Source organism: Mesorhizobium sp. LSJC280B00 (assembly GCF_000502835.1).
Classification (GTDB): Bacteria; Pseudomonadota; Alphaproteobacteria; order Rhizobiales; family Rhizobiaceae; genus Mesorhizobium.
Window position 1 is genome coordinate 1 of record NZ_AYVL01000026.1, and the last position, 56682, is coordinate 56682.

Below are 56682 nucleotides of genomic sequence, written 5' to 3' on the forward strand. Positions count from 1 at the left end.
CGACAGCCTGTCGAACCGGCTTTTTCGTCTGCCCATCGCGGCTCTCCTCGATTTGTGAGCAACCGCCCCACCTACTGACAAATAGGAAGGCATTCCTCGCAGAGTCAATTCGCTCTTGACACTTTTGTTCCCGTTTTGTTCAATTTCAACAGGAACGATCGGAGCCGTCGTCATGGACCACATTGTGAGACTGGACAGCCGCCAGGAGGCTGCACTGCAGGCGATCGCCGACAGATTCATCGCCCAGCACAAAGGCGACGCGGTGAAGGCGCTCAAGGAAATGATCGTCCTCAATGGCCACCTCCAGGACCGTCTTGACGAACTCTCGGCTCCGCGTCGGGCAAACATCAGGAGGAACGACAATGGGCACTATTCGCCTGGACGCTGAAGCCAGAGCTGAACTTCATTCTGAGGCGGTCAGGCTCATCGCCCGATACGACAGCCCGCTTGAGACCGTAAAGGCGCTCATGGCTTATAACTGCGAGCTTGAGACTCAAATTCTGGCCCTCGCTCACCGGCATCCCGGACTGGTGGCGCTCGGTTACGACGACACGCCGCCAATCTTGGGATGAGCCATGAACGTCGGAACGGCCCTCATGCCGCCCGACGGGTATGGTGATGACGGCGAGTGACTCAGCATGTTCGAGATGCAACGAGCCCGGACGATTCGCGACAAATATCCCAACCAGGGCCGAGCCAGCCGGTGACGGCAGCTCGCTTCTTTTCAGCATGACCGGGTAGAGTTGACCATGCAGGATCTTATCAGCTTTTTGGAAGCCAACTCCGCGCTGATGCTGGCCAACCCGGCCGCCTTTGCCAGTCTTGCGGTTCTTTTCGGAGGAGGCGGATTTGCGGTCGGCCGCTATTTGTTGACCGAGCGTCTCGCCAATCTGGAAAGCCGCATTGCCAGGCGTGACGAGGAAATTGCTGAGCTGAAGACCGGGAAGAAAATGCAAGATGACGAGCCGCCCATGGTGCCTATAGTCGGCACTGCTGCAATAGGTCCAATCAGTCGAAGCGACCCTGTAGCTCTGGCCATCGGACGAGCCCAACGCACCGGCCCGGCAACCACAAATGGAAGACGACGAGCATACTGAAGGCCAGCCGTCCTCTGCAAAGAAGCGCGGAAAATGATTGTTTACTGCCTTCGACCCACGATAGCAGCAGCCTTGGCCAATCACTTCCCAACTGAGTACCAGGGCGAAGGCCAGATGCCATGCACCGAGTGACACCAATGACTCGCCGATCTGTTGCTGAAGATCTCGAAAGCGCAGCTCAGCGCATAGCCGAAATGTCTCGCGCGCATTTGCAGATCCTCCTGCGTCGCGCTGCTTTGATGCTTCGAAACGTCGGTGGCGTGCCGCTGGAGCCCGCGACCGCAGATGCACTCGATTCCATAGCGGCCGAGATGAAAATCGGCAGGCCAGACCTTATCCAGATCATCTTGCGACAATGGCTGGAAACGAATGCCTATTTGCCGGTTCGGACGATCGACGAGGAAAGCGAGACGGACGGGAGCGCGTAGTTATCCTCAGCTAACCTCGACGCCTGATCGCTGAGCGATTTTCCGTGTCTTTCGAAGTGTCCTGTTCAAAGCGACCGAGAAGGGGAACGCGCAAGCGCGCTGGATGAACGGATCGTAGAGCGTGCCGATCGGCAGCAGCCGCTTGCCGAAAATCGAATGCGACAGTCCAAGTGCCGACAGCAGGATGAACAGATTGTTCTCGGCGATGCCGAGTTCGATGTGCTGGCCGGAGGTGCCGAATTCCCATTTCTGCGCCGAGGCGATACGTTCGCTGCGGAAAGTGTCAGCAAGCGAGCGACGCGCGAACAGGCCGCGCCGGTTGACCCAGGGGCCGAGATTGGTCGAGACGGATGGAATCCGGCTATGGGGAATGGTTGTTCGATGGCCGCGCTGCCACTCTGGGTGCAATATCTGCAAGCTCTGCTTATACGCCAACCATTAGGCTCGCCGTCAGCTTCACGTCCTGTCGTCAGTGGCGGACCGCGAAGACCTTCGCGCCGATCGAGGTTGACGACACGACCTATCAAATGCGGTGCGAAAAATGCCCGCGACAAGAGACGGTCGTCATCAGCTGCGAACATCCTTCGGCCGAGCAACGGCAGTCAATGACGGTGCGCCGGCTGAAACGAATTACTATGTCCGCAGCGTCGAATAGTACGCCGCCCCGCGCCGTAGCGACCGAGCATTGAAAAAAGCTACACAATAGCGTGATGATGGATACGCGATTGGAGCTACACACATGACCTTGAACATCCGAAACGATGAAGCTGACAAATTGGCGCGGGAGCTTGCCCGCCTCGACCGCACCAATATCACCGAAGCGGTGATATCCGCTCTCCGTGAGACAATCCGAAACCGGATGCACAAGGAGCGGCCGCGCGAGACTGCACAGAAGATTCTGGCAAAACATGGCCTGTCATTCCAACCTGATCGAAAGCCGGTCCCACAAGAAGCCTATCACGACCTGGATCACGATCTGCAGCTGGACGAATAATGTTCGTGGATGCCCGTGCCATCGTGTCGATGATGGCTGGCGAGGACACCGCCGATAGCTATGAAGCCGCCTTGCTGGAAGCGCCCTCCCCCTTCACCTCGACGCTCGCCGCGTGAGAGGCGATTATTGTTCTATCCCGGCCGGACCAGCTGAATTGCCCGTACAGCGCCGCCGAGGCAGTCGTGGTCGAATGGCTGGAAGCCAGAAGAATCGCGCTTCGCGAGCCAGGATCGCCGCTGCGGGTACTGTCCTATGCCGTCGCGGTTGCCGAAAAACACGGAATTGGCAAACGCTACCTCAGCAATTTCGATTGCTTTCACTAGGCCTATGCCAAGACGATGCGTGCGCCGCTGCTGACGCTCGACGGGCTCTTGCGCGAAACCGACGTGAAGACCCTGCCACAAAGCACAACGGCCCTTTCCGCGGAAAAAAGCCGTAGCCGGAACGCGCTCCCATAGAGCGCTGTGTGTATGCCATTGCGATGAAGTCGGGCGAGCCGTTCGCCTTGGCGGCGCTCTGGGAGAATTGGCGCGACCCCGCTATCGGCGACAACATCCGCTTCACGGTGCTGACCTGTGAGCCGAATCCGCTCATGGCGACATTCCACAACCGTGTGCCGGTCATACTGGCGTCCGAAGACTACATGACCTGGCTGACGGACCCCGAACCGGAACATCTCATGAAGGCGTTCCCAGCAGAGCTGATGACCGTGTGGAAGATTGGCCTTGACGTCGGCAACCCGAGAAACCGCCGCCCAGTTCAAGCCCGGCGAGAACCTCGGTGCTGTCCGGACCGAATTGCAGCATGCACTGCGCCAAGCGGCGAAGAAGCATAGGCGCGCAGCCTAAGGTCCCACGAAAGCGCGCGACTGCGTTAATGTCGGTCCCCAACGAATCTTTGCTGCTCACGATTGTCTCTCGATAGGCTAACTTTCTTGAATTGCGCATAATGCCTGCTCTCGACCCCGTAGCGAAACTAGAAACAAGCTTGAGGCTACGGAGAGAGTTCCAAGTCGGAGTGGTTTCCAATTCGGGTGAAGTCGCCAGCCGCGATCTCCTGGCCTGTTTTCAACAGCGCTCCGGCGATTGCGCGGGCAAGCGAACCGCCGACACTTATTCGCAGTACGCCAGCCTCCGCAATCTGATCAAAGGTCAAGCCGGGTGCACCCTGGCCCACGAATCGGCAACCCCTTCGGGGTATCGGCGTATCCTTCTCCAAGTCCGCCGTCACCGGAATATCGGTCGAAGCTGCTATTTCAGCAGCGTAGGTCAAGCTTTCAGCGCGGCTAACCTCCCCGTTCCGTCTTTCTTGCCTTTCGAGAAGGCGTAGTCTGAAGATGTGGTTGCCAGCGCCTTGAAGCCCAACCCCGTCATTATTCGAGCGCCGGCAATGTCCCATCGGTTTGGCATCACAAAGCAGCCCGTTTTGTGAAGAGCACGAAAACATTCGACCTTTTTTGGGATCGAGCAATCACGGTTCCAGTCCTCCCATGTTGCCTAAGCTGGATCTCAAGCCGGGAGGATACGGCAGCAAAAAGCAATAAATTTGCCGACGGCCACGGTCGGCAATGGGCCGCCGTCTTTATGGAATCTTTATATTTTGGGCCTCCCGCACGAATGGAACCTTTATACGTATCGGCCTAGCTTTTGGTTATGCGCCGACCCCGGCAGGGAGGGATGCGATGGCCGATGTCAATTCGAGCCTGCAACAGGACATTACATCGTCCCCGGGTGCCGATTCGCTTTTCGGCTTGGCGGATGCTCCCGCCGGAGTACGCTATCTTGCTTCGTTTGCAATGACCGCCTTCGCGACGGCCGTGGCTGTCGGCGTCGACAGCCAAGTAGCGATCCCGAACATCTCGCTCATATTTGTGGTGCCGGTGATCTTAGGGGCCGTCGGCCTCGGTCTGGGCCCCTCGCTCTCTTCGGCGATACTCGGCGCACTCGCCTACAATTTCTTCCTCACCGAGCCCCGCCACACACTGATCGTCGATGACCCGGCAAACATCTGGGCGATTGGACTGCTTTTCGTCGTCGGACTTATCGTCAGTGGCGTTGCCTTTACCTCCCGGCGCCGCGCAATTGAAGCGGCGCTGCTGAGGAGGCAAGCAACGATGCTGCAAACCTATAGTCGCGATGTCGCGGGGATCGACAATGCGAAGGCGATCGTCTCGATCACTTGCCACACGCTTGCAGCGCTCTTCCAAGTTCCTGTCGTCGTCATTCTCGTTTTGGACGGCAAAGTAGTTTCCGTCGAGAAAGTCGGCGACGTAGCACTCCAGGAAGCAGAGATCGAGGCGGCTCAATCGTCGTTGGCAACGGGACTTGTCGTGAGCGCCGGAATCTATCCGGCGTTGACCTCCCGCTTTGACTTTTGGCCCGTAAAAACAACGGCAGGGGGCGCGCGCGCCGCGATCGGGCTCGCATTCGACCCCGAAGAACGTCCTGCGGCGCCTTCGACGTCGGTCGATATCGTGGGTCGCTTCCTGGCGCTGGCCCTTGATCGTCAACACTTCCGGCATGCTCGACCGTAAACACCCGGAAAGGCGAAAGTCAGCAAACGGCGCCAGGACACCGACAACGAAACGTTTGCTCTAACCGGAGGAGCAGGTTCATGGGCAATGCCGATGTAGGCAACGGCGGGGGTGCAGCAGCACAGCCCGTCGCGCATGACGTCCACTCCCAGCAGAGCCTACGAATACTGATCCTGGGCGCACTCGGCGTCGTTTATGGCGACATCGGAACAAGTCCCCTCTATGCGTTTCGCGAAGCCCTGTTTGTTGCGGCATCGGACGGCTCGGCGACGCGCGAGGATGTGCTTGGCATTCTTTCGCTGATCATTTGGGCGCTGACACTCATCGTCACGGTTAAATATGTTACATTTGTTCTTCAGGCGGACAACAAGGGCGAGGGCGGCACGCTCTCCCTGATGTCCCTGGCCGGCAGCAGCCTTCCGGCGCGCTCAGCTGCCATTTTGATCTTGGGCGTCCTTGGCGCGGCGTTGTTTACGGGTGACTCGATGATCACGCCAGCGATCTCGGTGCTGGCTGCAGTGGAGGGTCTTGAGACCGTTACGCCAGCCCTAGAGCCTTACGTGTTGCCAGTCACACTTGTTATTCTCGCCGGGCTTTTCTCCGTCCAACGATTCGGGACCGGAGCCATTGGAGGCGTTTTCGGGCCGATTACATTCGCATGGTTTGTCGCGCTTGGGGCTTCCGGAGTAAGCCACATCGTCACCAATCCCGGGGTGTTGTGGGCCATCAATCCCTATTACGCCGTCCAATATCTCGCGACCAATCCAACACTTGCGCTGGGTACAATCGGTGCAGTTTTCCTAGCTGTGACCGGCGCAGAAGCGCTTTACGTCGATCTCGGCCACTTTGGTCGCAGACCGATTGTGGTGGCTTGGCTGTGGATTGTGTTCCCGTGCCTTCTGCTCAACTACATTGGGCAGGGTGCCTTTGTTCTGAACCGCACCGAACTGCCGGAGAATGTCTTCTTCGACATGCAGCCTCGCTGGGCTCTGGTGCCGATGGTCGCCTTGGCCACCGCCGCTACGATCATCGCCAGTCAGGCTGTCATTTCCGGGGCGTTTTCGCTGGTGCGCCAAGCTGTCCAGCTGAATCTTCTGCCGCGCTTCAGCATCCTGCACACATCCGAGACGCAAGAGGGCCAAATCTATCTTCCGAGGGTCAATTGGTTGCTCGGCATTGGCGTCATGGTGCTGGTGCTCGGGTTCCAGAAGTCGGGCAATCTCGCTTCAGCCTACGGCATCTCTGTCACCGGCCAGATGGTGGTCACCGACCTGCTTCTCTTCATTGTTATGCGCCGAATCTGGAACTGGTCTCTCAGTGGTGCCATTACGGCGTCGGCACTCTTCCTGATCGTGGACTTGGTATTCCTCGGCTCGAACATCATTAAGGTGATCGAAGGAGGCTGGGTTACGCTGACCATTGCGCTGGTGATGTGCCTCATTATCTGGACTTGGATGCGCGGCGGCCGCTATTTGTTCGACAAGACGCGCCGGAACGAGATCCCGCTGGATTTCCTTGCCGGCAATCTGCTGAAGAAGAAGCCGCATCTGGTGTCGGGCACCGCGGTGTTCCTGACCAGCGATCCGCTGAGCGCGCCGACGGCGCTGATGCACAGCCTCAAGCACTACAAGGTGCTGCACGAGCAGAACGTCATCCTTTCGGTGGTGACNGCCGACGGCGCTGATGCACAGCCTCAAGCACTACAAGGTGCTGCACGAGCAGAACGTCATCCTTTCGGTGGTGACGGCGCCGCAGCCTGTCGTGCCCGACAGCGAGCGCGTCAAGATGGAGACCGTCAACGAGCTGTTCATGCGGGTGACGCTGACCTTCGGCTATATGGAGCAGCCCAACATCCCGCGTGCGCTGGCGATCTGCCGCAAGCAGGGCTGGAAGTTCGACATCATGTCGACATCCTTCTTCCTGTCGCGGCGCTCGCTGAAAGCTTCGCCCAATTCCGGCATGCCGGTGTGGCAGGACAAGCTGTTCATCGGCCTTGCGCGCTCGGCGGCCGATGCGACGGAATATTTCCAGATCCCGACCGGCCGTGTTGTCGAGATCGGCACGCAGGTCGTGATCTGATCCGACTGGGTACGAGAAGGCCCCAAGGGGTCGGATCGCGCCGCAGGCTGTCGCTCGATTCAAGGAACGCAGTACGATTTCGAAAGCTCGGTTTGGATCATCCCTGAAGCACGCATGAAAATGCGACGGCCGCACCGCGTACCCCTTTCAAGGCAGGCTGTTTGCGTCCTGACCTCACTTAGCAAACTCTCTGGTGGTGGTTCGCAGCTGTTTCCGAGTGTTCGATCGGCTTCGCGTCCGATTTCCGACAAATCGCTTAACGCTGCGCTGCGCCGGATGGGTTACGGCAAGAAACCTCATCCGACTTTTCGGCCGGCATCCAGAAAGCCTGCTTCTGCACTCAGCTCCACCGACAGGGAAACCTTTGCCGAAGTTGACTGTTGTAGCTACAAGACAGAGGAGAAGGTTGAATGGCATCCGTCCGATACATCGTTGCGGACGTCGATGAGGCGGTCGCATTCTATCGAGACTATCTCGATTTCAAGATCGAAATGCACAATCCGGGCAAGTTCGCAGCGCTGCGGCGTGACGACTTGACGCTGTATCTCAGCGCCCCAGGTGCGGGAAGCGGTGGTCAGGCGGGCGGCGATCCGAAGCCGGGCGGGTGGAACCGATTTATGATCGTTACGAACGAACTCGATGTCGTCGTTGAGCGGTTGCGCCGGGCTGATGCAAGATTCCGCGGCGAAATCAGCGACGGCGGTGCCGGTCGCGCCATCTTGCTCGAAGATCCATCGGGCAACGTCATCGAGCTATTCGAGTTCAAGAAGGACTGAGCCTGATGCAAGGCTGCTGGCAGCGGCCGTTGGTCTTGATGCGCACGCTCATGGTCATGTCGCGTTCCGGCACCCACGGCAGATTTCCGCCCTCTTTGACTAAAAGCGAACGAGCCGGAAACCACCCCGGGGGCGGACCAACCGCAGCGACCTGACGATCTTCAATCGACGACCATTTCGCGCCACGTTCGCCGTACTCGATGTTGCCGGGCACAACCTGAAGTTCGAGCAACCCCGCCTGTTCGAGGCACTCATGCGCGACTGGCTCGACCGTACCGAAGCGAGCCGGACGCTCTGACGACATGGTGCCCTCACTCCGGGTCAAGTGGCGCTGGCGGGCCGTTAACCAGCACCTGTAAGTTGACCCCATGGAGCTTGACCCTAGGTCAAGTCCTGGCGGCCTTGAGCTGCGCGGGGATCCACTTGCTTTCCTCCGCACCCGCGAGCCTCAGCCCAGTCGTAGTGGCTTCGGGGAGTCCCGGATGCTGGCGGGCGCTACCGCAAGGCTGCGGCAAGAATATCATAGTGCTCCAGCGGAAACTTAGTTATCAGTTTCATCCGCGCTGGGGCGCCACGGCCGATGAAGATGGGGCACTACTCGTTTGCCACCCCGCTATGACGGGGCGACCGGTTGCGCCAACGCATGCTGTACTGAGTTGCAGCCAAAGGCTGCTACGCCATCTGACTCGGACAACGCTTCAGCTGGCTGAGATTGATAGCTGGTGGTTGCGCGAATACGAATTCCCGCGATCAATGTGGATGGCCGCGCTTTTGCGAGTTGTTACGCCATAGTTCGACTCAGAACCACGCAGAGGAGCGCGAGCCCAAGCACGACCGTTGTCAGGACGTTGACCTTTTCGGCTTTGGCGATTGCTGTCGCCACGTCGCTGCCCTGATCTCCTGTTGCAGAGCCCCGGATGTTCCCGACCACGTGGACCCACTTCCTCTCGGCGATCCGATTGGCCGATGCACCGAGAAACAGCGCTAGTATTGCTAAGCCTACGCTCATCGTCGTCCACACGCCGCGGGCACCGGCCACGTACATCCATACGCCGGTCGCAACCGTCAGAAAGGCCAAGACGGCGTAGAAGGGGCCGGTGCCGTAGCGCCGCGCGAGTGTCTGTAGGAATCCGACGCCGGACGGCCCTGCTTGAACGACGGCGGGGCCTATGACCACCACATAAAAGACGGCTGCGCCGAACCACGTCCCGAGCAAGGCAATAAAGATCAGAATCAGCGGGTTGGTCGGTTCCATGATGATATCTCCTTTGTCTCAGCCCAGGCCGTTGAAAGGGGAGTTGTCACATCGGATGGGCCTCGTCCGTCATCACTGTGACGGACAGCGATGGGAAAATGTGACAGATGAAACCGGATCAATGGCTGGCAGAGCGCTTCGAAGCTGATCGCAAGCGCCTGCGGAAGGTTGCATACCGCCTGCTCGGTTCATCGACAGAGGCCGACGATGCAGTGCAAGAAGCGTGGCTACGCCTCACCCGCTCAGATGCCCGGAGCGTCGACAATCTTACCGCTTGGCTCACTACTGTCGTTGCGCGCGTCTGCCTCGACATGCTGCGGGCGCGCAAATCACGCGAGGAGACTCTGCAGGCGCTCTCCGAGTGGTGCGCGGATTCGGGAGACGCCGCGGACCTCGAAAAGGAATTAGTGATTGCCGATTCGGTCGGCCTTGCGTTGAGTGTTGTACTCGAAAAGCTTGCTCCTGCCGAACGTGTCGCCTTCGTGCTGCACGACGTCTTTGATGTGCCCTTCGAAGAGATTGCCCCTATCGTCGGCCGTACCCCGGTCATGGCGCGGCAACTGGCAAGCCGAGCTCGTCGTCGCACACGGGGTCAGCCCACCGTTTCCGCTGCTGAATTGAACAGGCGGCGGCGGCTTGTGGATGAGTTTCTTAACGCAGTTCGTTCCGGCAACATTGATGCGATCGTGGCCCTCCTCGACCCGGATGTCGTAATCCGAGTTGATTCATCTGCGGCTCCTGACGGAAGAGCGGTGGAAGCACATGGGTCCACAACAGTTGCGAGGGGGGCTCTTGCCTTCGCGGCACGTACGCAATTCGCGACGCCAATGCTTCTGAACGGGGCGCCAGGGATTGTTGTGGCGCCGACCGGACGTGCACGATATGCACTGACGATAGACGCGGCAGGGGAGAAAATCCGAGCCATTGAAGTGATCGGCGATCCCGCTCGCTTGAGTCAGATCGATTTTGCCACGCTTAACTCACCAGATTAGGACAAGTCGCGATTTATAATTTGTCGCTGCACCCAGCTGCCTGCCAGTACGTTACGCAACAGAGGCTTGGCCGGTGCGATCAAGGAGAGCTGAGGACATCGGCGTTATTGGCGGCGGACGCCGCAAGCCGACTGGCGTCATTGACGTCGCGCTGATCCAGAGCCTCTTGCGCCCAGGCGAAGTATCCAACCTGGTAGCGGACTACGGTCATCTGATCGTCGATGAGTGCCACCATCTTTCGGCGGCGAGTTTCGAGCATGTGGCCCGCCGGGCGAAAGCGCGCTATGTCCTCGGACTGTCCGCGACGGTGGCCCGCAAAGATGGTCATCATCCGATCATCTTCATGCAATGCGGCCCTGTTCGGCATCGCGTTGATGCGCGCGCCCAGGCCGCTGGGCGGGGGATAGTTCACCGCGCCAAGCCTCGATCGACGCAGTTTCAACTTCCGCCACCTCTGGCGGCGTCGGACCGTCCTTCCATGCCAGCAATTTATGCAGCCATCGCACAGGACGAGTCGCGTAACAACTTGATCTTCGACGATGTGCTGAAGGCGCTGACGATGCCAATCTCTTGGAAGGGCACGCTGGCCCAATACGTCGGCCGTCTGCACCACCAGGATAACGGGAAGACCGAGGTTATCGTCTTCGACTATGTTGATGAGATGGTCCCAGTGCTGGCGCGCATGGCAGCAAAACGGGATATCGGACGCTCGGCTATAGGGTTGAGTGATCCGCCGCCGGCCGCTCATCGGCTGAAGTCCAGTTCCGTTCCGGTTCGCAGGCGTTCCGTATAGGCGTGATAGGCGAAACTGCGGTCGCGCTTCTTTCCCGTCGTTTCCACGAGGATACCGATTTCGGCCAGCACCTCGATGGCGCGGGCTGCGGTCGGTTTGCTCGTGTCGAGCAGCTTCATCGCCGATGCGACGGTCACGATCGGATGCCGCGGAAGCCGCTCGAACAATCGAAGAGCTGAAACGGATACGGATTCGACACCGAGCAGCCGCGTGCGATCCGCGCTGACGAGGTTGAACAATTCACGCGCCGAGCCGACAGCTTCATCGGCGATCGTGGCGATGCCATCGAGAAAAAAATCGGTCCAGCCCTCCCAGTCGCCCTCTAGCCGCACGAGCTTGAGGCGCCGGTAGTATTCCTCGCGATGACGCTTGAAGAAGAGGCTGAGATAGAGAAGCGGAGCCCTCAAGAGTCCCCAGTGTTCCAGCAGGAGGGCGATCATCAGGCGCCCGATCCGCCCATTGCCATCGAGATAGGGGTGAATGGTTTCGAACTGGGCATGCAAGAGACCCGTCCGCACGAGCTTCGGCAGCTGGTCGTCGGCGTGGATGTATTTCTCTAAAGAGCTGAGAAGCTGAGGGAGTTTCTCGGAAGGCGGCGGAACATAAGCCGCGTTCCCGGGACGGCTTCCGCCAATCCAGTTCTGGCTGCGGCGGATTTCTCCGGGCTGCCTGCTTCCGCCGCGCACGCCGCGCATCAACTGCTTGTGTGCTTCGTTCAAGAGCCGCAGGGAAAGCGGCAGACCACGCTTCGACGCGAGCTGGTTGCGCGCGTAGGCAAGGGCGTCGAGGTAGTTTGTCACCTCCTCGACATCGGCGTTGGGTTGGGGCTGTTCCTCGGCTTCAAAAGCGAGAAGGTCGACGAGCGATGCTTGCGTGCCCTCGATCTGAGACGAGATCACCGCTTCCTTGCGCACGAAGGCGTAGATGAACCAGTCGAGCGAAGGCACCATCTCGCCCGCCAGATCGAGCCGGACAAGCGCCTGCTCGGCTTGCCCAAGGCGGCGTTCGAGCTTGGTGTCGATGACAAGCACCGGCCGCACGGGCGGCAGATCGAAGGGGACGAAGGCATCAACCTTCTCGCCGCCTGCGGTCACGCTTTCGTACCGGCCTGTTGTGCGCTTCGGCATGACTTGGCGGCTCAACCCGGGGGACGACGTTGTTCCAACGGCCGGACGCAAGGAACGCTTATGTTCTCTGTCGGTCACGCTGAGAACGAACTCTTTACTAGTCAGAGTTCTTAGTCAATAGATTGTTCCTAGTGGTTTCCGCCTGATAATAGTCCCGGGTGGGATTCGCTTTTACCTGTGCGCATGCGAATCTGGCGCATGCGCACTGGAATATCTCTCACCGTCTCGCCTTCTGATCATCGGCGCCTGGCTGGTCAGCGACCGCAACAATCCGCAGAAGCATGTCTGGCGCGCCGAGATCGTGCTGTTGCGCGCCGATGGTATCGGTACGGTCGAAATCATGCGGCGGACCGGCAACCTGTGTCTGGCGCTGGCAGGAGCGCTTCGCTGAGGAAGGCTTTGAAGGGCTGCGCCGATGAGCAGCCAGGGCGAATAATCCCCAAGCAGCAGCCCGACCAGCACTGCTTCCGATTGCATCGGCAGGATCGTAGCGGCGAGCAAGGCCGCAAGGAACAGACCAGCATAGGCCGCGAGGTCGGTCATTTAACCGCATATCCGCCAGTCGACCTAATGATGGTGACTTTCGGGTTCGACCATCTTGAACGACAGCACCTGTTCGCGATTCTTGGCGGCCAGCACCAGCCTTGCCTGGAACTCATGCGGCTCGGCAGGGGCGACGGTGCTCTCAAGCCGATGACGGTTGTCGCCGACGGGTTCGAGGCGAAGCGTCTCTGGCCCGTTGGGCCGGTCGATGATCACCGTCGCTGCCAGATCGTCGGCCTGGCGATCGATGGTCAGCCGCATCCGCTCGCCAGCCGGTGTGTCGACGATTTCCAACGTCCCCGCAGCCAGATCGCAGGCGACCTTGAAGGGCTCCGGCGCATGATGGTGAGCATGAGAGATTTCCGCCGCCGGCCCGGCCGGGCTCACCAGGCGGACATTGGCTTCCGCCAACGCCGGCAAGTGGGCGAACAACTCCTCCTTGAGGGCTTCGGTTACGCCCAGCACGTCCTTGGCCGTCGCCATTTCCGGAACACTGATGGCGACATCGGCATGCAGACGATGTCCTATCCAGCGTGCCTGCACGCTTTCAACGCACCCGATGCCCGACACGTGTTCGGCGGCATGGTGGATCTCGTCGACGATGCCAGGTTCGACGCCGTCCAGCATGCGGGTCAACACGGCTTTCGACGACTGCCAGACGATGGCGAAGATCGCCACGGTGATCAGCAGCCCGACGATCGGATCGGCAAGCGGAAAGCCCAGCCAGACACCGATAGCGCCCAGCACGACCGCCAGACTGGTAAAGCCGTCGGTGCGGGCATGGTAGCCGTCCGCAATCAGCGCAGCGCTGTTGATCTCTCGCCCGACGCGGATACGAAATACGGCGACCGCTTCATTGCCGATGAAGCCTATGAGGCCGGCGATGGCGACCCAGCCAAGAAATGTGATGGGACGCGGATTGATCAGGCGATCAATCGCCTCATAGCCGGCGACAATGGCGCTGAAGAGGATGATGAGAACGATGACGATCCCGGCCAGATCCTCGACCCGGCCCAGGCCGTAGGTGAATGTCTTGCTCGGTTTGCGGCGGGCCAGCATGAAGGCGATCCACAGCGGAATGGCGGTGACCGCGTCGCCGACATTGTGGATGGTGTCGGCCAGCAGCGCCACGCTGCCGGAGAGGAACACGACCACAAGCTGGAGCGCTGCCGTGATGGCCAGAACGACGAATGACCATTTGATCGCCCAGATGCCGCGTGTCGTCGTGGCGATCGTCGGATCGATGACGCCATGAGTGTGGCCATGGCCACCGTCACCGTGATCATGTCCGTGCCCACCCATGCCATGCGTCATCGGGCCAAACCCGAACCAATCGCGAACTTTGTCCATCATCGCGCTTTTCACAGGTACTTGGTGATGTCCTTGAACTCGTCGATCGAGCGGCGCTGCTCGCGCGCCAGCGGCCCGACGACGTCTTCAAGGCAATGGTTGAGATGATCCTGGATCAGGGTCTTCTTGGCTTGCGAAATGGCCTTCTCGACAGCATGGAGCTGCTGGGCGATGTCGAGACAGGGTCGGCGCGCTTCGATCATTTCGATGACGCCCTTGAGATGTCCATCGGCCCGTTTGAGGCGCTTTACGATATCGGGATGGGTTTCGTGGATGTGGGGTTGGCCGCTCATAGCTTGATACTATCCTCCTGGAGGGGATAGGCAAGTCTCAGAGGGGCCTCGATTCTGGTTTAAGCAACAACCATTCGTCAGGTTTGGAGAAGAGTCGCCGCTCATGCCATATCGGATCAGCGGTGCAGCCCTGTCTCGTCAAAATCCCTTACGGCAAAGGTTTTCAAGCTCCGCTTTTGCCATTCCTTCGATGGCTAGAGCAGGAAGGATATCATTATCTCCCTTGAGATCGCGACCGTAAGCGGCCGAGAATATGTTCATTCCAGACTCATGGAGGATCGCTGGATTTCCACTGATCTTCCCCAAAAGTACCGTCGGCAGCAGCCCGAAAGGAACGTCCTCCAGAACATAGCGGCTTTCGATAGTTGACGGGCCCAAGCCGCCGCGGCCTTGGCGATCCATCTCCCGGTTCATTTCCGAAACGGTGCCCATAGGGACGTGAAACGACAATGAAAAATGCTCTTCAACTGTGCGCACGGCAATTCCAAAATGGGCGGCGATCGCCAATCGTTCGGCGTCCAGAGCCTCGACAAAGCGTCCGACGGCCGGCGTGACGTTTCCACCCTGGCTCCACTGCTCGGCCTTCTCGATGCGTGTGAGATTGAGAAGGGCAATCCCCAGATGGTTCTGCGGATTGAGGTTGCTGAGCGCGATCGCAAGCAGGCCGTCGCGCTTGACGAAACGATCGCCGAACAGGGCCGTACAAAGCTCGAATCCTTGGTCCAGCGCATCGAAAGGCAGCGTCGCAACATCAAGCTTCTGGCGAACGGTGACAACATCGATTTCAGTCGGTCCGAGCTGGCGGCCGGTCACGAGCGTTGTGCCCCAGACGACGATCGGCAGGCTGACCTTGCGCTTTGCCAGTTGCTTGGAGAGATACAGCGCCCCGAAAGAACTATGCGAGCTGATGATGACCGGTACACCCTCGCTCAGATAAGGAGTGGCAGCATCCATCACCATCTTGTGGCCGTAAGCCGGCAGCGCGATCATCACCACGTCCGCATTGGCAATGGCATCTTTACAATCCTTGGCGATACGCACCGACACCGTTGCCTCGATAGCGCCCGTAGCCGTTAGCGATTCGCCGGTGGCCAGTGCCTTGGTGCGCTCTCCCGACGGCGACCAAAGCAATGGATCGTGCCCCGCCTCCGCCAAGTAGGCAGCAAGGCCGTAAGCAATTGCGCCGGCCCCCAGAATACTCACCCTCATAGGATTTCTCCTGTTCCAGTCTTTATGTATCGCAGCGCGGCGACCGCCATTGCATGCACGCCCAGCAGGCAGGCACAACTCGATCGAAACCTATCGCTTCCTTGAGCCTGGCTACCCATGAAATCGTCATCCATGGGGTTCAGCTGGAACGCGTTCGAGCCACACGGCCGAGACGGCCGGCGACGCTCTGTGGGCTTGCGAATCATTCCGACCGTACGGCGAATCACCGAGGCGTCTCCGGCCATATTATTTCCGCCTTGACATATATCAAATCCGCATGAGACGATCTTATTCATACACAACGCGCATGTAGGCGTAAATGGAAACACGAGATCTACAGGCCTTTCTTGCTGTTGCTGCCAGTGGCAGCATCACCAAGGCTGCCGAGATGCTCGGGTGTTCCCAGCCTTCGGTGACACGCACCATTCAGGATCTCGAGGCGGAGCTCGGCTTCGAATTGCTGCACCGTGTCGGTCGGCGGGTGCAGTTGTCCGAGGAGGGTGTGGCCTTCGAGGAGGAGGCGCGGCGCTTGCTGATGTCCTTCACCGAGCTAGCGGCGCGGGCCAAGATGATTGCCGCCGGCAAAGGTCGGATTCTGCAAATCGTTGCGACCTCTGCGATCGGAACTGGCTTGATCCCGACGGCTATGGCCGAGCTCAACGGTGTCGAGCTTCCAGACGAGACGCATCTCGGGCAGTTTCTCCCCTCGATCGTCGCGCAGGAAGTGCGCAGCGGACGTGCCGAGATCGGGTTTTCGAGCCTGCCGCTCGATACGCCCGGTCTGGATGTCCTGAGGCTCTATTCGGCGCCTGATGTTGCTGCCGTGCGGGAGGACGATCCGCTGGCTGAACTTGACGTCATACCGCTTTCCGCTTTTGCCGGTCGCCGCGTCGCCACATTGCTCAACCCCCTACGTTTCCAGTTGCATGTCTCCAAGGCATTGGCGGCCAGGGGCATCGACACCGGGCCAGTGATCCGGACCAATACTGCATATGGCGCGTTGCAGATCGTTCGGCGGACTGGCGTTGCGGCTGTCATCGATCCTCTCACCGCCTATGGCGTGGCCTTGCCCGGGGTCGTCATTCGCCCGATCGACGTGACCGTTCTTTTCTATTGGGGCGTTGTGGCTGCCGAGAAACGCCCCCTCCGTCCAGTCGCGCAGGCGTTGATGGATGCGGTCGAGGCGGTGGCTGAACGGTCGATCGTCGGCTTCAAGAAACTAGATCCGACCCTCGCTGGCCAATTGGTGAACGATCCTGCATCCGGCACAAATCACGGAACGGGAATATGAAGCATACCCCCGCCGCGCCAACGTCGACAGGTCTTGCTGCGCTCGAAGCACAGTTCGCGCAGGATCTCGACTTTCTCGAACTGCCCGCCAAGCCATGGGTTCCCGCGCGTTCGCGCGATGGCGTGCCGGTCCGTGATGTCGTGGTGATCGGCGCCGGCATGTGCGGACTTGCTGCCACGGCAAAGCTGGTACTGACCGGGATAACCAATGTCGTGGCCTATGATGCGGCTAGGGCCGGGCTCGAAGGACCATGGGTAACGTTTGCCCGCATGCAAACGCTCCGGTCGCCGAAAACCCTGCACGGTCCGTCGCTTGGCCTGCCGCAATTGACGTTCCGCGCCTGGTTCACGGCGCAATGGGGCGTTGAGGCCTGGCGGTCGCTGGACAAAATCCCCAAGGGCCAGTGGATGGACTACCTGGTCTGGTACCGCAAGGTTCTCGGTCTGCCGGTGCGCAACAGCGTGCGCATGACCGGACTGGCACCCGTTGGAGATCTGATTGCGATCGATGTCGAGGGCGCGGAAACCGGCCAGGTCCTCACCCGTCGTCTCGTTCTGGCCACCGGTCGGTCCGGTTTGGGCGGTTTTGCCGTGCCCGATTTCCTCAGCGGCATCGATCGTGCCTATTGGGCCCATTCTGCCGACGACATCGATTTCGATGCGCTGAAAGGCAAGCGCGTGGCGGTGATCGGTGCCGGTGCCTCTTCCATGGATAATGCCGCAACGGCACTCGAGGCGGGAGTCGGCTCTGTTGACATGTTGATCCGGCGCAAGGAAATGCCGCGCATTAACAAGCTGACCGGCATTGGCAGCCCGGGTGTTGTACTCGGCATGCATCACTTGCCCGATGCCTGGAAGTGGAAATTCTTCGATTATACCGCCTCGACCCAGACACCGCCGCCGCGTTCATCGACACTCCGCGTGTCTCGCCACCCCAATGCTCGGTTCCTTCTTGACTGCGGCATAGTTGCGGTGAAGGAGGAGGCAGGGACCCTGCTGGTGGAAACCACGCAGGGGCCGATTCGCTACGACTTCCTGATCGCGGCAACCGGCTTTTCAAATGACTTCAGCGGCCGCCCGGAATTTGCGGCGATCGCCCCACATATCCGCACCTGGTCGGATGGCCGATATAGGCCGGATATGGGGCCGGCTCGTGCAGGCATGTCGGACGCGCCGGATCTCGGTCCCGCCTTCGAGTTTCGCGAACGCGTCCCCGGCTCCTGCCCGATGCTGGCGCATATCCACTGCTTCAACGACGCCGCCATGCTGACCCACGGCAAGGTCTCCGGCGACATCCCAGCCGTCAGCGCCGGGGCCGACCGTCTGGTCCGCGGCATTGCCGCATCGCTGTTTGCCGAAGATGTCGAAACCCACTTCGCCAATCTGATCGCTTACGACATCCCGGAACTTCTGGGGGACGAATGGGTCGATTCAACGTTGCATAAGGAGGCCGCACTGTGATCGACGCCATGGATAAGGCCGCGGGGATTTCCCCGGACGATGCTCTTTTCACCGCGCGTCGGTTTCGGCCTGAATTCGTGCAAGGGGCGGAGGAATGTCGGATCTCCGTACTGCACCCGGCCCACGACCAAGGATTGGCGCCGATTTTGCGAGTTGCTCTTGCCCGTCGCATGGCCGCCCTGAATGCCGATGCTGCCCTATTAGAGCAATATGACACGCAATTGGCTCAGCTTGATCCGACAGAGCAGCTTCTGGCCTTGGCCCGCGGGGAAAAGGATCTGGAGGAACCGTTGGCGACCATCGCCAGGCATGTCGACCTGATCACGCTGACACCGAAAAGGGCGGAGGCGAGCCACATCGCCCTGCTCGCCAAAGCCGGGTTGAACAATCCGCAGATCGTCGCGCTCTCCGAACTGATTGCCTTCATCAACTTCCAGACGCGGGTGGCGACGGGCTTAAGACTGATGAGGTCGGCATGATTTCCTCGGTGCGCCTGAAGCCGCTGAACTGGCAGCCATACATCGCGCCGGTCGAGCTATCCGAGGCCACGCCGGAACAGCTCAATGCGATGAAGGTTACACCCTCCGCCAAGAAAGTTTCGGAATATGTACGGACCCTTGTGCATGATCCGGAAAGCTATCTTGCCCGCACCATCTTGTTCAACGCGATCATGTACGTCGAGGGTGGGCTCGCCCGTCCCGATCGCGAGCTTGGCGCCTTGGGCGCCTCGATGGTCAATGGTTGCAAATTCTGTGCCGTTGTTCACGCCCGCCGACATGCGGAGTTGACCAAGAGCGACGATGTGGTCACCGCGCTGTACCTCGACGAACCCGAAAAGCTTGGGCCGCGCGATGCGGCAATCTACAGCTTTGCCCGCCGGCTGTCGGCGGCGCCTTCGGAAGCGACCGCAGACGATATCGCCACGCTGCGATCCGTCGGCATGAATGATGCCGAGATCATCGACCTTATCCACGCCATCTCGATCTTCGGCTGGGCAAACCGGCTGATGCACGTTCTCGGCCATGCGGAGACCGGGAAATGACATTGCGTATCATCACCACGCCCAGGCGTCTCCAATCAGAGCCAGCTGAACTGGTGGCTCATAAGGATAAGAGGGAACCAATGCAGATGAGTTCTTGGCTGCTCCGCAATCATCCAGCTGTTCTGGCTGTTTGTCCCTCCTCTAGGAAATGAAGGACACCAATCAGAAATGCTCGAACTCAAAGATATAAAACTGTCCTACGGAAGCACGCAGGTCCTGAACGGCGTTAATCTTTCGGTGAAACGCGGAGATGTGGTGTCGATTATCGGGCCTAGCGGCACCGGTAAGACCACGCTGCTGAAGTGCATCAACTACCTGGCCAAGCCGTCATCCGGGACCATCGGGTTCGATCAGATCCAGATGGATTACCAGCATGCCGACAAGACCGCGGTCCAGGCGATACGGTTGCGAACAGCCATGGTCTTCCAGCAGTTCAACGTCTTCAAGAACATGACGGTGATTCAGAACGTTATGGATCCGCTCGTTGTGGTGCAGCGCAAATCCAGGGAAGAAGCGCAGGAAATCGCCCAACGGGAGCTTGAGCGGGTTGGCCTCTCCTCGAAGCGAGACAGCTACCCATCCCAGCTCTCGGGCGGTCAGCTCCAGCGTACCGGTATTGCACGTGCGTTGGCAGTTCGTCCGGATGTGATCCTCTTCGATGAGCCCACGTCATCGCTGGATCCTGAACTTGTTGGCGAAGTTCTGAAGGTGATTAGAGACGTCACGTCCTCTGGCATCACTTCGCTGCTTGTGACCCACGAGATGCAATTTGCAAAAAGCATCTCAAACCGCATCGTCTTCATGGATCGGGGCGTCGTTGCCGCCGATGGCAGTCCGGCTGAGATCTTCGATGCACCTTCCAGCCCAAGACTTGCTCAATTCCTGCAGTCAGAACTCGCATTTCAATAGTCCAACAAGAAGGGAACCAAGAAATGTCTGCTATCAAATCCAATTTTTCCCGTCGCTATGCCTTGGCTGTCGCTGGCAGCATCGCAATTGCCCTTGCAACCGCAGGGATCAGCTATGGTCAGACCGTTCGCACGATCAAGATCGCGACGTCTGCCGAATCCAAGCCGCTGGCATGGGGCGCGATCGGCGTCGAGCCGCAAGGCTATGAGCCCGACCTTCTGAGAGCGATCAACGCAAAGCTCCCGCAGTACAAGTTTGAGATGGAAGGTGTTTCGGATATCGCGCAGGAAACCGGCCTCGCCACGGGCAAGTACGACATCGCGGTCGGTGGCTACTACAAGTCGCCTGAGCGCGCCAAGCAGTTCTTCATTCCGGAAAACCCCATGGGCGCCAGCCTGATGAAGATCTACAGCAAAAAAGGCAGCGGCATCANCCTGAGCGCGCCAAGCAGTTCTTCATTCCGGAAAACCCCATGGGCGCCAGCCTGATGAAGATCTACAGCAAAAAAGGCAGCGGCATAAAGGAAATGAAGGACTTGGTCGGCAAGAGGATCGTTCCGACCACGGCCGGCGGTGGAACATACAAGTTCATCATGAATTGGCAAAAAGAAAATCCACAATACAAGCTTGAAGTAACGGCATCTAGCGCCGGTATTCCCTATCCGAACCGCCTGGACGAAGTTCAGAACGGCAAATTCGACGCGCTTGTCTTGCCGTCTAATCTCGGTGAGCAGACCGTCATCGAGGAAAAGAAGCTCGATATTGTGGCGTCCGATCCGGTCTTCAGCAACAACACCTACATGCTGATTCACAGGTCGGACGAAAACAAGGTTTTAGCCGACGACGTGAACAAGGTTCTCAAGGAATTAAAAGACGATGGCACGATCGAAAAACTCTCGCAGAAATGGTTCGGCGAGGACATCGTCAAATACATGAAGTAACAGGACCTTTCGCCACACTATAGCGATAGCCAGCGGTAAGGCTGAATTGAAAGAAGGAGCGTTTCAAAGTGGATGTTTCTGCTATGATTCCCGAGCTGCTCTCGGCGTTGCCGCTGACGCTCGCCATTACCTTTACGGCCATGGTCGTCGGCTTTTGCTTGGCTCTCGTCGCGACAACACTCCGGGTTCGGAGGATACCGGTAATCAGTCATCTGACTGACCTCTACGTGTCCTATGCCCGGAGTGTTCCCGTCGTCCTGCAGTTGTTCGTCGCGTTCTATGGGCTGCCCTTGTTGGTGATCCTGTTCGGCGCCAAGGATTTTATTTCTGCAACGATCGCTGCGATGGTGGGGCTGAGCCTCTATCATGGAGGGTATCTGTCGGAAGTCATGCGACCTGCATACCTGGCCGTCGATCGCGGCCAGCATGATGCGGCCGACAGTCTGGGATATACCTTCCGCCAGAAAATCACCCGCGTCGTTGGCCCGCAAGCGGTGCACTTCGCATTGCCGGGCTATGGAAACTCCATCATCTACCTGATCCATAACGTTGCGCTGGTCATGTACATCGGGGCTGCGGACGTGATGGCGACCGCGCACTTGATCATGGAGCGCGACTATAACCAGTACCAGTTCGAAACGTACCTCGTGCTGGCGGTTATCTATTCGCTGATGTGCCTTGTCGCGTGGCTCGTCGTGCGCTTCTTCGAGCTCCGCTCCCCGATGCAAGCGCCAGAGACAACGACAACAGCTCAGATCAAGAACGCGGCCGTCGCGAGCGTGTGACGTAACGAGGGTATTCGACCATGTTTGATACCGACATTTTGCTCCAAGACTCGCGGGAAATTCTGGGCGCCGTACCCGTAACGCTTGCCATGGCGTTCACGATTTTCGTCCTGTCGACGATCGTCGGCAGCCTTTTTGCGCTCGTCGAACATAGGCGGATCCCCGTGCTGCGAGAGCTCATCATGGCCTACAAGGTCGTCTTCAAGGGCGTTCCGATGGTGATCGTGATTTTCCTCGCCTATTTCGGTCTGCCCCCGGCACTCCAGTTCCTGCTCTCGTTGCTCGGGATCAACTTCAACGCCCACGAAACGCCCAACTGGGTAATCCTTGTCATTGCAGTCACCGGTTGTGTTGCGGCGTTCCAAGCGGAGATCATCAAAGGAGCCCTCAACGCCTTCGATACCGGTCAGTCGGACGCCGCCCATTCGCTGGGCTATACAAGCGGCCAACTGTTCCGACGGATCCTATTTCCCCAGGTGGCCCTCACCGCAATTCCAGACCTGACAACCTCGATGATGGTGATCATGAAGGCGCTTTCCCTCGGGTTCGCCATCGAGGTTGTCGACATCTTCGCCCAGTCCCAGTTGACCGCCGCGCTGAATTACTACTACCTCGAAGCGTTCGTGATTGCCGTCGTGATCTACATGGTGATTGCCTATATCGTCACACAGATCGCCGACAGACTGGAGCAAGCCCTTAGGGTGCGGACGTGAGGGCAAGCATGTGGCACAGCATAGCCAAGCTTCGGATATCGAGCCGCACCTGGGAGGCAATTCTTTTGGGGATGAAAAGCTTGAGGCGAACCTCAAATAGCCGATGTAGGTACTGGTGATTTGACGCGATTCCGTGGATAGCAGTCCTCCGCCATCACCATCCCGCCCGACGACGCTGCGATGTGCATGCTCGGACGGGTGGTCGGAATCGAACACTCCTTTCGGAACTGGATTTTGAATCCAGCGCGTCTAGCAGTTTCACCACACCCGCAAGGTGCTATCTCATTGACCTCTTAACGCTCTCATACTGCACCTAGGTAGAAAGTGGCAGTTTGAGAATTAGGCGGCCGTCAACTCCTAACCTATTGAACTCTAATCCTATTACCCTGCGTGCTGAAGCTAGACGCTCTCTGATTTTGAGCGGCCAGTTGACGGCCGTCCAAAATGATTATTAAGTTCGGTCATAGAACGAATTAATCGGAGCTGCTGTTGAACGACTTGCCGCGCATTTCTCGTCAGTTCTCGCAGCGCTCCGTCATGGAGGCGATCGTGCAAGGTGGGCCGATCTCGCGCGCTTCGATCGCAAAGCAGACCGGCTTGTCCAAGCAGACAATCTCCGAGATCGTCAGGACACTCGAGCAGGAAGGCTGGGTGCAGGAGACAGGGCGCACGAGCGGACATGTCGGACGCACGGCTGTCACTTACGAACTCGTATTTGACGCGGCCTACATCGCGGCCGTCGACCTCGGCGGCGCCAAAGTCCGGGTCGCCCTCACCGATCTTGCCTGCCAGATATTTGCGGAGGAAACGGCGCCGACCGATCCTCGGGGCGGACAGTTCATCGTCGACCAGATCGTGGATCTAGCGTTTCAGGCGGCCGAGAGGCACCGAATCTCGCGCACAAAGATAAGGCTGGCGGTGATTGGTGTTCCCGGTGCACCCGACAAGAAGACGGGCCGCGTCCTGCTTGCCCCGAATATTGCCGGCTTTGGCACGATGAATGTCGTTCGCGCTTTCGAGCAGGCATTCGGGTTTCATGTAGTGATCGAGAACGATGTCAATCTGGCGGTGCTCGGCGAGAACTGGCAGGGGTGCGGCCGCGGTATCGACAATCTCGCCTTCATAGCGCTGGGTACCGGTATCGGCAGCGGCCTCATGGTTGGAGGCAATCTGGTGCGGGGCGCCAGCAATGCAGCCGGCGAGATGGGCTTTTTGCCGATTGGCGCCGATCCTTTCGCGCCGACATCGTTGCGCGCCGGCGCTTTCGAGCGCGTGGTCGCAACCAACGCCATGGTTGAACGCTACGCAGCGCTGACGGGCAACATCGTCAACGTGCCGACGATTTTCCACAGTGCATTGGCGGGAGACAGGCATGCCGCGACGGTGCTCGATGAAACCGCGCGCTACCTCGCACAAGGCATTGTGGCCATAGCGGCAATTGCCAATCCGCAAAAGGTCGTCCTGGGCGGCTCGATCGGGCTGCGGCCGGAAATCCTGTTGCGTGTTAGGGACCTGCTGCCGCGCTGCTTCCCCTACCCTATCGCCGTTGAGGCCAGCGAACTCGGGTCGCGCGCAGCGCTCATCGGCGCTGCCGCCATCGGGCTCAGCCAGTTGCACAACACACTGTTCGGCGTCGACGCGCCCGACGGACGCATTTCGCTTCCCCCAGCCAGTTCTGCCGTGCTGCGCGAGGCCACGCTATGACCGCCTCAAAGGACATCACCGCCCGCTTGCGTGCCGCCCTCGATTGCGACGCAGCGGTGGAGCTTCTGCAGGGGGCAATCGGCCGCGAAAGCATAACCGGTCACGAAGAAAACTTTGTCGCCTTCCTTGAAGACCGGATGCGCGTGCTTGGCTTGAGCGAAATTCGGCGTGCGGAATTCGCGCCCGGCCGGTCCAACGTCTGGGGTGAGCGCAAAGGTGCTGGCGCCGGGAAGCGGCTGCTCTTCATCGGCCACACCGATACGGTCCATGTCGAGGGCTGGCGCGAGCACTGGGCTGGCACCGCCAAGCAGGATCCGTTTGCCGCGCCAATGATCGACGGGCAGATCTGGGGCCGCGGCGCCGGCGACCTCAAGGCCGGCATCTGCTCCGCGCTGTCGGCACTCTCTCTGCTCGACACAGCCGACATCCAACTGGCCAGCGACGTTGCCTTTGCCTTCGTCGGCGACGAGGAGAGCGGCCAGCCTGGAACCGGCGTCTCCGCCGGCATCAAGGACTTCGTCGGCCGCATTGAGAGAGGCGAAGTCTTGGCGCCCGATTTCGTGGTCTATGTGGAGCCTACCCGCCTTTCGGTTTATCCGGCCCAAATTGGCTTCTTCATTACCGACATCACCATCACCGGACGATCAGCCTATTTCGGCGTACCCGAACTCGGCAAGGATGCCTTGCGTGCAAGCCACGCCGTCATGAGCGCGCTATGGAAGCATTCGGAAGATGTTGCAACAAGAGCCGAGCACCCGCTGATTGGGCGTGGCTTCCTGCTGATCACCGGGCTTGCGGGCGGCGGCTACATCGCGGTGCCCGAACGCTGCACGTTGTCGCTGATCCGCAAGCTGTTGCCCGGCGAGTCGCTGGACGAGGCCGCCGCCGAAATCGAGGCAGTGGTGCGCGGCGCCATCACCGATCCCGAAATTATGTTGGCGTTCGCCTATCCGGCAGGCCGCGATCATCCGCTCGGGGGTAACGCCGCCGAGATTGCACCTGACAGGCCGGAGGTCGGCGCTCTTGCTGCCGCCATGGCCCGATCGATGGCTGGTCGCGGGGCCATCGAAGGCGCGCCATTCTGGTCAGAGTCATCATTTTTCACCAACCGGCTCGGCATCCCCGCCGTGTACTGCGCGCCAGGCGACATTCGCAACTGCCACACCTTCGACGAACACGTCGATATCGAGGAATATCTGGCGGGCGTCGTAGGCTTCGCCCGGTTCATGGTGGAGTATTGCGGCGTTACGGAATGAAGGACAACTGAGAGCGAAAATGGGAGAACTACCATGCTGATAGACAGACTTGTTGCTACAGCACTTGCAGGCAGCCTTATGCTGTTGGCCGGCGGAGCCGGCGCACAGACAGTGGGACCAAGCGGCGAGACGGCGACACCCAGCGCCGAGGTTAGATTGTCGGACGCAGACCTGGCCGCAGTAAAGGAGAAGGGCTACAAGGCCGCGCTGCTGTGGCACACCTCCTCAGACTTCACCAATGCGGTCACGTCCGGTGCCAAGGATGAATTTGCCCGTGCCGGCATTCAAATCGTCGCCACCACCGACGCGGGCTTTGACGCCGCGCGCCAGCGCAGCGACATCGAAACCGCGCTCGCGGCGAAGCCAAACGTCATCCTGTCGCTGCCCCTCGATCCGGTCACTTCGGCCGAGGCGTTCCGTCAGGCGCTCACCGACGGCACCAAGCTGGTATTCCTTTCCAATCTGCCGAAAGGCTACAAGCACGGAACCGACTATGCCGCCATCGTCACTGACGACCTGTTCCAGATGGGCAAGCAGGCGGCCGATGCACTGGCCAAGGCGCTCGATGGCAAGGGCAAGGTCGGCTACATCTTCCACGACGCCAGTTACTATGTGACGAACCAGCGCGACCAGGCTTTCAAGAGAACGATCGAGAAGGATTATCCCGGTATCAAGATCGTCGCCGAGCAGGGGATCTCCGATCCGGCGCGGGCAGAAGAGCTGGCCAGCGCCATGCTCGTGCAGCATCCCGACCTTGACGGCATCTACGTCACCTGGGCCGAACCGGCCGACGGCGTGCTGTCGGCCTTGCGGGCAAGCGGAAACACCAAGACCAAGATCGTTACGCTCGACCTCGCCGAACCGGTCGCGCTTGATATGGTCAAGGGCGGCAACGTGACCGCACTGGTGGCCGACAAGGCGTATGAGCTCGGTCGCGCCATGGCCGCTGTCGGCGTCAAGGCGCTGCTCGGCCAGGAGACGCCGGCCTTCGTCGTTGCCCCGGCGCTTACCGTGACCAAGCAGAACGTTGCGCAGGGCTGGAAGGACTCGTTGAACCGCGACGCGCCGCAATCGGTGCTCGACGCGGCCAAGTGACAGGCGAATGCCCGGCGGCCAATCAGGGCCGCCGACACCATAAAAGCAAGGGGAACTGACATGCGCACAGCAATTGGAATGTTGTCGGCACTGGTAGCGCTCGTCGCCGCCAACGCCTTCGCAGCCGAGGGCACCACCACGGGACCGAACGGGGAAAAGCCGACGCCGGCAAAGAGCGTCGTGCTCACACCAGCTGAGGAGCAACAGATCAAGGACGGCAAATACACCGCCGCGCTGGTCTGGCATGAGATGAGCGAATACACCAACGCGGTGAACAGCGGCGCCCAGGACGAGTTGAAGCGGCTCGGCATCAGGGTGGTCGCTCAGACCGACGCTGGCTTTGATGCAGCTCGGCAGAAATCCGACGTCGAGACAGTACTCGCCAAAAAGCCCTCGATCATACTGTCCCTACCGGTCGATCCCGTAAGTGCGGCCACCGTCTATGATCCTGCGCGCCAGGCCGGCGTGAAATTGGGATTCGTCGACAATTCGCCGGCAGGCTACGTTCAGGACAAGGACTATGTGACCATCGTTTCGGACGACCTTTTCCAGATGGGCAACAAGGCCGGGATCGCAATGGCCGACGCGCTCGGCAAGCAGGGCAAGGTCGGCTACATCTTTCACGATGCCGATTTCTACGTCACCAACCAGCGCGATGGAGCATTCAAGCACACGATCGAGCAGGACTATCCGGACATGAAGATCGTGGCCGAGGCCGGAATGGCCGACCCCGCGCGCAGCGAGGAAATCGCGCAGGCGATGATCACACAGCACCCAGACCTCGACGGTATCTACGTTACCTGGGCTGAGCCGGCGCTTAGCGTGCTGTCCACATTGCGGGCGGCCGGCAACAGCCACACCAAAATCGTCACGCTCGACCTGAACGAACCGGCGGCACTGGACATGGTGAAAGGCGGCAACGTTGCGGCACTCATCGCAGACGAAGCCTACGACATCGGCGTGACGCTGGCACGCGCCACGGCCGCCTCGTTGATCGGCAAGAAGGCCGCGCCGTTCATCGTGGTCGATTCCCTCGCCGTCACCAAGGACACTGTCAAGGACGGGTGGAAGCGGTCCCTCAACAAGGACGTACCCGCGACCGTCGCGGCCGCCATGAAGTAGCGGCAGACAATGGCGCCCTGCCGGAGGAAGTGAGAATGTCGAGTATCAACACCAGCCCCGGCCGGGCAGCGAGCTTGGTCAGCCGCTTCAACCTGCAGCAATATGTCGTCTATCTCGGATTTCTGGCGATCTTTCTGTTCTTCGCGATCGTACTGAAGGACAGCGGTTTTCTGACGGTCCGCAACCTGTCGAACATCGTGCTGCAGACCGCACCCGTGACGATCATGGCGATCGGCCTTGTCTTTGTCATGTCGGCGGGCGAGATTGATCTTTCGATAGGTTCGATCGTTGCCGTGGCAGCCCTTGCCGCCGCGGTGGCGATAAACGCCCACGGCTTGTTGGCCGGGGTGCTGGCCGGCCTCGGCGCCGGCCTGCTGATCGGCCTGCTCAACGGCGCCCTCGTGGCTTACGTCAAGTTGCCTTCATTCCTGGTAACACTGGCGACGCTCGGGCTGTTTGCCGGCGTATCTCGCTCGATGACCGACTTGCGGTCGATCCCGGTCACCAACAACGCCTTCACCGGTTTCTTCGGCTCGGGTTCTTTGCTGGGTGTTCCGTCTTTGATCTGGTGGACGGTCATTGCCGTTGCGATCGCGCATCTCATCTTTCGCGAGACGCGCTTCGGCGCCCATGTGCTGGCCACCGGCGACAACAGCCGTGCCGCCAGTGTTTCCGGCATCAGCGTGGCGCAGATAAGGCTGGCCGTTCTGACCATAAGCGGCGGGCTCGCCGGCCTTGCCGGGCTGCTCTATGCCGGCCGGCTGCAAGCCGCGAAATATACGCTCGGCGAAACCGACCTTATGACGGTGATAGCGGCCGTCATTGTCGGCGGCACCCTGCTTAACGGCGGCAAGGGATCGATTGTCGGTGCGCTGGTCGGCTCGCTGATGATGGGCATGCTGAACAACGGCCTCATCCTGATGGGCCTGTCCGTCTCCGACCAGATGATCGTGCGCGGCTTGATCATTCTTGCGGCGGTCGCCGTATCGCTGCGCGAAAAGTCCCGTTGAAGGAGTTTTGTCATGTTCCTCGATGTTCTGCGGCGCCGCAATCCGAGCTTTATAGAAAGCGCCACGCGCCTGCACCAGGAAGGAAAGCTGCCGGCTAATTCCTATGTGCTCGACCTCGATGCCGTCGAAAGCAACGCCCGGGTCCTGAAGCGCGAGGCCGACCGGTTCAGCCTGAAGATTTTCGCCATGACCAAGCAGGTCGGCCGCGCCAGTTCGTTCTGCCATGCGCTCAAGCGTGGCGGCATCGATCAGGCCGTTGCCGTCGACATGGCCTGCGCGCGGGCAACGCACAGAGCCGGCCTGAGGCTCGGTCATCTTGGCCACCTGCAGCAGATCGCAAGGCACGAGGCCAATGCGGCGGCCAAAACGTTCAGGCCGGACTATTGGACCGTCTTCAATGACACCAAGGCTGAAGAAGCCGCTGCCGGCGCAAGGCTCGCCGGGTACACGCAAAACCTGCTTGCCCGCATCCACGCCGATGGTGACGTTTTCTACCGCGGCCACGAAGGTGGTTTTGAGGCGGCCGATATCGCCGCGGTCGCCGAAAAACTTGATGGTCTCGACGGCGCACGGTTCGCTGGTATCACCACCTTCCCGGCGCTGTTGTTCGACCAGACCACGCGAACGGTCCTGCCGACACACAATCTGGCGACACTGGGCAGAGCTGCCGAAGCGCTCGCCAAATCCGGCCGCAGCGACATAGAGGTGAACGCGCCCGGCACAACGTCGAGTGTCCTGCTTGGCGCGCTGGCCGAAGCCGGCGCCACCCAATGTGAACCGGGCAATGGCTTGGCCGGCACCACCGCGCTGCACGTCATGGAGGATCTGCCGGAGCTCCCTGCCGTTCTGTATTTGACCGAGGTCTCGCATTTGTCTGGCGGCAAAGCCTACTGCCTGGGTGGCGGCTTCTATATCGATCCGATCTTTCCGGACTACGAGGTGAAGGCAATCGTGTCCGCAGAACCCACCACGGCCGCCGCCGCGCTCAGAAGCGTCGAGGTGCCGCCGCCTGCGGCAATCGACTATTACGCAATGATTGACGCTAGCGGCGCCAATGCGCCACGCCCCGGCGACACGGCGGTGTTCGGCTTTCGCGGCCAGGCGTTCGTGACCCGCGCCTACGTGGTCGGCATCTCCGGTGTCTCAAAGGGGGCGCCCCAAGTCGAAACGATCGAAAACGGTTTTGGCGAAACCGCTGCCTGGCCTGTCTAGGAGCAAGTGATGAACGCGACCACGACCGGCACGCCCCCTGTTTTGCAGCTGCGCGACATCCGCAAGAATTTCGGCGGCCTCACCGCCATCGAAAATTTCTCGCTCGAGCTCTATCCCGGCGAGATAGTGGCGTTGGTCGGCGATAACGGTGCCGGCAAGTCGACGCTGGTCAAGATCGTGACAGGGGTGCATGCTCCGACATCCGGGACGATCATCATCGAGGAGCAGGCGGTGGCAATGTCGAGCGCCACCATGGCGCGCGCACACGGCATTGAGGTGGTCTATCAGGACCTGGCGCTCGCCGATCAGCAGACCGTCTACATGAACATGTTTCTTGGCCGCGAGCCGGTGAACCGCTTCGGCCTGCTCGACCGACGCCGGATGATCGACGACACCGAAAAGCTGGTGAAGGATCTCGACGTTCGCATCCCATCGGCTCACGCTACCATCCGCGATCTTTCGGGCGGCCAGCGCCAGGGCGTGGCGATCGCGCGCGCCACGCACTGGGCAAGCAAGCTGATCCTGCTCGACGAGCCAACCGCCGCGCTCGGCGTTGCCGAGACCGCCAAGGTCGAGACGATTGTTCTGTCGCTGAAGCAGCGCAATATCGGCGTGCTGATCATCAGCCACAGCCTCGACCAGGTGTTCAGGCTCTCAGATCGGATCTGTGTTCTGAGACGTGGCAAACAGATCGGCGTGCGCAAGACCAGCGAGACCGACAAGAACGAGATCGTCGCCATGATCACCGGGCTTCAGCACTAGCCCGGTCCGACAGAGGCGCGCCGTTCAGATATTGCGTTACCCGAGCAGCGAGTGGCATGACTTCAGATCCACCATCAGGCCCCGGCCAGAGAATGTCGCCAGCATCAATCTAGAGCGCGCAGATAGCGGATAGGGCGGCCACCGGCAATCCGGTCGGCCGCTGTGGCTATGGAATTGGCGTCGATGCCGAAATGCCGGTAAAGGTCGCCGATCGTGCCCGACTGGCCAAAATGCTCGACGCCGAGACTGCGCGTGCGATGGCCGTAGACCGAGCCCAACCAGCCGAGTGCGGCCGGATGGCCGTCGGTGACGGTGACGATGGCGCAATGCGCCGGGAGGTTGGCAAACAACCTTTCGACATGGCTCCTGGCGTGAACAAGGCCGCGTTCGCGTGCCCGGCTCGCGGCAGTCCAGCCTGCGTTCAGCCGATCGGCCGAGGTCACCGCCAGGAGACCGACATCGCGACGGTCCTCCGCCATCATGCCGATAGCCTCGATGGCCTCCGGCGCAACCGCGCCGGTATAGGCAACAATCACTTCGGCATTGGGACCCGGAGGCCGCAGCCAGTAGCCCCCGTCGATGATGTCCTGCTCGAGTACGGGCGTAACGCTACGCGTGATCTGCTCGACCGGGCGCGTCGAGAGCCGTAGATAAACCGAACCGCCCGTCTCGTCACGCAGCCAGGTGCGCTCCGACTGCACCTCGCCGTCGCGCTGCATATAATCCAGGGCAAAGCGCATGATGACGGCGAGCTCGTCAACGAAGGCCGGCTCATAGGCGGCAAGCCCGTCCTGTGCCATCCCGATCAACTGCGTGGCGATCGACTGGTGCGCACCACCTTCGGGAGCCAATGTGACGCCTGATGGGGTGGCGACCAGCAGGAAACGCGCGTCTTGATAGCAGGCGTAATTGAGCGCATCGAGACCGCGCTGGATGAACGGATCATAGAGCGTGCCAATCGGCAGCAGCCGTTTGCCGAAGATCGAATGGGAGAGCCCGAGCGCCGACAGCAGGATGAACAGATTGTTCTCGGCGATGCCGAGCTCGATGTGCTGGCCGGAGGTGCCGAATTCCCATTTCTGCGTCGAAGCGATCCGTTCACTGCGGAACATGTCAGCGAGCGAGCGACGCGAAAACAGACCGCGCCGGTTGACCCAGGGGCCCAGATTCGTCGAAACCGTGACATCGGGCGATGCCGTGACGATCGCATCGGCAAGCGGCCCGCCGGCCCGCGCAATCTCGTCCAGAATTCTGCCGAAGCCGACCTGCGTGGAGACGCTGCCTTTGGCTTCCGCAACGAGACGATCAGGGATCACGATGCGCTGGGCGTGCCGGCGCCGGTGGCCCTTTGCCGCGAACGGAACGGCGTCGAGGAAGCGCCGCAAGTCCCTCTCGTCGATATCGAGCCCCTCGAAGGCATCCCACTCGCGCCCTTCCCTGACCGACATCGAGGCGCGAAAGACTTCCATCTGATCCCTGGTCATCAATCCGGCGTGATTGTCTTTGTGGCCGGCGAGCGGCAGGCAGAAGCCTTTTATAGTGTAGGCGATGAAGCAGGTCGGCTGGTCATTGCCGCGTGCGGTCTCGAAAGCTTCGATCAGGCATGGCAGGTCGTGGCCGCCGAGATTTGTCATCAGCGCGGCGAGTTCGGCATCGGACCGCCGCTCGAGAAGCGATTTCAGTCCCGGTTTTTCACAGATGTCGGCCAGCAGCCGCTTGCGCCAGGCGCCGCCGCCTTGAAAGATCAGCGCCGAATAGAGCTGGTTCGGGCAGGCGTCGATCCAAACCTTCAGCGCCTCGCCCCCCGGTTCGGCAAAAGCGGCATCGAGCAAGGAGCCGTATTTCAGGATCACGACATCCCAGCCGAAATTCCGGAAAATATTTTCGAAACGTTCCCAAAGACCTTCGCGAACCACGGCGTCGAGGCTCTGTCGGTTGTAGTCGACGATCCACCAGCAGTTGCGCAGGCCGTGTTTCCACCCTTCCAAAAGCGCCTCGAAGATATTGCCTTCGTCCATCTCGGCGTCGCCGATCAGCGCCACCATCCGGCCCTCGGACAGGATTTCATCGCGGGCAACGAGATAATCCTGCACAAGCGAGGCAAACAGCGTCTGCGCGACGCCGAGGCCTACGGAACCGGTGGAGAAATCGACGTCGTCGACATCCTTGGTCCGCGACGGATAGCTTTGCGCGCCACCGAAGGCGCGAAAACCTTCGAGCTTCTCCCTCGTCTGATTGCCCAGAAGGTACTGGATGGCGTGGAATACCGGCGAGGCATGCGGCTTCACCGCGATACGGTCCTGCGGCCTCAGTATCGAGAAATAAAGCGCGGTCATGATGGTGGCGAGCGACGCCGAGGACGCCTGGTGTCCGCCAACCTTCAAGCCGTCCGTATTTTCCCGCAGGTGATTGGCGTTATGGATCATCCATGTCGACAGCCAGAGCACCTTCTTCTCCAGCGCCGAAAGTGCCTCCAGTTTTCGTTTGTCCATGCTGCAAGACTCCCGGTTGCGATGTCGCAATCATAGGGCTGAGCAAAAACCAATTGTCGCTAAACTTGCATGAGATTGGCAGCTGCGTTAGCTGGTTTCGCCAATATCGACCAATGGAGTAACGTTCGATGCCAAAAAGTCGACTGGACGATATCGACCGAAAGATCATTGCCGCGCTGCAGGTCGACGGCAGGATGACGGCGCAGCAGCTTGCCGAACGGGTCGGCCTTTCGGCCTCGCCCTGCGCCCGCCGGGTCCGCCTGATGGAGGATATGGGCGTGATCACCGGCTATGCCGCCCTGATTGACCAGGACATGGTCGATCTGCCGATCTCGGTGTTTGCCTCAATCAAGCTTGAGCGCCAGCGCGAGAACGAGCTGAAGCGGTTCAACGCGGCGATCGCACGCTGGCCGGAGGTGGTCGATTGCTATCTGATGACTGGCCAGCGCGACTATCTGTTGCGTGTGGTGGTGCGCGACCTGCACGCCTATGAGCGCTTCCTGAAGGAAAAGCTAACGCGGCTCGATGGCGTCGCCTCCATCGAGTCCAGCTTCGCGCTTGCGCAGATCAAGCGGTCGAACCGGCTGCCGGTCGAGACATGATTTTTTCCAAGCGTTGGCAAGTCAATCGCTTAGTTTTCGGTTTCGAACAACACGATTTCGCCCGGTGGTGACTGGAGCGGCCGATTTTGCGACTAGCGTTTATGGCTGAAAGGTGGATGCGCATTCGCCGGCATGCACCAACTTGTCCGCCAGGCAGCATGGTCGTTCGAGGCGTAACGCCCAGCGACGGCCTACGGTCAGGCCGGCTGCTTGATTGGCGTGTCGGCCCAAAGCACTGGGTCCGTTATGCGGTAGAATTGTCGCGTCGCGGCCAAGGCGGACGGGCCGACGTCGACCATCACGCAGATGATGGTCATGTCATCGCATTTGAATGGAGCGCCGAGCCTTTTCGGGCACCACCCGATCGATGCCAAGCGGTCGAACCAGTAGTCCTCACAGACGATCGTCAGATTGCTAATGCCTCTTTGAATGCAGAATTCCAGAATTCCGCAGTAGATCACGCCGGCGGCCTGGCAGGGCCGGCCGGGCTCGCGAAAATCCCGGGCCACGAAAAATCTCGTCCACTCATAGATATCGGGTCGGCGCGGAACGCCACCATCGGCAAGTTGCGGAAAGATTTCGCTCATCAGATGCGGTCTGAGGCTCGGCACCAGGCGGGATCCGGCAACGACACCTCTTCCCGGCTGGATGCCGAGCAGATGAATCGCCTCGGATGTATCAAACGGGTCGATCTCGCGACTGTCGGGGCGCCTCAGCTCATGCCAGCCACGTTCATCGACATAGATTTCATGTCTCAGGCGGAAGTAGCTGTCGAGATCCTCTCGATAGGCAAAGCAGTTTGACGCGTCGACGACATGGACCTGAATCATTGTGGTTCCTCGAGATGGAACCCCATCCGACCACGCGACGATTGCCCGTGAAATACCCAGATCTGAGGATGGATCAAAGCTCGATTTCGTGCCTGCGAAAAGCCTCGACGATTGCGTGCACGACGTTGGCGGTGCTGAGCTTCTGCTTGATGTTGCGCAGGTGGGTCGTCACAGTGTTTTCCGAGATGCCAAGTATTCGGGAAACCTCCCATGCGGTCTTTCCTCCCGCGACCCACTGCAGGATTTCACGTTCTCGTTGGGAAAGCTTTTGTCTCGGCCGCCTGCGCGAGTTGCCAACGAGTCGTTCGGCAGCCGAATAGGCATGGCGCGCAAGGGCATGAATGGTGCAGCGCACCGTCGGCGCCAAATCAATTTCGCGTCCGGCAACCGTTACACAGGCCGGATCGCCAAACGCAGCCTGGATCGGGATGCAGATCCCGTCGCAAAGCCCAAACTCTTTCGCTTCATCCATCACCCTCCTGGCATTGCCGTCCGTCAAGCCGTGATGGACGTCCCGCCAAAGGAAGGGCCCGATCGCACCACGGCACAAAGCAACACAAGGGTCATGGCGATAGTGTCCGGCAGCCATGTAGCGGTCGTACCATTCCTGCGGCCAACCGTTGACAAGGATGTGTCCATCCAGCGATCCGGTGTCCTGGCGTGGCAATTCGGTGACGAGACAGGCTGCGTAGCCGTGACGTTCGATGCTCTTGCGCAGTTGCCGAATGATCTCGGCGGCGCTGGTTGCACGGTCAATCTGCGCGGTTGCTTCAAAGATTTGTATTAGCTGATCCTGTAAGACGCTCCCGTGAACCGCCGCCATTGTAGGCCCTTTCAATGTACTGAGACAAAGAAAACAAAATAAATAACTTAGGTCCGACCGCAACGTCCGGCATGACTTTTGACTACTATAGTAGGTGGCACTAAAGGGCGCGTTCTGACTGCCTCGCCGCATGAGGCTGAGGTCTGTTTTTGCTCGCAATCTGAGGTTGCTTCGCCAAGGTACCGGCTTGTCGCAGGAGCAGCTCGCGGACCTTGCCGGCCTTGATCGCAACTATGTCGGCAAGCTCGAGCGGGAGGAAAACTCACCGACCGTCGACACGCTGGAGGTGCTGGCGCTGGCATTGCAAGTTGACGTGGAGCAGCTCATCCGTCGAAACTCGCCATGATGCACCGGCCAGTAGGCCGCCGAGAGCATCAGCACTTACTCTTGCGCCGCTCACGCGCCGCCACAGCACCATCGCCAGCTGAGGCTCGGGCGTTTCTGCCGGGCCGTTTCGTCAGCTCCTCGATGTCGACGCTTAATGCAGTGGCAAGCTTTGCGAGCGACAGGAGTGTGGGATTGCGCCGGCCGGCCTCGAGACCGCTCAGATAGGCGCGCGTGAACCCTGAACGGAACGACAGTTCCTCTTGAGAGAGGGCTTGTGCGCGCCGAATCCTCTGTACGTTCAGGCCGACAACCACCCGTAGGTCCATGAGGGCATGGTCGTCGCTGCGTACACTTTAGGACGACACACTATAGTGAACATTCATCATTGACAGGCGCTGCCATTGCTGCTTTTCTCGTCATATTACGGAACGCCATTCCGAAATAAGGAACGCCAGTGACAGGAAATCTTTCGTTGGAACGTGGCCTTGCGGTTCTCAATGTCCTCAAGGAAGCGGACGAAGCGGTCGGGGTGCGCGAACTCGCCCGCCGGCTTGAGCAGAGTGCTCCCGCCGTGCAGCGAATTCTGAACACGCTGGCAGAGCAGGGCTATGTCGAGCAGTCGCCAGACTCGCGGCGCTACCGGCTGGGTCACTCCGTGCTGGCGCTTGCGCGGAAGGTCTTGGGTAGAGACCGCCTGGTTGGTTTGGCTGAAATCGAACTGCAGGCGCTGGCCGCCGAAGGTTGCTTCAACGCATTCCTCGGCATCAGGCGCGGCAATTGCGGAATTTATCTCCTGACCGTGCAAAGCAAGAGTCCGGTCGTCATTCGTTCTTCACCTGGCGAGACCTTCCCCTTGCACTCCACCGCGTTGGGCAAGGCGCTCCTGATGGAGCTGAGCGGCGAGGCGGTCATTGGGATTCTTGGACGCGGTCCACTGGAGCAGGTTGCCGTACGCACAGTCACCGATCCGCACAAGCTCGTTGCTCAAATCAGAGCGTCCGAGCCCATCGGCTACACAACATCCCTGGACGAGAATTTTACCGGGCTGATTGCGGTCGGCGCACCGCTTCGCGATGCATCAGGCACAATCATGGCTGCGATAAGTGTGGCCTACCCCCGGTCTGTGGGGCCGCATGTGGAGATCGCCGAGGTTGGAGAGGCAGTAATGGCAGCTGCGGCGCGCATCTCAGCAGGCCTCGGCTTTCTGGAAGCAAAACAGGCTCGGGATTCCCACCATGCTGCTTAACGAGGCCCGCCTGAAACAATGCATGTCGGCAGCCGGGTTTGATGCCGTCATAGCGACGATGCCGGAAAACGTGACCTATATGAGCGGCTTCTGGGCTCTGCCGCAATGGATCCGTCGTGGTCCGCAGGCCTATGTGGTGTGGCCAGCTCCCGACAAGGGCACGCCTGAAATCATCGCCAGCTCCAGCACCCTCGACCTCGTTGCCGATCAGGAACTGTGGGTAAGCAAGGTTCGGCGCTATGGCGACTTTTACGCCAATGTCGGTTCCTCGACCACCGTGGACCTCTCCAATGAACGACACCTCCAGCTTCGAGACCTGCCGAGGCATGGCGATGCCATTGCGGCTTTGGTCGCCGCATTGGAAGAAGCCCAGCTCGGCCGTGGGCGGATCGGCATAGACGAGGCGGGGCTCGCGCCAGGATACCAGGAAACCCTCGGAGCCCATTTTCCCAATGCGTCGTTCCTACCAGCCACCGCATTGCTTCGCGAGGTTCGTGCCGTAAAAACGGCAGATGAAATCGAACGGCTCGGCCAAGTTGCCCAGATCGCCGAACGCTCCATTCAAGCAGCACTCGGCGTTGCTCAGGAAGGCGCCACCGAAGCAGATCTGGCGCGCGCTTTTCATGTCAGGACGGTCGAGGAAGGCGCCCTGCCCGTACTGGGATGCATCGGCTTTGGCGAGCGCAGCGCGCTCATGAACGTCCAGCCGTCTGACCGCAGGTTGCGCGCAGGAGAAATCATCCGCTTCGACGTCGGTGGCCGGTTTCGGCACTACCGCGCCGACATTGCCCGCATCGCCACGCTGGGCGAGCCGCCGCCGCAGGCGCATCGGCTTCAGCAGGCGCTGCTGCGCGGCGTTCAGCATGCCTGCGACATTATCCGGCCCGGCATGCCGGCAGCACAGCTCTTCGAGACGGTCGTGCGTGTGGTGAAGCGCGAAGGAATTGCCCACTACGAGCGCGATCACGTCGGACATGGCATCGGCCTTGATGGTTATGATGCGCCGACGCTCTCGCCGCGCAGTACAGACATCCTTGAAGAAGGAATGGTGCTGTGCGTGGAGACCCCCTACTACGAAATCGGCCGCTGGGGACTCCAGGTGGAGGACATGGTGGTTGTTCGCCAGCGCGGAGTGGAGCGGCTGACGCAGACGCACGATGCAATCACCCGGGTGCAGTTATGAGCCGCGCGGCAGGGTTTTCCTGTATTCGATGCGGCGCCTTGTTCCGGATCGATACCAAAATCGACTCACGCGGCTGCCCGATATGCTGTGCCGAAGCACCGGCCAATCTTAAGGTCGCTTACGATCCATCCGGAGCTACATCGGCCGCTTCCACAGCGGGTGCCGCCCTGCCCTCGCTCTGGCGCTATGCCGACATGCTTCCTTGTGGACTCAGCGATGCAATCTCCTTGGGCGAGGGCCTGACGCCGTTGCTGAGCGCCGAGAAGCTGGGAAAGCAGCTCGGCGTCCCCAAGCTTCTTATCAAGGACGAGGGCGCAAACCCTACCTGGTCCCACAAGGACCGCTTCTCGACCGTGGCGGTGTCGATGGCACGTTTGAGTGGCGCACGCGTGGTGGCGACTGCTTCGTCGGGGAACGCCGGGGCCTCACTTGCCGCCTATGCTGCTCGGGCGGGCCTGAAATGCGTCGTTGTCACATTCTCAGGCACCGCCGGCGCAATGTTGGCGCAGATCCGCAAATACGGCGCAAGCGTCGTATCCCTGGCCGACAAGTCCCATCGCTGGCCATTGCTTGCCGCTGGTACCGAGCGCCTCGGATGGTTTGCAACATCACCGTTTCACAGCCCCGTAGTGGGCAGTCATCCTGTCGGGATCGAGGGCTACAAGACCCTGGCTTACGAAATCGTCGAACAAATGCACGGTGCCGTGCCGGACTGGTGCGCCTTGCCTGTTTGCTATGGGGACGCGCTTGCCGGGCTGTGGGCCGGATTTAAGGACCTTCTTAGCCAAGGCAAGATCGAGCGGTTGCCGAGACTCGTGGCGGCGGAAGTGCATGGATCTTTGGCCAGAGCCCTTGCCGGCAAGGGAGATCTGGTTGCCGAAGTCCCCGCAAGCTTCGACACGCTTGCCATCTCGATCGGCACCACACGAAGCACGTTTCAGGCGCTCAACGCCCTGCGTGAATCTGGCGGCACGGCAATGCCGGTCGGCAATATCGGCTTGATAGCGATGCAGCAGCAGCTTGCGGCCACCGAGGGTGTTTTTGCCGAACTTGCCTCGGTGACGCCATTTGCAGCTATCGAATCCTTGAGGCGAGAAGGCACCATCGCGCGGTCAGACAGCGTCGTTGCCATCGTGACAGCGAGCGGCCTCAAGGATTTGGATCGTTCGACCGGTCCGAACAAAGCACAACCATCGTTTCAGTCAGTTGCCGAAGCGTGGGAATACGTTGCCGAGGGCCGTGACTATTTCACGCCCTCACTTGAACGACGCGCGACCAAGATGTCCTGAAGAGAAGATAGAGACGATCATGAACGGATGCGAATTCTGATCGATTGATGATCTCGTCCACCATTGGACGGTATTGCGACTTCCTAAAAGCTATCCAGGAGAGGCAAATTCAACTCGCTTAGCGAGCGGAATCTCGATTCAAACATGATGTAAGGGGAATGTTCATGCTTCGGAAAACGCTCATCGGCTGGCTCGCAGCCCTCAGTGTCGCAATGGCAACTCAGACGATGGCTGAGGAAACGCTCAGAGTCGGCGTCACGCCAACCGGAGTGCCGTTCACGTTTGTCGACACCGCAACCCAAAAGCCGACAGGCGCGATGGTCGATCTGGCAAGTGCGATTGCCGCGAGCCTTGGTACGACCGCCGATTTTCAAATAAACGCTTTTCCAGCCCTGATCCCGGCATTGACGACCGACAAAATCAATCTGATTTCCGCCAGCATGTTCATAACAGACAAGCGCAAGCAGGTGATCGATTTCAGCACGCCGGTTTACGCCTATGGCGAGGCGATGTTTGTTGCTGCCGGCGACAGCGAGAACTACACGATCGAAGAGCTGAGAGGTGAGACCGTGGGGGCGCAGATCGGCTCGACCTACGCCGACGCCCTGGAAGCGCTTGGCGTCTTCGGTCAAGTCAAGCTCTACGACTCAATCGCTGACATGATGCGCGATGTGGTCCTGGGCCGCATCAAGGCCGGCTTTGGTGACGCCCCGATCGTCGCGTATCAGCTTTCAAAGAACCCCGAACTGGGAGTTCGCCTCGTCGACGGCTATCGGCCGATGAAAAAAGGCGAGGTCGCGTTAGCGGTCGCCAAGGAAAATCCACTGCTTCTCGAAAAGGTGAACGCTTCGATCGCGAAGTTGAAGGAAAGCGGCGAACTCAGGAGAATATTTGCCAAATATGGTCTCTGAAGGCCATCGCGCATGGACCGCGAAACAGGCGCCGGCTGGCAGGACCATAGGATCGCGTCGGAATGACCGGCTTTGTCGGCCGGGCTATGTGCCAAGAGGAATAAAAGCCGGCCATGACCAAATTCATCGCGCACGCAACGGAATATCTGCCGCTTCTTCTTAACGGCGTTTGGCTGACCGTGATGATAACCCTATTTGCGCTGTGCCTTGCGACCGCGCTCGGTCTTGTCTGGGCGTTGTTCAGAACATCTGGGATCTGGTCTCTCGCAGTGCCGACACGGCTCCTTGTCGACTTCGTGCGCGGCATACCGCTCCTCGTCGTTCTCTTCTATATTTACTTTGTCGCGCCCGATATCGGCATCAACCTGACCGCGCTTCAGGCTGGCACGATCGGGCTGGGGCTGGCTCACTCGTGCTATCTCGGGGAAACTTTCCGGGCTGGCATCGAGGCGGTCGATACGGGTCAGATCGAAGCGGCAAAATCGATCGGGATGAAGCGTCCGTTGATGATGCGCCGCGTCGTGCTGCCGCAAGCATTCAAGATTATCCTGCCACCTTACGCCAACAACATGGTCATGCTGCTAAAGGACTCCTCGCTGGTGTCGGTGATTTCGGTTCAGGAGCTGACCATGCAGGGCAAGATGCTTGCATCCTCCACATTCGACAACATGACAGTATTTACCCTGGTGGCACTGCTCTATCTGTGCCTGACGGTTCCGCTGAATCTGCTTATGCGTAAAATGGAAATCTATCTTGGGGCGGCAGGATGATCATCTTCGACGACGTGCACAAGTCCTTCGGGCTCCACGAGGTTCTCAAGGGGATCAACGCCGAGATCGCCAAGGGACAGGTCGTGTGTTTGATTGGGCCGTCGGGTTCCGGCAAATCGACGCTTCTGCGCTGTGTGAACGGGCTTGAAAATTATCAGCGCGGTCGCATCAGTATCGATGGCACCGTGGTGGATGCCGCCTCGCCCCAGGTTCATACCATCTGCACCCGCGTCTCGATGGTCTTCCAACGCTTCAACCTCTTTCCGCACCGCACCGCCCTGGAAAATGTCATGGAGGGGCCCCTATACGTGCTGAAGGAAAATAGGAAACAGGTCCGCGAGCGGGCAATGGCACTGCTCAACCGCGTCGGCTTGGCCGACAAGACGAATGCCTATCCCGCGTCGTTGTCAGGCGGCCAGCAGCAGCGCGTTGCCATCGCCCGCGCCCTGGCGATGCGCCCACAGGCCATTCTTTTCGACGAGCCCACCTCCGCACTTGATCCGGAAATGGTCGGCGAGGTCCTGCAGGTAATGCGCGCGCTCGCAGACGAGAACATGACCATGCTCGTCGTTACGCATGAAATTCAGTTCGCCCGGGAGGTTTCCGATAGTGTCCTCTTTCTCGACGGCGGCCGGATCGTCGAGCAAGGTCCGGCCAAGGAGCTCCTGCGACACCCGAAGCACGAACGCACAAAGGATTTTCTTCACCGGGTGATGCACCCCGTCTGACTGTTGGCCGGTGCTGCCTTGTCGCGTCGAAACTCTGATTCAGACCTGTCGCTCCGCCGGGGACGAGCCGTCAAACTGTGCGAGAACGGCGCTTAGAGTTCTACGGTCCCAAGGAAATCTGGTCCATGCCGTCTCCTCAGCCGGGCGAATTCGCTCGAGAACCGTTGGCTCAAGTGGAATTGAAATTGGCCAGTCCTTCAAGCCGGCGAGCCAATCCGGGTTATAGACTGTATCGGAATGACGATGCCCTTCATCTGGCATTATGACGACGGTGGAGGCTTCGGGATTTTGCTTGGCGAACCATGCGCCGACCAGGGCTGCGGCGCCGCTGGTCGGGCCCATGAAGAGCCCGTGATCGCGAAAAAGCCCATGCGCCATGGCGTAAGCTGGTAATGCGCCCACCCAATGAATATCGTCGATCATCTCATGTCGAACATTGTCCGGCAAAACGCTGTTGCCGAGCCCGCGCAGCATGCGCCTTCCGACAGGCTGGCCGAAGAGCATGCTTCTGTGGGTATCGACAGCAATCATCCTGAGATCTGGAAAGAGCTCACGAAGGAAACCTCCGGTTCCACACAGCGATCCCCCTGTGCCCACGCAGCCGATGAGGCAATCGACGCGGCCGAGTGAACGAACAACGAGATCCGCCAGGCGCGCGTAGGCAAGGCGGTTTTCCGGACTGTCGTACTGTCGTGGCCAATACGTGTCCGGGTTATCTTGCAAAGTCTTATGAAGGTACTCGAGGCGACCACGCTGATTGCCGTCTCCCTGAGGATCATCGATGGCCATCACTTTGGCACCGAGCTGTTCCAGTCGTCTCTTGAGTTTCACGTCGATGAGGCTGGAGGCCGTGACGAGCGTAAGCCCATACCCACGGGCGGCAGCTAGCATGGCGATGGCCAGGCCGAACGTGCCCGACGTCGTTTCAATGATGTGCCCACCGCGCTTAAGGCGTCCTGATGCTTCTGCACGGTCCACCATGAATCGGGCGGGCAGCAGCTTCATGAGGGAAAAGCAGGCGGCGTTGAGGTTAGGCGCGAGCTGGGCAAATCGCGGTGTTTCATAGGCGCGTAAGTAGTCTTCACCTGCGCTCACTGGATTACTCTCGTTTCGGCGTTAAGGCCAAATGTATGAACATCTGTGAAGCCTGCGCCCCTCAACTGCCTTGCGAGTTCGACGGCGCGCATGGCGGGTCGCGGTGCGGCAGCATCCAGGAGGATGCCGATCAAAGTGCCACTGTGAGCCACTTGCACGCCGCATGCGTCATGCCCGCGCGCTATGTCCAGAACAGTGTTGAAAGCTGCCTTCGGCAGATACCTCTGACTTATCCTGGCGCTGATGGTTGCGACACGTCCAAGCAGGCGGGGATCTTGTTGCCTAATTGAGCGACACGCCAATCCGCGCAGAACACGGAAGACTCCGATTTCCTCACTATCGTAGCGTGCTCGTCGCATGCCCAGCGTGTCGATGGGTCGGGCACTGCCGTCCCTGAAACCCACAACGAGAAAGGGCGGGAACTCGCCTCCGAAATGTTCGATTGTACGGCCTTCCCGCTGAGCGAAGAGAAGAGCTTGGTCGCAGTAGGCGATGGCGTCGCTTGCGCTTTCCGCGGCAACGGCCAGTCGCGCAACAGTTGACTGGCGCAGCGTGACGCGCGCCGAAGCCGCGACCGCGCGGATCGACGCAATGACGTCTGCCGTAGAGGAACCGTAGCCGTGCCCTATCGGGATAGAGCTTTCGATCGTCAATTCTCCCCCTCTTCCAGCTACCCCGACATGCTCGAGCGTGAGGGCCGCCGCGCGCGCCGCTTTGATCCGGTTTGCGGGTCGCGGCCGAATGCCATCTTGTTCATCCGGCCAGAAGGTCACTAGCGACTCTTGCGACGTCAGCGGAAGCGTGACGAGTCCGCGACAAAGCCGTCCGTTTTCCGCTTCAAAGACGCCTTGGAGGAATTCCCCGTGATGGGCGTGTGCCCGACCGACTCCTACCACCAGAGGCCACGCGACAGTCTCGTTGTTGATGTTGCTCGAATGTGTCTGCTGGCCGGATCTCGGTGTGCTTGTCTGTATCACCGCATCATCTCCTCACCATGGCATTGGGCGATGATGCGTGCGACTGACCCGTGCTGTCACTCGCCAAATCTTGGTAGTGCCATTGGCAAGCACATCGTGCAAAGATACGGACAAGATTACCCCACCAATTGGAGCCTCCAATACTGGACTAAACACAGCAGCACTCGTTTCGGGAACGGTTGGCCATGCGCCAAGCAATCCGAAACGAGTGCGGCCATGCACGGTGTTTTCAGTATTGTTCTTCTAAGGAGGGTTGGACTGCCCACCCTTTGTCAATACTGAGATCTGGCGATTGTCCGCAGCGGCCAAAAGCGCTCAAACGCGTTTTGTCGCCAACTTGACTTTGACCAGAGATGCGGAGCTCCGTCCAACTCGCGACCCTCAATCATGCACTTGTGGTCGCGGAGGAGGGCAGCTTTCTTCGCGCCTCGCGACGCGCAGGGATCGATCACTCCGCCGTCAGCCGGCGCATACGCGATCTCGAATACGCGATGGCAACGAGGATTTCGCCGCCATGCCCGCGACATCGGCCCAACCCCGGCAGGCGAGCGCTTTCCTGGAGCGTCTGCGCTCCGTGCTGCTCGAGCTTGATGATACTCTCACTCTGGCCAGGACCGCCACCAAAGATGAACATGAAAGCTTTCCATCGGCTCCAACGGAATCATCCTCGCCGGGCGAGGCTTGGATGCAATCATCGAGTTCGGGCAATCTCATGCAAATGTGACCGTCAGCTTGATAGAGAGTTCTTATCCTTCGCCGAAGGCTGCGCTGGGTGCCACCCAGGCCGACGTCGTCGTGTCCTTCTCCTCCCGATTCACCGGCGGCGCATGCGAACTGACACTGTGGAAAGACACTCTGGCTATCGTTCTTGCTTCAAATCATTCTCTCGCAAGCCATTCCGTGATCGAGTGGCAGGATCTGGACCAAGAGACGTTGCTCGTCCGCAGAGGCGAAGCATTTCTGCTCGCCGACGCTGTTGGACGCGGCGTGCAGCATCCTCCAATCCTCGAACATCACGTCAGTGCAGGCATCTTTGCGCCTCGTCGGAAACGGGCTTGTAGTCGCTCTGATCCACGACCGAGATGCCGACAGGGTTCTTAAAGATGCGATCTGTCGTAAGCTGCGGATCGGGGCAAACCAATTCAGATCTCCAGTTTAGCCCGTTGGCGACCCGACAACGCCAATCCTGCCTTACCGATCTTCGTCGCGTTCCTGCGCGATCGGTATTCGTCCTGACAGTTATCCGACCGTCATGGTCGGACAATCAACCCGGTTTCAGAGTCCGTCGTGCCTTGGCGAATGCTCTGTTTATTGTGATGAACCGGGTCAGCATCGGCGGGATCGGTTCCGGGCCAATCTCACAACTAAGGCGTCGGCGCCTTTTAACGCCCTTGCCTCTGCGCGTCTTGCACGGCTGGGCTGCCGGTTTCCTTGCAAAACTGGAACTGTACTCCATAATTGCAAGGATAATTGGACGCCGCATCAGCATAGAACTCACCGAGACGCTGGACAGCATGCCCGCTGTTGCGCTGCTCGGGCCGCTTCAGGTCGGCAAGACAACCCTGGCGCCGGAAATAGCCGAACGGCGTCCTTCGATCTACCTTGACCTCGAGTCGGACGCCGACCGCGCACGGCTTGCCGAGCCGGAGCTTTATTTGGCCGAGCATCAGGACAAGCTGGTTATGCTCGACGAGGTCCACCGGCTACCGAACCTCTTCCAGAACTGCGCGGGCTGATCGACCGCGGTCGGCTTGGCGGTCGCAAAGCCGGCCGCTTCCTGCCAAAATCTAACGCTTGGCACCCAACTAAACTGCCGCTCAGAGGTGGACAGCGGCTGTTCGTTTTGTCCACCCGAACGGGCAAGGAGCGCCAGGAGCGGTCACTAAAGCGATCGAGGCCGAGCGGCCGGAGCCGATCCTAAGCGGTCGCCGGCGACAGGCCTAGGGAACGTCGCAAGAATGACCCGAAGCTGTCATTCCGCCCGTATGTGTAGTAGCTTCTACTGGCTCTGCCGATTGAGGGCTCACATCGGAACGCCCGACTACCCTGACTCAGGGCGCTGGTTATTGCGTAATTGACTGGGCTCCAAGGTGGAGCTGTCACACGTGGGAGGAGTCCGGGCGTGGTCGAGAGCGCCGTGCAGCGCCGTTTGGCGGCCATACTCGCTGCCGATGTGGTCGGTTACAGCCGGCTCATGGGCCATGACGAGATTGGCACGCTGGCTACGTTGAGGGCGCTGCGGGCCGAACTGGTCGATCCAAAGATCGTCGAACACAACGGCAGAATCTTCAAGGCGACCGGCGATGGGGTTCTGGCCGAGTTCCCCAGCGTTGTCAACGCCGTTGCCTGTGCGGTCGATATCCAGCGGCGGCTGGAGGTGCGCAATGCCGACATGCCAGAGGACCGCGCGATCCGACTGCGGATCGGGGTCAACCTGGGCGATGTCATCGTCGAAGGCGAGGACATCTTCGGAGACGGAGTGAATGTAGCGGCGAGGCTTGAGCGCGTCGCCCCGGCCGGTGGCGTAGCGGTGTCGGGCACAGTGCGTGACCACCTGGGCAATCGGCTCGATCTGCAGTTCGAGGATATGGGCGAGCATGCGCTGAAGAACATCGAGCAGCTGGTGCGCGTGTGCCGAGTGCGCCTAGCCGATACCTCTGCGTTGGCGCGTCGCGCGTTGTCGCTGCCCGATAGGCCGTCGATCGCCGTCTTACCGTTTGTCAATATGAGCGACGATCCTGAGCAGGAGTACTTTTCCGACGGCATCACAGAGGACATCACCACCGAACTTTCGCGCTTTCGGTCGCTGTCCGTGATCGCCCGCAATTCCTCGTTCACCTACAAGGGACGGACGATGAAGATCGCCGACGTGGCACGCGACTTAGGCGTGACCTACGTACTCGAGGGAAGTGTTCGTCGCGCCGGGAATCGTATCCGCATCACCGCGCAGCTCGTCGACGGTGAGACCGGCAGCCACATCTGGGCGGAGCGCTATGATCGAGAAATTGCCGATATGTTTGCGGTTCAGGACGAGATCACCCAGAGGATCGTGGGCATGCTGGCGGCGGGCCTCGAAGACGATTCCCTAGAGCGCGCAAAGCGTAAGCACCCGGAAAACCTCATCGCCTATGATCATTGGTTGCGCGGCAAACGCCTCTTGTGGACGGTGGGTCAGAACAATCTTGAAGCTCGCCGACACTTCGAAAAGGCTGCTGCCACCGACCCAAGCTTTTCGCGCGCCTATTCCGGCTTAGCGGTGACCTACCAGATGGAAGCGCTTGATTTGTCGACTGCGGCAGAAGGTAGAGGCGCTTATGACATGGCCTTCGATTCGGCCGAACGGGCACTCGAGCTCGATGAAGCCGATTATCAAGCTCACATCGCGTTGGCATGGCCTTGCCTCTATCGCGGCGACTATGAGCGCATGAAGAAACATGTAGATCGAGCCATCATGCTCAACCCTAACGATGCCGACAGCCTCGCCAATGCCAGCTACATGCTCGCCATGTATGGAGAAGGGGAAAAGGCGGTTGCCTGCAGCGAAGCGGCAATGCGTCTCAATCCACGATACCCCGATTGGTATATCGCCTTTCAGGCGACTGCCCTGTTTACCGCTAGGCGGTATCCCGAGGCCCTAGCCGCGCGTATCAGAATACCCGACTACTTTATCGATTCGACTTTTTTTGGGGCGGCTATGCTTGCCAAGCTTGATAGGCTTGCCGAGGCAAAGCTGTGGGCGGAAAGAGCAGTTGCGAGGCTGAAAGGTAGGCCAGGGGGCGTTGAGCACGCAGCCAAAGGATGCATCCAGCTTCTGCTCGACAACAACCCATTCCGCCTTCAAGAAGATCGTGATCACTTCGCAGAAGCGATGCGCATGGCCGGCGTGCCCGGATAGCCGCTTCGATCCATTCCGAGTGATCTGTGTCGAAGAGAGTGGCTAAGACATGGTGGTAAAAACGCTTACTTTGCTGATGGTGAATTATTATCCCGACTATATCGACGCGGGTGAGTGGGCGCGATCTCTCAAGGCGCGCGTTTCAGGCCTCGACTTCCGCTTATGGCCTCATCAGGGCGATCCCGGCGACATTGACTTGGTGCTAATCGATAAGGGTACGCCGCCCGGGTTCTTTGAAGGTATGACGCAATTGCGTGCAGTAGCCTATCTCGGCGCGGGTATAGACGGCTTGCGACTGGGCGAGCTGCCTGCAGGCGTTGGTGTCGTGCGTCTGGCGACCCGCGAACTGGCCTCGGAGGTTGTACAGTACATTCTTCTTAGAGTACTGTGCCGGCAACGCCATGTCGTTGAATATGCGGTCCAACAGGCCCTGAAGGCATGGCGCCCGATCGCGCCACGGAAGATCAGCGAGACCAGCATCGTCATCCTCGGGGCTGGGCGTATCGGCGGATGGGCCGCGCGGCTCTTCGCCGAACTGGGCTATCGCTCGGCGGCATGGTCCCGCAGCCCTAAGCAAATCGCCGATGTCACCTGTTACGCCGGTGCCTCAGCGCTTAAGGAGGCCTTGGCTGAACGAGACTTCGTCGTCTGCGCCCTGCCGCTGACCACCGAAACGCGAGGAATACTTAATTCCGAAACTTTCCGTCTGATGAAGCGCGGCGCTTACCTCGTTAATGTCGGACGCGGAGCACACGTCGACGAGGCCGCTCTTCTGCATGCCATCGACACTGGGCAACTGTCAGGCGCTTGTCTCGATGTTTTTACCTCGGAGCCGCTCCGCCACGCGAGTCCGCTATGGGCCTATCCGAAGGTGACCATCACACCACATGTGGCAAGCTACTGGGTCGATTCAGGGATAGCGCAAGTCGTAGATCTGTGCGAGCAGATGAAGTTGGGAAATGACATCGCCAATCTTGTAGACCTTGAACGGGGCTACTAGCTAGGTGCAGCCTAAGAATCCACTCTTAGTCCGTTAATGGCCCAAAGCCGTCGTCCGGCAACTGCGCATTAGACTGCCGCTCTCCACACCCTCTAGCGACGTTGCCGCCGTGCAGCGGCAATGACCGGTTCGGGTCAGTGCTTGCCTTAGAAGTTCTCGAACGAAGGGCAGAGAAGGGTCGGAACGTTGCAATTCGTCTCATCGATGGGAACGAGCAAGTGGCGCCATTTGCTGACCTTCATGGCGCATCTACAAACCTGCCGTTGGCGCTATGACTTGATGCGAACTCCCATGGGCCGAAACGACCGCTGCCCAGGGTTCCGCAGTCATTCCTCCCATCGCCCCCGGCGGAACCCGTTCGATCCAGACCGGTTGCTATGCCAGCATGCAGAACCGCGGCCTGACACCATCATGTGGATATGGGATTTGGCGCAGTCCTCGCAGCCTCGACATGTCCGCGCGGTATTAGAGCTGGAACTCAGCCGAAAATTCAGCTCCATCAGGATGCAGCGTAAGCCGGGAGCTGCCCTTCAGGGTGTGGCGGAACGCTGCCTCCAGGACGCGGGAGCCGTAGCCGGTGCGGCCGGCGCTGGTTATGATCGGGCAACGTTCCCGCCAGCGAAACATTACACGCGTCGCGCCCCCTTCGCCCGCCTGCACCGTCCATTGAATGTCAATTCGCCCCTCAGGCGAAGCAAACGCGCCATGCTTGACTGCGTTGGTGGTGAGTTCGTGAACGGCCATTGCGAATGCCTGGACCGCATCTTGCGGTAGCGCGATTGCGGGGCCGTCGAGATTGAAATTCCCACCTTCCCGTCCGCCATGCGCCTGCAGCTCCAGCCGCAGAATCTCGGACATATCAACACTTCCCCTCGGCGCGCGCACCAACAGATCCTGCGTGCGTGCCATGGCACCGAGCCTGCTCTCGAAGGCTCGGCCGAATTCCTCAAGCGAACCGCTGTCGCGCAGCGTTCGTCTTACCAGCGCATCGACGGTGGTGAGGACGTTCTTTATCCGGTGATGGAGCTCGCCAACCTGCGTTTCCCGCTCCTTCTCCATGCGGCGCTGCTCGGTGACGTCGCGGATCGCCAGCAGTATGAGGTCGAGGTGGTCGAGGCGTCGCCCGTTGAGGAGCATGACGCGGCGGCCGACGTGCTCAAAATCATGCTCCACTTCCACATCATCGAAGGCGTTGTTGTTGGGCAGGACGTTCTCAAGCAGCTCTCTCAGACGCGGGATGTCCCATTGCCGATTGCCGAGCTCGTAGATCAGCCGGCCCTTAGTGTCGTCAGGAGACACCTGGAAGGCGTCATAGAAGGGCCGGTTGGCGCGAACCACCTTCAGGTCCCAATCGAGCACCAGGAGCGCCTCCCGGGTACTGTCGATCAGCTTTTCCCCGAACTCGACGTAGCCTTCGAGTTCGAACCGGGCCTGTTCGGTCTCGGTGCGATCTGAGATGACCAAAAGGATCAGTTCAGGGCGGTCGCCCTCGGGCGGCAGCCGCCTCGCGTTCAGGATCATGATCCTTTTGCCGATCTCCGGGAACTTATGCTCTAGCCGGTAGTGCTCCACTACCGACTGCTGCGGCAGGATCTCTTCCAGGAGCCGACGGAGCTCTGGGATATTCCACTGGCCATTGCCGAGTTCGTAGAGCAGGCGCCCGCGGGTCTCTTCGGTGTCGACCTTGAACAGCGTATAGAACGCCGAATTGGCTTCCTCGACCGTGAGGTCGTCTCTTAGGACCAGCAGCGGCTGATCCATGGTCTGCAAGATCGCTTCGGCAAGGCCAGTTGAACCGAGATTGTACAACCGGGGTGGCCTGCTTTCCCCCGAGGATTTTTGGTTGCCCATTCGTTACAATGAACAGCAGATTGAGCTAGAGTCCAGTTGGTAGCTCCTTGTGAGCCCCACTTGATCGGAAACAGAAGGAATGGCCTCTTTCTAACATCAACCGGTCTGCGGCACGCGCAGCCAGAAAGTCGGCTCGCCGCCCAACCGCGACGAAGAACGCTCCGCGGCTGTACGGCAGAACGAATCCTTCGGCCGGCTCGGTCGCGCCATGCGCGGACGTCTGCAGTGGACTCACTGAAGATCGCGATCCGGCCTCTTCTCGGATGTTTGCCCAGCAAGATCAGGCGAATTGATGATCCATTTCCTGACAGCGATCCCACGAGAATGTCGTGATCAAAAGCTACCAGGAACGGGATCAACATTGGTTGGATCGGTGTGGGCCGCGATGTTGGACGTGCACTGCGGATTTCGGGCGGAATACACGTTTCGCTGCGCCCATGTGATTCCTTGATCCGTTTCCAACGAGGTTCCCCTGCCGCTGGTTTCCGACCGATCAGGCTGGCCGCGGTTTGTAAAAGCGGCACCAGCCATCAGGGCTGATTTCGCCCGCAACGATCTCGCATGCATTCGGCTCCAGGAAATGGGCGCACCCTGCGCAGCGGCGACCTTTGTCTGGAACATCCTGATAGAGTGCCAGAGGCTTTGGCGTTATTCCGGCGCCACGCGCCGCAGGCTGGCCCGTCATGCAGGAAGCAAGCCCGCCTCCACCGGCATGGCGACGCCGGTCATCGCTACCTTCAGAAACTTTCGACGAGACAGCGTCTGGCTTGGCACGCTGTGTGCCGACCAGCGATTTGCCTCACTACGATCACCGTTCATAACCTTTCCTCCCAATCGACATCCGAGGAACGCCGACGCCGTCAAGTGCTGGGTCAAATCGACTTGAGGTACTCGATCAGATCACTCTTTTCCTGATCGGTCAGATCAAGGCCCAGATGGTCGTCATAATGCTTGATGACGTCATTGAGGGTGGCGAACCGCCCGTCGTGGTAGAAACCGCCCTTGTGGATTTTTTCCGTGTTCCAAAGTGCACGCAACGATGCCGTCCTGTAACGCTCGTCCGGGGATCGCATCGCCTGGAAATCGTCGATCCCGATCTCATCGGCCGTATGCAGGTTCCATCCCGGCTCGGTGAATAGTGGCGGCACGTGGCAAGTGCCGCATTTGGCCTTGTCGTTGAAAAGTGCCTCGCCTTTCTCCGCCGCCGCACTGTCGAAGGCGCCCTCGGGCGGCTTCGGGGTCGGCAGCGAAAGCTGATAGAAGTGAAGCGCCGGCAGCTTCGCCGTGATCCGGTCTTCCTCGTCCTGCTTGTGGCCCTGTTTCGTTCTCGCTGCGACCGGATACTTCTCTGTATCGTCCAGGCGCAGATCGTAGAAAACGCCTTTGCCGTGCATTTCGAGATTGCCGACATAGGCGTTCCAGTAGCTCACCGTGCCCCAGGCTCCGGTCCATGTATGATTGTTCACGCCGGCCAATCCGAAGGCGGGTGGATTGAGCGTGGCGGCCGTCTTGCCGTCCGGCCGGAATGCCTTGCCGTCGAGGTTCAGTTCAGCATCGAATTTGCCAGGGCCCCATGCTTGCACCGCCTTCTTCACCTCCGCTTCGGATATCTGCAGCATTTCGGTGAACGCCGTGAGGTCAGGCGCCAATGCAACGACAGCGCCTATATTGAGGTCGCGGTTCGGCCAGCCGTCCAGCCTATGCCCGATCCCTGGCGCATATGCGTCGTCAACGGTCGAATGGCACACGGCACATTGTATGCCGACCGAAGTCAGCGTCTTTCCGTCCTCGGCGAAGAACCCGGTGACCCCGACAACGGCATTGGCTTTGAGCAGGAGAAGCGTGCTTGCAGGATCGGTAAGGTCGACCTCACCTTTGTCGAGAGCTGCAGCCACATCCTTCGGAATTGCATTGACATCGACCTTGAGGCCAAGTTCGAGAGCCATTTCCGGACTGAGGCCAGGTCCGACCCCGCCCAGTTTCTCCCCGGCGATCGCCTCATGGAGCTTGAGCTTGCCGCCCCAAAACTCCTCGCTACCAAAGGTATCGAAACGGAAAGTCTCGCGACCTTCCTTGAGATATCGTTTGGCCTGCTCGGCCGCGGCGGCGTCAAAATCCTTTCCACTGACCGATCCTTTTGCGCCCGTCTGGGCAGCGGCCGGAATCAAAGCCGCGGAGACCAGAATGACCAAGGAGACACCAATACGATTGAACCGTGCTGACACTGCCTTGTCCTCCCGAACATTGTTTTCCAGTTGGTCTACCCGTTCGGCGACGTCCCGATTGCGTGGCTACCGAATCTGGCTGACAATATTGGATGACCGAACCGTCAAAACGTTCCCGCGTCCGGCGCGAAGACCGATCGATCGATAGAGCATGGACCTTCTGCCGGCATGGGAGAGAGAGGCGCAGAAAGACCTCCGTCACGCAGTCAGGCTGGAAAACGAAGGCGATCTATAACGGTGTCGATTAGTCGCTCGCAGCGTCGGCCCTTGAAGGGGAAGGCATTGAGCAGCACGGGGCCAATCTGCTCGTCTAGCTCTTGGCGAAGGAGACGGCGAGCGCGATGGAGCCGCGTCCGCACTGTCTCGGGACGCACGCCGAGCAGTTCCGCTGTCTCGTCATTAGAGAGTCCTTCGATTGCTCGGGCAATAAGAACAACGCGGTAGGCGGGGGGCAGCCTATCGGTTGCCTGTTCGACCAAGCTCAGGATTTGTCGTTGCGCCACCGTTCGCTCTGCGTCCCCGGAATGCTTGTCGAGAGCAAACTGTATGACTTCGGCATTGGCCCGTGCCGCGGATTTTGCAAAAGCTGCCGCGCGCCGACTCCTTCGCAAGCGTCCTAATGCCTCGTTGACGACGATCCTGCAGAGCCATGTCGACAATGCCGATTCTCCTCGAAACTCGGCAAAGTGGGCGAAGGCGTTGACATAGGCTTCCTGAACGATGTCCTCGGCTTCGCTGTCGTCGTCGGCCAATCCACGCGCGATACGGTAGAGGCGCTGGTTGTGCATCTGCATGATGGTTCGTAATGCGTCCGCGTCGCGCGCCAACGCGCGGCGGACCAGTTCCACATCCTTGGAATTGCGCCCGTCATCGCCCCTGTCGATGCGTGGGTCGGACATGACAACTTATCTAATCACCAATTCGGTGCCGTCACAGCAAAAAAGGTCCTAGTCGACTCTTTCATCAGTGGAAGGCAACAGGCAATCAAACACAGCGGCGAGAAGCAAGCCGACGGCGCCTATCATGCCGACGATGCTATGACGCTTCATTACCCGCCCTCCAAGCACAGCGTCCATCAAATGCCGGCTTTCCGGCTAAGAGCAGTCATACGCGCTTCTAGGAAATGAAGGTCGCCTTCGGGTCAATTCCTCCGGTTCTCGAACAGGAAGGTTGCGCCAGCTCCGGTCCTTGATCGGCATTAGAGCCAAAGGCCATTGTGAGAGCGAAAAGCTGACGTTCTTACTTGTTGGACGACAAACTGCCAGCATATTCCGTCAAATTAACTCTCTAGTGCCGACCATGGGCTTTAGATAATCCGAAGCGAAACTCCATCGCCGCGAAAAGAAGCCGCCGCAGCGCCGTCAGCATTTGCTTGCCAGTCCACATGTTTTGTTCCCCAATGGCTGCAGGATTGAGGCCCCTTCAGGCCGCATCTGCCGTTCCGTCCAGCATTGCCTTCAGCATCGCTGCGTCGCTGAACGAACCGATGGCTTGTGAGGTCAGTGGCCGCATCGCCGCCACCTTCTCAGCCACATCGGCCGAAACACCTTGCTCAAGCAGCACGCGCCTGGCCTGGCCGGCCGGCAGCGCGTTGAACCAGCGATAACCCACCCCGCGACGGGCCGCTCGATCGACGCGACCCCAGAGCCTGAAGCGAGAAATGCCGCCATCGGGAAAGGCATCGAGCCGCACAAAAGAGATTGGCGACGCGCCGGCCGGCAACGTGAAGACATGCCGCGTGTCCGGCTGCAGTGGCCGGCGCGACAGCAGGGGCACCCACGCATCCGAGCCTGCCTGGGGCAAGCTGTCGCCGGTCGCGCCGTAAAGCGCGATCTCGGCCGAGGCGTTATATTTGAAATGCGCCGTGTCGATCTCGACCTGCCGGATTGTGCCCGGCAGCGCCAGCCGGATGATGGCATGGTCGTTGCCGTCGTCACGGCGCCGCCGTGTCTCCCACCCGTCGCCCATGTTGCGCGCCTTGTCGGGGCGGTTGAGCATCGCGGCGGAGGTATAGAAACCGTCGCTGCTGGTCACCACCTGGCCGCCATGATCTTGGCTGGCAAGGTCGATGGTCAGCCCGTCGAACAGGCGCGGATCCGGCACGACATGACCGAAAACGCGCAGACGTGCGATGCCGCCATCAGGAAATGCGGAAAGCCGGATATGGGTGAAGCGGCGCCGGTCGGAAACCTCAAAGCGATTGTGCGTGTCGCCCTTGAGCGGCGAGCGCGGCACGATCTCGATCCAATCGGTGTCGGTCGATTGCAGTGCCTTCGGGCTCGGATAACCTTCGACGCCGCACGCCTCGATCCGGCACGTGGTCGGGAAATTGCCGGTGAAGAAGCTGGTGTCGACATCGACAGCGGTGATGATGCCGGCAGCACCTAGCCGGATCAGCGCCCAGTCGTGTCCCGGCTCGCGCCGGCGCTTGGTTTCCCAGCCGTCGACGATCTCGCCGCGCGGCCCGTAATTGCCGGGCACGAAGGCCGTAGGCGTCGGCGTCAGCAGGCTTTCCTTCTCGCCAAAGGATTCGTCGCTGGCCGCCATCACGCTGCCACCCAGCCAGCGCGACGCCAGGTCCACCTCGGCGGCGAAAGTCTCCTGCAGCCCGGGCATCGCATAAGCATCCGCCGCCTCGGTTGCGTTGGTCTTGCCGATCATGTTCATCGATGGCCTCCCACGCGCAGCGCCGGGCCAGTCAGATGCGGCCTGAGCCCCAGCGCCTCCGACAGCGGCCAGCCGATGATGCGCTTGGCGTCGGGCCTGGCGTATGTCGAGATCTTGCTGGTCTTCAGCCCCAGGCCGACAACCGCCTCGGCGAACCGCACGGCGGCGGCGACGCCGTCGATGACGGGCACGCCGAGCTCTGAAGTGATGGCATCCTCCAGACCGGCCATGCCGGCGCAGCCGAGGCAGATCACCTCGGCATGGTCCTGTTCGACCGCCTTGCGCGCCTCCTCGACGATCGAGCGCATGGCGCCGGCGGGATCCTGGTCGACCTCGAGCGTGCTCATACCGTTGGCGCGCACCGAGGCGCAACGATCCGACAGGCCGGACAGCCGCAGCCGGTCCTCGATCGGCGGCACCGAGCGCTGCAGCGTGGTGACGACGGAATAGCTGCGGCCGATCATCATCGCCATATGGGCAGAAGCCTCGCAGATCTCGATCACCGGCTGCTCGATCAGTTCCTGGAGCCCGTCGCGGCCGTGCTCGCCGAAGCCTGCCATGACCACCGCGTCGAAGGGTTCGTCATAGGCGAGCACCCGGTCTATGACAGCCACAGCGGAAATGTAGCTCTCGAAATTGCAGTCCACCGCTTCGGCGCCGAAGAACGGCGTCAGCGTGACGATCTCGGTGCCGGCCGATCCGGCGCGCTTGGCGGCCTCGTCGATGACATCCGACATCGACTGGCTGGTGTTGACGTTGACGAGCAGGATCTTCATCTCAGGCACTCCTTTTCAATTCATGGGTCTGCTCGATGACGCGGACTCCGTCCCGGGCGATCAATTCGCCGCGCGGGCGGCCGAACGGTTCGATGCGGCGACCGCGCAGGAGGGTCTCCCTGACGACGCCGCTCAGCGATTTGCCGGCATATGGCGTCACCGGATGGCGGTGATGCAGCCGAGCCGGATCGACGATGAACTCCTCATCGGGCGCGAAGACCGCGA

At 60.0% G+C, this 56682-nt stretch carries 55 protein-coding genes and 8 pseudogenes (1 of these 63 only partly in view); 42 read left to right on the forward strand and 21 right to left on the reverse strand.

Annotated elements, in window-relative coordinates:
* Positions 1-172: 172 nt before the first annotated feature.
* The 4 genes from X773_RS66670 to X773_RS66685 all read left to right on the forward strand — a co-directional run bounded on the left by X773_RS66670 (position 173) and on the right by X773_RS66685 (position 1525).
* On the forward strand, positions 173-388 hold the full coding sequence (locus tag X773_RS66670; RefSeq protein ID WP_023679341.1) for a hypothetical protein: 216 nt from the start codon (positions 173-175) through the stop codon (positions 386-388).
* The gene (locus X773_RS66675; RefSeq protein WP_023679342.1) at positions 363-572 is read left to right on the forward strand and encodes a hypothetical protein; all 210 of its coding nucleotides are present in this window, start codon (positions 363-365) and stop codon (positions 570-572) included. Before X773_RS66670 ends, X773_RS66675 begins: the two co-directional genes overlap by 26 nt.
* Before the next feature lie 177 nt (positions 573-749).
* The gene (locus X773_RS77570; RefSeq protein ID WP_023679343.1) at positions 750-1097 is read left to right on the forward strand and encodes a hypothetical protein; all 348 of its coding nucleotides are present in this window, start codon (positions 750-752) and stop codon (positions 1095-1097) included.
* 137 nt (positions 1098-1234) lie between these two features.
* Positions 1235-1525: a hypothetical protein gene (locus tag X773_RS66685; RefSeq protein WP_023679344.1), complete on the forward strand. Its 291-nt coding sequence runs from the start codon at positions 1235-1237 to the stop codon at positions 1523-1525.
* Positions 1526-1618: 93 nt separating this feature from the next.
* Here the strand turns inward: X773_RS66685 and X773_RS75135 are convergent.
* A pseudogene (locus X773_RS75135) lies at positions 1619-1876 on the reverse strand (transketolase); the annotation flags it as partial.
* Between the two features lie 388 nt (positions 1877-2264).
* Here X773_RS75135 and X773_RS66695 point away from each other — a divergent pair.
* The 7 genes and pseudogenes from X773_RS66695 (at position 2265) to X773_RS66725 (ending at position 7907) form a co-directional block, all read left to right on the forward strand.
* Positions 2265-2519, forward strand: a complete 255-nt coding sequence (locus tag X773_RS66695; protein WP_023679346.1) for a type II toxin-antitoxin system VapB family antitoxin — start codon at positions 2265-2267, stop codon at positions 2517-2519.
* Positions 2519-2635, forward strand: coding sequence for a type II toxin-antitoxin system VapC family toxin (locus tag X773_RS78410; protein ID WP_023679347.1), 117 nt, complete (start codon positions 2519-2521; stop codon positions 2633-2635). The genes X773_RS66695 and X773_RS78410 overlap by 1 nt, the downstream gene beginning before the upstream one ends.
* A 350-nt stretch (positions 2636-2985) precedes the next feature.
* Positions 2986-3354 carry an SOS response-associated peptidase family protein gene (locus tag X773_RS66705; RefSeq protein ID WP_023679350.1) on the forward strand — a complete coding sequence of 123 codons (369 nt, stop codon included), beginning with the start codon at positions 2986-2988 and terminating at the stop codon, positions 3352-3354.
* 846 nt (positions 3355-4200) lie between these two features.
* A complete protein-coding gene (locus tag X773_RS66715) occupies positions 4201-5052 on the forward strand; it encodes a DUF4118 domain-containing protein (protein ID WP_031212526.1) in 852 nt (283 codons plus the stop codon).
* Between the two features lie 80 nt (positions 5053-5132).
* Positions 5133-7131 (forward strand): annotated as a pseudogene (locus tag X773_RS66720) (potassium transporter Kup).
* A 69-nt stretch (positions 7132-7200) separates the two neighbouring features.
* A pseudogene (locus X773_RS75145) lies at positions 7201-7425 on the forward strand (integrase); the annotation flags it as partial.
* Between the two features lie 116 nt (positions 7426-7541).
* The gene (locus tag X773_RS66725; RefSeq protein ID WP_023679353.1) at positions 7542-7907 is read left to right on the forward strand and encodes a VOC family protein; all 366 of its coding nucleotides are present in this window, start codon (positions 7542-7544) and stop codon (positions 7905-7907) included.
* Here X773_RS66725 and X773_RS76700 read toward each other — a convergent pair.
* Complete coding sequence (locus tag X773_RS76700; RefSeq protein ID WP_031212527.1) at positions 7894-8211, reverse strand: hypothetical protein; 318 nt, start codon at positions 8209-8211, stop codon at positions 7894-7896. The genes X773_RS66725 and X773_RS76700 overlap by 14 nt on opposite strands.
* Positions 8212-8688: 477 nt before the next feature.
* Positions 8689-9162: a hypothetical protein gene (locus X773_RS66730; RefSeq protein WP_023679354.1), complete on the reverse strand. Its 474-nt coding sequence runs from the start codon at positions 9160-9162 to the stop codon at positions 8689-8691.
* 107 nt (positions 9163-9269) lie between these two features.
* Here X773_RS66730 and X773_RS66735 point away from each other — a divergent pair, with 107 nt between their 5' ends.
* The 3 genes and pseudogenes from X773_RS66735 (at position 9270) to X773_RS78420 (ending at position 10947) form a co-directional block, all read left to right on the forward strand.
* The gene (locus tag X773_RS66735; protein WP_023679355.1) at positions 9270-10154 is read left to right on the forward strand and encodes a sigma-70 family RNA polymerase sigma factor; all 885 of its coding nucleotides are present in this window, start codon (positions 9270-9272) and stop codon (positions 10152-10154) included.
* A 73-nt stretch (positions 10155-10227) separates the two neighbouring features.
* Positions 10228-10407 (forward strand): annotated as a pseudogene (locus X773_RS78415) (hypothetical protein); the annotation flags it as partial.
* Positions 10408-10632: 225 nt separating this feature from the next.
* A complete protein-coding gene (locus X773_RS78420) occupies positions 10633-10947 on the forward strand; it encodes a hypothetical protein (protein ID WP_245274802.1) in 315 nt (104 codons plus the stop codon).
* Here the strand turns inward: X773_RS78420 and X773_RS66745 are convergent.
* The gene (locus X773_RS66745; RefSeq protein WP_023679357.1) at positions 10899-12074 is read right to left on the reverse strand and encodes a Fic family protein; all 1176 of its coding nucleotides are present in this window, start codon (positions 12072-12074) and stop codon (positions 10899-10901) included. The genes X773_RS78420 and X773_RS66745 overlap by 49 nt on opposite strands.
* Positions 12075-12272: 198 nt before the next feature.
* Between X773_RS66745 and X773_RS77575 the strand changes: the two are divergent.
* Positions 12273-12490, forward strand: a pseudogene (locus tag X773_RS77575) (helix-turn-helix domain-containing protein); the annotation flags it as partial.
* On the opposite strand, the pseudogene X773_RS76705 reads toward X773_RS77575, so the two are convergent.
* From X773_RS76705 to X773_RS66765, 4 genes and pseudogenes are all read right to left on the reverse strand, one after another.
* A pseudogene (locus tag X773_RS76705) lies at positions 12489-12617 on the reverse strand (DedA family protein); the annotation flags it as partial. The pseudogenes X773_RS77575 and X773_RS76705 sit on opposite strands and share 2 nt — an antisense overlap.
* Positions 12618-12641: 24 nt before the next feature.
* Positions 12642-13970 (reverse strand): cation diffusion facilitator family transporter, encoded by a 1329-nt coding sequence (locus X773_RS66755; RefSeq protein ID WP_023679359.1) that lies wholly within the window; start codon positions 13968-13970, stop codon positions 12642-12644.
* A gap of 8 nt (positions 13971-13978) precedes the next feature.
* Positions 13979-14260, reverse strand: a complete 282-nt coding sequence (locus X773_RS66760; RefSeq protein WP_023679360.1) for a metal-sensing transcriptional repressor — start codon at positions 14258-14260, stop codon at positions 13979-13981.
* A gap of 138 nt (positions 14261-14398) precedes the next feature.
* Positions 14399-15469 (reverse strand): NAD/NADP octopine/nopaline dehydrogenase family protein, encoded by a 1071-nt coding sequence (locus X773_RS66765; RefSeq protein ID WP_023679361.1) that lies wholly within the window; start codon positions 15467-15469, stop codon positions 14399-14401.
* A gap of 319 nt (positions 15470-15788) precedes the next feature.
* Here X773_RS66765 and X773_RS66770 point away from each other — a divergent pair, with 319 nt between their 5' ends.
* The 16 genes and pseudogenes from X773_RS66770 to X773_RS66845 all read left to right on the forward strand — a co-directional run bounded on the left by X773_RS66770 (position 15789) and on the right by X773_RS66845 (position 30770).
* Positions 15789-16760: a LysR family transcriptional regulator gene (locus X773_RS66770; protein WP_023679362.1), complete on the forward strand. Its 972-nt coding sequence runs from the start codon at positions 15789-15791 to the stop codon at positions 16758-16760.
* The gene (locus tag X773_RS66775) at positions 16757-18220 is read left to right on the forward strand and encodes an NAD(P)/FAD-dependent oxidoreductase (RefSeq protein ID WP_023679363.1); all 1464 of its coding nucleotides are present in this window, start codon (positions 16757-16759) and stop codon (positions 18218-18220) included. Before X773_RS66770 ends, X773_RS66775 begins: the two co-directional genes overlap by 4 nt.
* Complete coding sequence (locus tag X773_RS66780; RefSeq protein ID WP_023679364.1) at positions 18217-18699, forward strand: hypothetical protein; 483 nt, start codon at positions 18217-18219, stop codon at positions 18697-18699. Before X773_RS66775 ends, X773_RS66780 begins: the two co-directional genes overlap by 4 nt.
* Complete coding sequence (locus X773_RS66785) at positions 18696-19262, forward strand: peroxidase-related enzyme (RefSeq protein WP_023679365.1); 567 nt, start codon at positions 18696-18698, stop codon at positions 19260-19262. Before X773_RS66780 ends, X773_RS66785 begins: the two co-directional genes overlap by 4 nt.
* Positions 19263-19430: 168 nt before the next feature.
* Complete coding sequence (locus tag X773_RS66790) at positions 19431-20171, forward strand: amino acid ABC transporter ATP-binding protein (RefSeq protein WP_023679366.1); 741 nt, start codon at positions 19431-19433, stop codon at positions 20169-20171.
* Positions 20172-20194: 23 nt separating this feature from the next.
* Positions 20195-20602, forward strand: a pseudogene (locus X773_RS79145) (transporter substrate-binding domain-containing protein); the annotation flags it as partial.
* Positions 20603-20604: 2 nt separating this feature from the next.
* A pseudogene (locus X773_RS79150) lies at positions 20605-21111 on the forward strand (transporter substrate-binding domain-containing protein); the annotation flags it as partial.
* Positions 21112-21179: 68 nt separating this feature from the next.
* Positions 21180-21896: an amino acid ABC transporter permease gene (locus X773_RS66800; RefSeq protein ID WP_023679367.1), complete on the forward strand. Its 717-nt coding sequence runs from the start codon at positions 21180-21182 to the stop codon at positions 21894-21896.
* A gap of 20 nt (positions 21897-21916) precedes the next feature.
* Entirely contained in the window at positions 21917-22609 is a 693-nt protein-coding gene (locus X773_RS66805) for an amino acid ABC transporter permease (protein ID WP_023679368.1), read from the forward strand.
* Between the two features lie 489 nt (positions 22610-23098).
* Positions 23099-24313, forward strand: a complete 1215-nt coding sequence (locus X773_RS66815) for an ROK family transcriptional regulator (RefSeq protein WP_036239248.1) — start codon at positions 23099-23101, stop codon at positions 24311-24313.
* Complete coding sequence (locus tag X773_RS66820) at positions 24310-25569, forward strand: M20/M25/M40 family metallo-hydrolase (protein ID WP_023679370.1); 1260 nt, start codon at positions 24310-24312, stop codon at positions 25567-25569. The genes X773_RS66815 and X773_RS66820 overlap by 4 nt, the downstream gene beginning before the upstream one ends.
* 33 nt (positions 25570-25602) lie before the next feature.
* On the forward strand, positions 25603-26664 hold the full coding sequence (locus X773_RS66825; RefSeq protein WP_023679371.1) for a substrate-binding domain-containing protein: 1062 nt from the start codon (positions 25603-25605) through the stop codon (positions 26662-26664).
* Positions 26665-26724: 60 nt separating this feature from the next.
* Complete coding sequence (locus X773_RS66830) at positions 26725-27786, forward strand: substrate-binding domain-containing protein (protein ID WP_245274796.1); 1062 nt, start codon at positions 26725-26727, stop codon at positions 27784-27786.
* A 35-nt stretch (positions 27787-27821) separates the two neighbouring features.
* Complete coding sequence (locus X773_RS66835) at positions 27822-28796, forward strand: ABC transporter permease (protein ID WP_023679373.1); 975 nt, start codon at positions 27822-27824, stop codon at positions 28794-28796.
* Between the two features lie 12 nt (positions 28797-28808).
* Complete coding sequence (locus tag X773_RS66840; protein ID WP_023679374.1) at positions 28809-30008, forward strand: alanine racemase; 1200 nt, start codon at positions 28809-28811, stop codon at positions 30006-30008.
* A 9-nt stretch (positions 30009-30017) separates the two neighbouring features.
* Positions 30018-30770: an ATP-binding cassette domain-containing protein gene (locus tag X773_RS66845; protein ID WP_023679375.1), complete on the forward strand. Its 753-nt coding sequence runs from the start codon at positions 30018-30020 to the stop codon at positions 30768-30770.
* 104 nt (positions 30771-30874) lie between these two features.
* Here the strand turns inward: X773_RS66845 and X773_RS66850 are convergent, their stop codons facing one another.
* A complete protein-coding gene (locus X773_RS66850; RefSeq protein ID WP_023679376.1) occupies positions 30875-33262 on the reverse strand; it encodes a 1-deoxy-D-xylulose-5-phosphate synthase N-terminal domain-containing protein in 2388 nt (795 codons plus the stop codon).
* Between the two features lie 128 nt (positions 33263-33390).
* Here X773_RS66850 and X773_RS66855 point away from each other — a divergent pair, with 128 nt between their 5' ends.
* A complete protein-coding gene (locus tag X773_RS66855) occupies positions 33391-33864 on the forward strand; it encodes an Lrp/AsnC family transcriptional regulator (protein WP_023679377.1) in 474 nt (157 codons plus the stop codon).
* A 197-nt stretch (positions 33865-34061) separates the two neighbouring features.
* Here X773_RS66855 and X773_RS66860 read toward each other — a convergent pair whose 3' ends face one another.
* Positions 34062-34694, reverse strand: a complete 633-nt coding sequence (locus X773_RS66860) for an acyl-homoserine-lactone synthase (RefSeq protein ID WP_031212529.1) — start codon at positions 34692-34694, stop codon at positions 34062-34064.
* A gap of 73 nt (positions 34695-34767) precedes the next feature.
* Positions 34768-35517: an autoinducer binding domain-containing protein gene (locus X773_RS66865; protein WP_023679379.1), complete on the reverse strand. Its 750-nt coding sequence runs from the start codon at positions 35515-35517 to the stop codon at positions 34768-34770.
* A 130-nt stretch (positions 35518-35647) separates the two neighbouring features.
* On the opposite strand from X773_RS66865, the gene X773_RS66870 reads away from it, so the two are divergent.
* On the forward strand, positions 35648-35863 hold the full coding sequence (locus X773_RS66870; protein WP_023679380.1) for a helix-turn-helix transcriptional regulator: 216 nt from the start codon (positions 35648-35650) through the stop codon (positions 35861-35863).
* 28 nt (positions 35864-35891) lie between these two features.
* Here the strand turns inward: X773_RS66870 and X773_RS66875 are convergent, their stop codons facing one another.
* Positions 35892-36170: a helix-turn-helix transcriptional regulator gene (locus tag X773_RS66875; RefSeq protein ID WP_023679381.1), complete on the reverse strand. Its 279-nt coding sequence runs from the start codon at positions 36168-36170 to the stop codon at positions 35892-35894.
* A 146-nt stretch (positions 36171-36316) separates the two neighbouring features.
* On the opposite strand from X773_RS66875, the gene X773_RS66880 reads away from it, so the two are divergent.
* From X773_RS66880 to X773_RS66905, 6 genes are all read left to right on the forward strand, one after another.
* Positions 36317-37090: an IclR family transcriptional regulator gene (locus X773_RS66880; protein WP_245274797.1), complete on the forward strand. Its 774-nt coding sequence runs from the start codon at positions 36317-36319 to the stop codon at positions 37088-37090.
* Positions 37080-38273: a Xaa-Pro peptidase family protein gene (locus X773_RS66885; protein ID WP_023679383.1), complete on the forward strand. Its 1194-nt coding sequence runs from the start codon at positions 37080-37082 to the stop codon at positions 38271-38273. The genes X773_RS66880 and X773_RS66885 overlap by 11 nt, the downstream gene beginning before the upstream one ends.
* Entirely contained in the window at positions 38270-39562 is a 1293-nt protein-coding gene (locus tag X773_RS66890) for a threonine synthase (RefSeq protein ID WP_023679384.1), read from the forward strand. The genes X773_RS66885 and X773_RS66890 overlap by 4 nt, the downstream gene beginning before the upstream one ends.
* Before the next feature lie 164 nt (positions 39563-39726).
* Entirely contained in the window at positions 39727-40473 is a 747-nt protein-coding gene (locus tag X773_RS66895) for an ABC transporter substrate-binding protein (RefSeq protein WP_031212530.1), read from the forward strand.
* Between the two features lie 113 nt (positions 40474-40586).
* The gene (locus tag X773_RS66900) at positions 40587-41243 is read left to right on the forward strand and encodes an amino acid ABC transporter permease (protein ID WP_023679386.1); all 657 of its coding nucleotides are present in this window, start codon (positions 40587-40589) and stop codon (positions 41241-41243) included.
* Positions 41240-41971 (forward strand): amino acid ABC transporter ATP-binding protein, encoded by a 732-nt coding sequence (locus X773_RS66905; RefSeq protein WP_023679387.1) that lies wholly within the window; start codon positions 41240-41242, stop codon positions 41969-41971. Before X773_RS66900 ends, X773_RS66905 begins: the two co-directional genes overlap by 4 nt.
* Before the next feature lie 39 nt (positions 41972-42010).
* On the opposite strand, the gene X773_RS66910 is transcribed toward X773_RS66905, so the two are convergent.
* From X773_RS66910 to X773_RS77585, 3 genes are all read right to left on the reverse strand, one after another.
* The gene (locus X773_RS66910; protein ID WP_023679388.1) at positions 42011-43066 is read right to left on the reverse strand and encodes a PLP-dependent cysteine synthase family protein; all 1056 of its coding nucleotides are present in this window, start codon (positions 43064-43066) and stop codon (positions 42011-42013) included.
* The gene (locus X773_RS66915) at positions 43063-43719 is read right to left on the reverse strand and encodes a kinase (RefSeq protein ID WP_245274798.1); all 657 of its coding nucleotides are present in this window, start codon (positions 43717-43719) and stop codon (positions 43063-43065) included. Before X773_RS66915 ends, X773_RS66910 begins: the two co-directional genes overlap by 4 nt.
* Positions 43720-44491: 772 nt before the next feature.
* On the reverse strand, positions 44492-44677 hold the full coding sequence (locus tag X773_RS77585) for a hypothetical protein (protein WP_023679390.1): 186 nt from the start codon (positions 44675-44677) through the stop codon (positions 44492-44494).
* A 658-nt stretch (positions 44678-45335) separates the two neighbouring features.
* On the opposite strand from X773_RS77585, the gene X773_RS78430 reads away from it, so the two are divergent.
* The 3 genes from X773_RS78430 (at position 45336) to X773_RS66935 (ending at position 48938) form a co-directional block, all read left to right on the forward strand.
* Positions 45336-45779: an AAA family ATPase gene (locus X773_RS78430; RefSeq protein ID WP_245274799.1), complete on the forward strand. Its 444-nt coding sequence runs from the start codon at positions 45336-45338 to the stop codon at positions 45777-45779.
* A 386-nt stretch (positions 45780-46165) separates the two neighbouring features.
* The gene (locus X773_RS66930; RefSeq protein WP_023679393.1) at positions 46166-47938 is read left to right on the forward strand and encodes an adenylate/guanylate cyclase domain-containing protein; all 1773 of its coding nucleotides are present in this window, start codon (positions 46166-46168) and stop codon (positions 47936-47938) included.
* Positions 47939-47987: 49 nt separating this feature from the next.
* Entirely contained in the window at positions 47988-48938 is a 951-nt protein-coding gene (locus X773_RS66935) for an NAD(P)-dependent oxidoreductase (protein WP_023679394.1), read from the forward strand.
* A 465-nt stretch (positions 48939-49403) separates the two neighbouring features.
* On the opposite strand, the gene X773_RS73870 is transcribed toward X773_RS66935, so the two are convergent.
* The 6 genes from X773_RS73870 to allB form a co-directional block, all read right to left on the reverse strand.
* The gene (locus tag X773_RS73870) at positions 49404-50789 is read right to left on the reverse strand and encodes an HWE histidine kinase domain-containing protein (protein WP_084641606.1); all 1386 of its coding nucleotides are present in this window, start codon (positions 50787-50789) and stop codon (positions 49404-49406) included.
* Positions 50790-51661: 872 nt separating this feature from the next.
* A complete protein-coding gene (locus X773_RS66945) occupies positions 51662-53014 on the reverse strand; it encodes a hypothetical protein (RefSeq protein WP_051406223.1) in 1353 nt (450 codons plus the stop codon).
* Positions 53015-53220: 206 nt separating this feature from the next.
* On the reverse strand, positions 53221-53913 hold the full coding sequence (locus tag X773_RS66950; protein WP_023679398.1) for an RNA polymerase sigma factor: 693 nt from the start codon (positions 53911-53913) through the stop codon (positions 53221-53223).
* Positions 53914-54436: 523 nt separating this feature from the next.
* Entirely contained in the window at positions 54437-55681 is a 1245-nt protein-coding gene (alc, locus tag X773_RS66955; RefSeq protein ID WP_023679400.1) for an allantoicase, read from the reverse strand.
* The gene (locus tag X773_RS66960; protein ID WP_023679401.1) at positions 55678-56457 is read right to left on the reverse strand and encodes an aspartate/glutamate racemase family protein; all 780 of its coding nucleotides are present in this window, start codon (positions 56455-56457) and stop codon (positions 55678-55680) included. The genes alc and X773_RS66960 overlap by 4 nt, the downstream gene beginning before the upstream one ends.
* Before the next feature lies 1 nt (position 56458).
* A protein-coding gene (gene allB, locus X773_RS66965) for an allantoinase AllB (RefSeq protein WP_023679402.1) crosses the window boundary here: on the reverse strand, positions 56459-56682 show its end. Its footprint extends 1156 nt past the window's final position; 224 of the gene's 1380 nt are visible here — the last part of the coding sequence; its start codon lies off the right edge, out of view — the gene reads right to left on this strand; the stop codon is at positions 56459-56461.

Excerpts from the sequence above, each read along its gene's own strand:
- X773_RS66745 (WP_023679357.1), bottom strand. The coding sequence starts at position 12,074 with ATGCCGAAGCGCACAACAGGCCGGTACGAAAGCGTGACCGCAGGCGGC.
- X773_RS66830 (WP_245274796.1), top strand. The coding sequence starts at position 26,725 with ATGCGCACAGCAATTGGAATGTTGTCGGCACTGGTAGCGCTCGTCGCC.
- X773_RS66935 (WP_023679394.1), top strand. The coding sequence starts at position 47,988 with ATGGTGGTAAAAACGCTTACTTTGCTGATGGTGAATTATTATCCCGAC.
- X773_RS66900 (WP_023679386.1), top strand. The coding sequence starts at position 40,587 with ATGACCAAATTCATCGCGCACGCAACGGAATATCTGCCGCTTCTTCTT.
- X773_RS66685 (WP_023679344.1), top strand. The coding sequence starts at position 1,235 with ATGACTCGCCGATCTGTTGCTGAAGATCTCGAAAGCGCAGCTCAGCGC.
- X773_RS66850 (WP_023679376.1), bottom strand. The coding sequence starts at position 33,262 with ATGGACAAACGAAAACTGGAGGCACTTTCGGCGCTGGAGAAGAAGGTG.
- X773_RS66865 (WP_023679379.1), bottom strand. The coding sequence starts at position 35,517 with ATGGCGGCGGTTCACGGGAGCGTCTTACAGGATCAGCTAATACAAATC.
- X773_RS76700 (WP_031212527.1), bottom strand. The coding sequence starts at position 8,211 with ATGTCGTCAGAGCGTCCGGCTCGCTTCGGTACGGTCGAGCCAGTCGCG.
- X773_RS66825 (WP_023679371.1), top strand. The coding sequence starts at position 25,603 with ATGCTGATAGACAGACTTGTTGCTACAGCACTTGCAGGCAGCCTTATG.
- X773_RS66895 (WP_031212530.1), top strand. The coding sequence starts at position 39,727 with ATGCTTCGGAAAACGCTCATCGGCTGGCTCGCAGCCCTCAGTGTCGCA.
- X773_RS66875 (WP_023679381.1), bottom strand. The coding sequence starts at position 36,170 with ATGGACCTACGGGTGGTTGTCGGCCTGAACGTACAGAGGATTCGGCGC.
- X773_RS66860 (WP_031212529.1), bottom strand. The coding sequence starts at position 34,694 with ATGATTCAGGTCCATGTCGTCGACGCGTCAAACTGCTTTGCCTATCGA.
- X773_RS66840 (WP_023679374.1), top strand. The coding sequence starts at position 28,809 with ATGTTCCTCGATGTTCTGCGGCGCCGCAATCCGAGCTTTATAGAAAGC.
- X773_RS66790 (WP_023679366.1), top strand. The coding sequence starts at position 19,431 with ATGCTCGAACTCAAAGATATAAAACTGTCCTACGGAAGCACGCAGGTC.
- X773_RS66765 (WP_023679361.1), bottom strand. The coding sequence starts at position 15,469 with ATGAGGGTGAGTATTCTGGGGGCCGGCGCAATTGCTTACGGCCTTGCT.
- X773_RS66770 (WP_023679362.1), top strand. The coding sequence starts at position 15,789 with ATGGAAACACGAGATCTACAGGCCTTTCTTGCTGTTGCTGCCAGTGGC.
- X773_RS66835 (WP_023679373.1), top strand. The coding sequence starts at position 27,822 with ATGTCGAGTATCAACACCAGCCCCGGCCGGGCAGCGAGCTTGGTCAGC.
- X773_RS66890 (WP_023679384.1), top strand. The coding sequence starts at position 38,270 with ATGAGCCGCGCGGCAGGGTTTTCCTGTATTCGATGCGGCGCCTTGTTC.
- X773_RS78410 (WP_023679347.1), top strand. The coding sequence starts at position 2,519 with ATGTTCGTGGATGCCCGTGCCATCGTGTCGATGATGGCTGGCGAGGAC.
- X773_RS66775 (WP_023679363.1), top strand. The coding sequence starts at position 16,757 with ATGAAGCATACCCCCGCCGCGCCAACGTCGACAGGTCTTGCTGCGCTC.
- X773_RS66760 (WP_023679360.1), bottom strand. The coding sequence starts at position 14,260 with ATGAGCGGCCAACCCCACATCCACGAAACCCATCCCGATATCGTAAAG.
- alc (WP_023679400.1), bottom strand. The coding sequence starts at position 55,681 with ATGAACATGATCGGCAAGACCAACGCAACCGAGGCGGCGGATGCTTAT.
- X773_RS66960 (WP_023679401.1), bottom strand. The coding sequence starts at position 56,457 with ATGAAGATCCTGCTCGTCAACGTCAACACCAGCCAGTCGATGTCGGAT.
- X773_RS66855 (WP_023679377.1), top strand. The coding sequence starts at position 33,391 with ATGCCAAAAAGTCGACTGGACGATATCGACCGAAAGATCATTGCCGCG.
- X773_RS66805 (WP_023679368.1), top strand. The coding sequence starts at position 21,917 with ATGTTTGATACCGACATTTTGCTCCAAGACTCGCGGGAAATTCTGGGC.
- X773_RS66950 (WP_023679398.1), bottom strand. The coding sequence starts at position 53,913 with ATGTCCGACCCACGCATCGACAGGGGCGATGACGGGCGCAATTCCAAG.
- X773_RS66820 (WP_023679370.1), top strand. The coding sequence starts at position 24,310 with ATGACCGCCTCAAAGGACATCACCGCCCGCTTGCGTGCCGCCCTCGAT.
- X773_RS66885 (WP_023679383.1), top strand. The coding sequence starts at position 37,080 with ATGCTGCTTAACGAGGCCCGCCTGAAACAATGCATGTCGGCAGCCGGG.
- X773_RS77570 (WP_023679343.1), top strand. The coding sequence starts at position 750 with ATGCAGGATCTTATCAGCTTTTTGGAAGCCAACTCCGCGCTGATGCTG.
- X773_RS66870 (WP_023679380.1), top strand. The coding sequence starts at position 35,648 with ATGAGGCTGAGGTCTGTTTTTGCTCGCAATCTGAGGTTGCTTCGCCAA.
- X773_RS66670 (WP_023679341.1), top strand. The coding sequence starts at position 173 with ATGGACCACATTGTGAGACTGGACAGCCGCCAGGAGGCTGCACTGCAG.
- X773_RS66905 (WP_023679387.1), top strand. The coding sequence starts at position 41,240 with ATGATCATCTTCGACGACGTGCACAAGTCCTTCGGGCTCCACGAGGTT.
- X773_RS66715 (WP_031212526.1), top strand. The coding sequence starts at position 4,201 with ATGGCCGATGTCAATTCGAGCCTGCAACAGGACATTACATCGTCCCCG.
- X773_RS66845 (WP_023679375.1), top strand. The coding sequence starts at position 30,018 with ATGAACGCGACCACGACCGGCACGCCCCCTGTTTTGCAGCTGCGCGAC.
- X773_RS66735 (WP_023679355.1), top strand. The coding sequence starts at position 9,270 with ATGAAACCGGATCAATGGCTGGCAGAGCGCTTCGAAGCTGATCGCAAG.
- X773_RS77585 (WP_023679390.1), bottom strand. The coding sequence starts at position 44,677 with ATGTTCATCTTTGGTGGCGGTCCTGGCCAGAGTGAGAGTATCATCAAG.
- X773_RS66675 (WP_023679342.1), top strand. The coding sequence starts at position 363 with ATGGGCACTATTCGCCTGGACGCTGAAGCCAGAGCTGAACTTCATTCT.
- X773_RS78420 (WP_245274802.1), top strand. The coding sequence starts at position 10,633 with ATGCCAGCAATTTATGCAGCCATCGCACAGGACGAGTCGCGTAACAAC.
- X773_RS66785 (WP_023679365.1), top strand. The coding sequence starts at position 18,696 with ATGATTTCCTCGGTGCGCCTGAAGCCGCTGAACTGGCAGCCATACATC.
- X773_RS66695 (WP_023679346.1), top strand. The coding sequence starts at position 2,265 with ATGACCTTGAACATCCGAAACGATGAAGCTGACAAATTGGCGCGGGAG.
- X773_RS73870 (WP_084641606.1), bottom strand. The coding sequence starts at position 50,789 with ATGGGCAACCAAAAATCCTCGGGGGAAAGCAGGCCACCCCGGTTGTAC.
- X773_RS66725 (WP_023679353.1), top strand. The coding sequence starts at position 7,542 with ATGGCATCCGTCCGATACATCGTTGCGGACGTCGATGAGGCGGTCGCA.
- X773_RS66755 (WP_023679359.1), bottom strand. The coding sequence starts at position 13,970 with ATGATGGACAAAGTTCGCGATTGGTTCGGGTTTGGCCCGATGACGCAT.
- X773_RS66730 (WP_023679354.1), bottom strand. The coding sequence starts at position 9,162 with ATGGAACCGACCAACCCGCTGATTCTGATCTTTATTGCCTTGCTCGGG.